Below are 57,671 nucleotides of genomic sequence, written 5' to 3'. Positions count from 1 at the left end.
CATCTTTACCAACCCAATCACAGCAAGGCTCACCTGCTGCTGTTTTTGCAGAAATGGCTTGGAAGATAGGTTTGATTGCAGGCCATGCAGCTTCAGAACCACCCGGCATAATTGAAGGACCAAAACGAGCACCTTCTTCACCACCAGAAACACCAGAACCTACGTATAGTAAACCTTTAGCTTCAAGTTCAGCAACGCGGCGATTAGTATCAGGGTAGTTTGAGTTACCACCATCAATGATAATATCACCTTTATCTAATAGCGGTACAAGTTGGTCAATAAATGCATCAACAACATCACCAGCACGAACCATTAGCATGATCTTACGTGGTGATTCTAGTTTAGCCACCAAATCTTCTAATGATGTTGCACCGATAATGTTAGTGTCCTTTGCAGGACCTTCAAGGAATTCTTCTACTTTAGAAACGGTACGGTTAAACGCAACAACTTTAAAACCATGATCATTCATATTAAGGATCAAGTTTTGACCCATAACAGCTAAACCAATAACACCAATATCGCCTTTCATATTATTCTCCTTGTGCAAGCAACTTTGCAGCTGCTGCATCTAAATACCATTCTGTTTCGCCATGAGAGGCTTTAATTTTTGCCGCAGGGTAAGCTAATGCTTCCGCAGGTGTACTATTTATTTCAGATAAGACTTCAGCCTTACTTTCACCCAATACCAAATAAGTAATACGGTCAGCATTTTCAAGTAAACGCGCTGTTTTTGAAATACGTTGCTGACCACTTTGTGGTTGAGTGGCAATCACTGCTAATGCAGGATCATCAAAATTGGTCTGATGTGGAAATAAAGAAGCGGTATGACCATCGCCGCCCATACCCAATAAAATCCAATCAAATGCAGGTAATCCCTGTTTATGCGGAATAACTGCATCCATTTCTGCTGCAAAACGTGCACATTCAGCAACAGGCTCGGCTTCACCACGAATACGATGAATATTAGCGGCAGGAATTGTAATATACTTAAATAACAATTCATTTGCTTCGCCAAAATTGCTTTCCGCATCAGTAGGAGCAACACAACGCTCGTCACCCCACCAGAAATGAAGATTATTCCATTGAATACTGTCAGCAAAAGGCGCTTGCGCTAATACTTTGAATAACAATTTAGGCGTACTACCACCGGATAAGGAAATATGTACCGCTTGAGATTGTAAACTCAGCGCTTGCATGGTTTCAGCAAGAGAAATCACCACATCTTGTGGTGTCGCAAATACTTTATAATTAATCATGTTTATAACTCACAATAATCAGTATTAGCTAAATTTTTACAAGGGAAACGCCACTGACGACCATCATTAATTAATAACTCATCAGCTTCTTTTGGTCCCCATGTTCCTGCTGCGTAACCAAATAAGTGTTCAGGTTGCTCTTTGTGATCAAGAATAGGTTGAACAAACTTCCAACACGCTTTTACTGCATCAGTACGCGCGAACAAAGTTGCATCTTGTTTCATACAATCTAACAATAAACGTTCGTAAGCTGTTAGCATATTCATTGATTCAAGTTTATCGTAATGGAAATCCATCGATACTTCTTGCGTATCAAAACCTGCGCCTGGTTTTTTCAAACCAAAACTCATTAAGATACCTTCATCAGGTTGAATACGAATAATCAACTTATTTTCAGCTGATTTAGCTGCAAACACTGGATGCGGTGTTTTCTTAAAATGAATAACAACCTCAGTTACACGTGTCGGTAAACGCTTACCTGTACGAACGTAGAATGGTACGCCATTCCAACGCCAGTTCTCAATAAACATCTTCATACCAACATACGTTTCTGTACGTGAATCAGTATTAACGCCATGTTCTTGACGGTAACCTGGTAGATGCTTACCACGAACATCAGATTCAGTGTATTGACCTAAGACTAAATTGTTAGTCAAATCATCTTCTGATAAAGGCTTAAAGCTTTGCATCACTTTAACCACTTCATCACGAATCGAGTCAGCGTTAATAGCAGCTGGAGATTCCATACCTACCATTGCTAGAACTTGCAATAGGTGGTTTTGGAACATATCACGTACCGCACCCGCACCATCATAATAACCACCACGATCTTCAACGCCTAAGGCTTCAGATGCGGTAATTTCAACGTAATCAATGAAATTACGGTTCCATAATGGTTCAAACATGCCATTAGCAAAACGGAAGACAAGTAAGTTTTGTACTGTCTCTTTACCTAAGTAGTGGTCAATGCGGTAAATTTGATGTTCTTGGAAACATGCGTGAATTTGTTTATCAAGAGAAATAGCCGATTCAAGATCATAACCAAATGGCTTTTCTACAATAAGATTTTTCCAGCCATCCGCTTCATCATTGAGACCATGAGCAGCAAGACACTCAGGAATTACACCATAAAGACTCGGTGGCGTTGCGAGATAAAAGACAGCGTTGCCATGTGTATGGTGAGTATCTTTAAAAACATCTAAACGCTGCTTTAATACGGCGTATTGTTCAGCATCAGAAGTATTCAATGCCTGATAATATAAATGCTCACAAAACTCCGTTAATATTGCTGCATCCGTTTTTTCATTTTCTTCTAATGCAGAACGAAGCTTATCACGAAATTCCTGATCACTATATGCCGTACGACTAACACCCAAAATAGCGAAATCTTCTGGCAATAAACCATTAGCGTATAAATGATAGAACGCAGGGATTAGTTTTCGATGAGTCAAATCGCCTGACGCACCAAAAATTACAATTGCGTTATTTTCTGGTTTAACCATGTAATGTTCCCATTTATTTACAGATCATTCGATCTGGTACAGCAATCAATTGCTTGGTATAACGGGCGTTATTATGCCGTAATTTTCAATTTTTTATGCATTTTTCGTGATAAAAATTGAAAATTTTTGTTATACATTAATAATTTTATCAGTCAATATGTTACATCTAACCATCGTATTTATCGCTAATACACTAACATATCAGACAATTTATCACTGTTTACTCTATATATATTGAGCATACTAACAATTATTGTCTACTGTGGTAGACGAAAAAACCTATTAATTTGATAGGTTTTTTCGTCTATATAATAACTACGAGCAACTCATCGTTTGATCACCCAGTGTAATCAAAACCGCTTAAGTGTAGAAGAGATGATAAGAACAATGCAATCGTTTACTTCAACAAAAATCGATGAAGAAACACTGAGTACTCTATTTAGGTTTATATCAGCTGATGACTTTTATTACTGAAGCATTAGCTCAATACTTGATAACACACACGATGGCGGTTATTATGCCCGCAATTTCAGCCACCTTAATTTCGGTGGCTTTTTCGTTATTAAGCGCACTCATTAAATAATGATAACGCTAATATTTCATAGCAAGTAGGTTAACCCATGTCTAAATTTTTCTATAAAGGTCGCATCGAAAAGAAGCCCAAACACAGCAGCTGTGGCTACAACACGAAACGCGAAACTAAACTTGGCACGGAAACCAATCCGCTCACATTGATTGTGAATACTGAAAAACGTCAACAAGAGCTAGAACTGCAGCTTATAGAACAACAACTTTTTGCAACGATCACTGTAGATACTAATGCTGTTGAAGATATAACTGAACTTACTGCGACATTAAATAAGCCAATCACAACAACATTTGATAAAACACCGAACCGTAATGATCCTTGTTCATGCGGCAGTGGTAATAAATATAAAAAATGCTGCGGTAAATAAATCAACAAATAAAACAGGAGCCTAAGTTCCTGTTTTATTTTCTATAAAATAATACCACTGCGACGTATCGCATTTAGGTATATATTCTCGCCATAATTTCTAAAGTAGATGTACATATGAGCAAAAAAAGTCAGGGGTACTCTTGCGTAGGCCTTTTTAACCCCAAAACACCTGAAAACGTTGGTTCTGTTATGCGAGCTGCAGGTTGTTATGGTGTTAACTCTGTCTTTTATACTGGCACTCGTTATGATCACGCTGCGCAGTTTTGTACAGATACCAAAAATGTTGCACTTGATATTCCATTAATTGGTGTTGAAGATCTAAAAGCGATCATTCCTGTCGGTTGTGTACCTGTTGCCGTTGATTTAATTGAAGATGCAAAACCATTACCTGAATATAAACATCCTAAACGTGCATTTTATATTTTTGGCCCAGAAGACGGCACACTAAAAAAAGAAATTACTGACTTTTGTCGTGAAACTATTTATGTTCCAACCAAAGGCTGTATGAATCTTGCCGCGGCTGTTAATGTGATTTTATACGATCGTATGGCAAAGGGTGATAACTTCTCAAATCATAAATAAGTATTTTACTTATAAAAAACCACTGCAATAATCGCTATTATCGCAGTGGTTATGTTTGTCATCGTTCAATACCTGTTTGAGTATAAAAATGACGCTTATCTTTATACATTGCTTTATCTGCAACTAAACAAATTTGCTCTGCTGGATACTGATCAGTACTGGCGTATCCAACCGCAAAATGTATTTCAACCCGTTTTCCATTAGGTAAGCATGCATAATTAATTTGATCGCGTACTTTTTCTAATCGGCGCCATAAAATGTCACAGCTATCACAGTCCCCTGCTTCTAAAATAATGGCAAATTCATCGCCACCAAGACGATAAACTTTATCCGTCAATCGACAGGTTTCAACTAATAACTTACTGGTTTCAATTAATAATGCATCACCCATGCTATGACCATATTGATCATTTGCTCGTTTCAATCCATTAACATCAAGCATGAACAAACCAAAATGGCGATCAGGATAGCGGTTAATTAATTGTATGTACCCTTCAAAATCTTTATCAAAGGCTTTTCTGTTCGCAAGTCCTGTTAACGAATCAGTAACGGCTATTCGCACCAATTCTTCATTTAACAAGCGACCCTCTAATTCAATTGATAATTGGCGAACAAATAAAGAAATCACTTCAAAATCATCATGTTCTAATGCTGTATATTGCATTACAATTATACCTGTAATGTCATTCTTGCTATTTTTAATCTTAAAACAATGTAAATACCTATCGTTATTAGACACACAATAATAATCACAATAATGACCGTCAGGCTGTATGTCTGGCATTTCTAAACGTGCCTGATCAATATTTTCACAAGCCCATGTCATTTCATTATTAACATAGCTTTTCATTGCCCAACCAGCTAATGGGTATAGAGCAACCACTTGCGTCATTACCGTTTCTATAATATTGCCAGATTGAAGTTCATGGCTAAATGATAATAATGATTGCAACATCGATCGGCGATTTTCTTCTCGCAATAATGATCGACTCAAGGCTAAAGTCTTTTCTTCAACTTTTCGTTCTAATTCATCATTGAAATTAACTAGTTGTAAATTTGCTTGTTCTTTTTCTAAATAGGCAATATTCAATTCTTTATTCGTCGCAGCTAAATCTGCCATTTGAGCTCGAATCGTTTTTGCCATATTACGAATCAGCCGTTCAACCATAATAAATTCAGCAAAACGTAATTCTTTATTTGAACACCTGTATTCACCACGAGAATAAGATCGAACCATATCCATTAGCCCACCCAATGGTCTCGCAATCCAGCGATATGTCAAACCCGCACTAAAAAGTGACAATAAAATAATAACCACACCAAATAATGATATATATTTTAACGAGTTTATATAAGGATTCTCTCCCAGATACTTATCCATATACACGTTCATAACATACTGAATAGGTTCTGAAATATATTTATTTCCTAATTTTATATTTATAGTTTTATGAATAGTCGGTGTGTTTTTATCTATTTTACCTTGAGCAATAACAATATCACTTACATTACCTTCATGCCCCATTACCCCTGCATTATGATTTTTAAAAACAACCCGTTCTCCATCTTTTAAATAAGGGCGTAATACTTTAATAATATTTTCAATAGGAACAACTATGATTAAATAACCTAAAGGGACACGCTTTAAGCCATTTGTCATCGATTGAAATATAGGTACTCCAATAATAATCCCACGACGTGTTGGATTAAATTTTAGCGGCATCAAATCTTCATCATTATAGTAAAATACCCATTGTCGACCTTTACCATTATTGGTTGATAAACGATAACTCAGAAGATCTTTTAATTTTAAAAAAGAAGATAACCCATGAATCCCATTAAAACTTTCAATTTCAGACCACTGATCATCAACTAAATAAGCAGCCTGAATTAATGGTGTATTTTTGACTAGCGTGCCTAAAGAAGAATTCACGTGGCCAGCAAGAAAGAAATTATCAATCGCCTGAACAAATAGCCTATCTCGTGATAACACATCCAAGCTTGTCGACAATAAAGAAAAACGATAATCAAATTCTTGTTCTATTGTATTAGATAATCTATCTAGCATACCGATACGGTAATTCGTTTCAACATCGGACTGTTGTTTTAACAGTAAACCACCAACAATGGCCGCAGGTACAACAGCAATAATTAACATTAATAATGCTAATGATGGTTTTAAGCGTAACTTCATTAATTATCATCCAAATTCTGAATCTGCTTCATCGCCATTTTTTGCATATGAGCTGCCGCATATTCAGCAGTAGCACCGGCTTGATATCGTTGAAAACCTATTGCTATAGCCTGCCATGCAATCGCCATATTCAATGTTGATGGCATAAGCTTTGTTAGCGCCATTTGATGAAACATGACCAAATTATCTTCGGTTGCTTTCAATCTAAGCTGCCTATAATACGTCATAGATATAGGTAGTAACTTTGTTTTTTCATATACTGCATGTTGATTGGTGGATTGTTGAATAAACTCAGCAAAATTTTTAATTAATTTCTGTTTCTTTTTTAAGCGTTGAGAATTGTTAGGAATAGCCAAAACAAATGTACTAGACATAGGGTGCATAGTCTTACCATCAACTTTAGGTAATACTGCTATACCAAGATCATCTCCAAGCATCATTTTTAAATCATTGTATGCCCAGTCACCATTAATAGAATATGCGCTTTTACCCCTGATAAAATCTAGCTGAGAACAGCGATAATCGCAGTTACGATCAACAATACCTTGCTCAGCTAAAGAATGATAATATTTTAATGCTTTAACCATCGCTGGAGTATCAAGCACAATTCTGCCACCAACGATAGGCCAGCCGTTAAACGCTGATAAGAAAGGAATAAAATAATACATATCATTATAGTTCCATCCCATCGGCATAATATTTTTATCTAAGAATTTTTTTTTCTCTAAAATAATATCATTAAAGTCTGTTGCAGGCTTTGTCACATATTTTTTATTGTAATATAAAAGTAAAAAATTGCCTTGAATAAGAGGAATACCCCAATATTTTCCACCTGATTTTATCGTCGCTTTTACCCTTGGGCTTAGTTTTTCTATATACCAATCACGTGGAATTTCCGATAAATCCATCATATTATGCAGCCCCAAAAAATCTGAAGGGATAACAATAAGATCGGGTAAACCGCCATCTTGAGCACTTAACAAAATCTCTGCTTTTATTTCCGATGGATCAAGTTGAACAATTGATATATCAACATCATGACTTTTTTTATATTTATCTGTCATTATCGTTAAAAAATCACGATTTTGGTGTGAAGACCAAATAGTTAAAGTCGGTGTTGCTAATACTGCTTTTGTAAAAAAAAGTGTTAATAACAAAAAAGAAAAATGAATAGTGTTTAATAAATTATTCGATATTATTTTAATAAAGTAAAAAGAAATATTGTGGTATCTTTTATATGACATATGAAAACTCATAGTAAATAACTCTCATTTAGCAAAGAGTCATACAAAACAATTATATTTTAATGTGTGTAGATAATTATTATAGGTTATACCTAACACTAAAATCTAATTTGATATTAATCAATAATATTTAATATCTATTGTAAGCTACAAATAAATCTTTAGTATACTAATCATACATAAATATTATAAATGAAGATATAATAACCACCATGAATAAATACTTTAAAATCATATTTTCCTTATCGTTGTTAGTTGTCATTTCTTACGAATCAAATGTAAATGCCAGTCCTGAAAAGACAAACGAAATCAATACGTTGAAATTTAAAAATGCAAATCAATCGAAACCTATAATAACAATAGAACAACAAAAAATGATTCGTTTCGCAAAAAAATACATTGGTACTCGTTATGTTTGGGGGGGAACGACCCCTAAAGGATTCGATTGTTCAGGCTTCATTCAATATGTATACAAACATTCTCATATCTCGATTCCAAGAACCACAGCCTCATATACACGATTATTCAATAAATCAGTGCCAATAAAAAATGCACAAGTGGGTGATCTTATTGTTTTTACTGGTACAAATTCAAAAATAAGAAAACCCGGTCATGCTGGGATCATTACAGAAGTAAAATCAGGCTCACTTAAATTTATTCATAGCTCATCGTCTAAGAAGCATTTTGGTGTAACTGAAACGAGTTATTACCATAGCGGCTACCCAAAACGTTTCTTAGCTATTGTACAAATGCCGAAACCATAAAAAGGGAGTATTTATACTCCCTCAATCGTCTTTATGGTGTGACGCATTCTGTTAATAACCGTAAACAGCCATAATCCGTTAACCAGTCATATTGTTGCTGATCTTTAACTAAGAAACATCCTGAATAATTAAGGGCATTAGCAAATATATCACCAATATGATTCGTTAATCGAGGGATCACTAGCATCCAATGTTGAGTTAATAGAATATTATAAGGTGAACACTCTATCGGCTCGTTAATATTCACTGTAACATTATTTGGTGTTAACCCTAAATCATGCATTGCCGCTAAATAGCAAAAATACGCCTTCTCACTATTAATCCGATCAAAAGTAAATAATTTATGTCTAAACGGCAACTTGCCAGATAAAATCATATCTTCTAACGGTACCACCGTTTTCATTAACTGCATGTGTCGATGACGCTGACTGGCACCGGCCTCTGAAGCTGAATTAAAAAAACCCAGCACATTGGTATATGTTACACCTTGGATCCAGGCAGAAAAATCATAAAGATCAAGTAAAGAAGATTGACTAACAAATGCCTTACTGCAAATAAGTAAATGTGGCTCCCCTATTGGGTATTTATTTAATAGGCACACATGCTCATGCCCAACATTATCAACAAACATTTGCTCTTCATATGGCAAAAATGGATTATTTCCTGTCTGTCCTTGTTGTATTTTTTTAGTAAGATTATCATTCATAACCTTAATAGAAAAATCAATTCCCTGCTCAGAAACAACTGAGCTAGTGGTCGCAATAGGCAGCAATACTTGTGCTTCTCTCGCATCGTTAGCAACTGTTAAAGCTTTATCCCATAGCATCTACAAATACCTGCAACCATTCTAATTATTAGAAAATAAAACAACCCTAATCACTCACCTAATAAAAAAACAGTAAGCTTAGATCCCAAAGATAGATTGTGTAATTTTTTCTTTACACTTTTAGCAAAAAATCCGTATTGCTAAAAACGTCTAGGTGATAGCCCTCATTAATGAAACTTTGTATGATTACATCCGTTAACTATCTCAATTGCTTACGATATTACATCGTACTCCAAGCAGTTTATAGTTATTAGTGATCTAACTTTATACTGGTCATATAAAGTGCTTTAAAGGGTATTACAGATCGGTCAATCTGTTACCCTCATCCTTCCTAAACATATTCAATTTATTATTTTTAAAATCAAAAAAACGCCCACCAATAAGATGATGAGCGTTTATATCAATAGCTAACTCATTAAATAAGTTGAGCTCCAATTAAAAAACAACCAAAAAGCAAACTCATTAACATTGCTAATGAACCACCTTTCACTTGATAATCAGAACTTTGTTCGACTTGTGCCGTCTTACGAATATTGTAAATCATCAACATAGGTATAAAGACAGCAATAAAAACAAGAATCAACCCAGCGTAATTTAAGACTGATAGAAATTGATTAGCAGCAAAGATTGCCCCAAGCAAAGGTAATATAAACGTTAAAACATAGGTTACAGCACGGTTTTGTCTGAATAAATCAACATTCTGGTCAAACAACGACATTGCTACACCTAAAAATGAAGTTAATAAAGCTAATCCTGTAAATACAGATAAAATAATATGTATGCCAGAGAATCGCGAACTCAACGCATCAATTAAAACAGAAACATTGTCAAATTTAACCAGTTGCTCCGCTGATAAACTGCCAACAACCGCATATAACCACAGTAGATAACAACTCAAGGGAATCAGTGAACCTAATAACACCATGTTTCTTAATTGCTTATGGCTTGCTTTATCATTGTATGATACCAATGATGGAATGACAGGAAAGAAACCAAAACTCGTGAACAATACAGCACTGGTTTTAATTAAATCAATATTGCTATTATTACTCGCTTCAAAAAAGTGATTAAAACTCATACCGGGGATTAAAGCGCATAAAGTAATAACTAATACCGCAATCATAATTAAGAACAAAACACGGTTTAGCTTATCAACAACACCTGTTCCCGCAGCGACAATGCAACCAGCAAGTACAGTAAAGACAATCTGACTTTGTAACATTGATAGCTCAAAGCCAAAACCTGTCGTCAACTTCTGTAATAAATCACCGGCACCAATAATGTAAGCCATTAATAAGCAAACTAATAATGCATACAACAATCCATTAGTAATTACTTGACCACCTTTGCCTAATGTTTTTCGAGCGATGGTGTTCATGCCTAAACCACCACCTACTTTAATGCTGGCTTCTAATAATAATAAAGCGGCATACGTGGTACCACTCCATATAAGCAGCATTAATAAAGAACCAGATAACAAACCAAATTGTGCTAATACCATCGGTATAGCAAGCATGCCAGCACCTAGCGCTGTGCCCGCTATAATCAGCGAACTTCCTAATAATTTAGTATTCATATTTTTCTCTTTTCTTATTGTTAGATATAGCAATCCATATATCTATAAGCAGATATATGAGTCATAACCTATGATTTTTAATCAATAACAAGTGCGGTTACAGAGAACCGTTACTAAATCGAAAGCTAAAATAAGAGGCAGAAGAAAAGGCCATTACAGTGCATACCGCATCCAAGAAAAAAATATGCGATATTATTGATGAGGGGGGTTCATATTGGTGGTATTGCGTCATTATCGTACTCCTAAACGATGAAACTCAGTCTATTAGCTATATTCAGAATATAATGCCTGTTTCGGTCAAAACTACATGGTCAGCTAATAGCATCATACTAAAGCACATTGTTCAGGAATGGAATGAATGATTCTATTTCTGTTTCTATTCCATAAAAAAACCCAATCCAAAGACTGGGTTATGTTCATTCATCAAGATATCAACGAATTTAGACGCTTAATGTTGAATTATCATTCTGTTTTGGACTATTGCCAAAGCGGTTACTGCCTTCAGTGCTGTTTTGCACCATAAAATAAAGCAGCACTAAAATACCAACAATTGGAATTAACATAATCAATGCCCACCAACCAGTACGATCCTGGTCATGTAAACGACGGACAGTAACAGCCACTGTTGGGATAAAAGCAAAAGCCGCATATAATGCAGCTAACACGCCATAACCTTCCATCAGCGTGGGTAAATGTAGAGTCGTATCAACGAGATTACATGCCATGCTTATAAATGCGTTAATTAAAGTAAAAAACCAAAATTCTTTTCTGCGTGAACGCCCTTGAAATTGAGCATATTTACTAAGAACCAAAAAGTACCAATTCATTCTTTTTCCTTGTTAATATTAATAACGCTTAATGCGAACAACTTTCATTATTTCAAATTCTAAACCAGCCACAACAATGATATCAGCATAATAAGTCATATTAACTTTTGCACCGGTCAGTGTTTTATATTTTGACTTACGCTTAAACTTAAAAGGTACATTATAGCCATCTATCATCAACGAATGCTGTATCCATTCGCCATCATCCCGCTGAGTATGAGAAGACACGGTTAAACCATCACTATGAATTAATTGTTCATGCTTAGCAATGAGCTTATCGCTTTCCGATTTCATTGATCGTCCCCCATTATTAATGCTCATGTTAGATGCAAAAACAGAGAGCTAGGCTCTCTGTTTATTTTAATCGCTTAGGGTGAATATATTACTCTTAAAAAGGAAGAAATAAACCGGCTAACGTAGCACTCATTAAATTAGCTAAGGTTGCAGCAAAAATAGCCTTCATTCCCAAGCGTGCAATTTCGGGGCGACGTTTAGGTACGATTCCGCCTAATCCACCCATTAGCATTGCAATAGATGTTAGATTAGCAAAGCCACAAAGAGCAAAAGTAACTATCGCCTGAGAATGCTCACTCAGTTTAGCAATTGTTTCTGGCTTCATTAGCTCAGCAAACGCAATAAACTCATTAACAGCAATTTTAGTACCAATAAGACTCGCTGCAGTTGTTGCTTCTGACCATGGCACACCAATTAACCAAGCAACAGGTGCAAATAAGTAACCAAAAATCATATTTAAGCTTAAGTCATCAATACCAACCCAATGACCAATATGACCCAATCCACCATTCACCATGGCAATCAAACTGATCACTGCTAATAAACTTGCACCAACGGCCATTGCAATCTGTAAACCACTCAAAGCACCACGAGAAGCTGCATCAACTAAGTTAACTGGTTCATCTTCTTCACCGTCATCTTCCTCTTCCATGCTGTGTACACCTTCTGTTTGTGGCACGATCAATTTCGCCATCATCAATCCAGCAGGAGCAGACATAAAACTTGCCGCAATAAGATACTTTAACTGTACGCCAAGCCCAGCATAACCAACCATAGTACCACCAGCAACAGAGGCTAATCCGCCCACCATTACGGCAAATAATTCAGAGCGAGTCATACGAGCAAGGAATGGACGTACAACTAATGGTGCTTCTACAGAGCCAACAAAGATATTTGCTGTTGCAGACATTGATTCAGTACGAGTCGTACCTAGTAAACGTTGTAACAAACCACCAATACCGCGAATCACCCATTTCATGATACCGACGTAATATAATACGGAAATTAATGCTGAGAAGAAGACAATAGAAGGTAAAACATTAACTGCAAAAATAAAGCCTAATTTAAATTGAGCTAGTTGACCAAATAAGAATGATGTTCCTTCATGACCATAATCAATCACTCCTGAAACAGCGCTAGACACACTGTTTAGTACCACACGACCAACAGGTACATAAAGAATAAAAGCTGCAAAGACAACTTGAATGCAAAAAGCACCAAGTACACTGCGCCAGTTCACTGCTGAGCGGTTTTCAGAAAATAAAAAACCAACTGTAAAAATAGTAATTATACCGAGTAGGCCGACGAGATAATGCAAAGTCATTCCCCAATGTTTGGTGTAGTAAACGATTGCGGAAAGAGTGTATTCATAAAAAAAAGTGTGACAAGGATCAAATTGTTATAACAAACAACACTAAATTAACAAGTCATGGTTAAATTGCATGATTTTCAAGCTAAGCAAACGAAAATCATTAGATTAGTTCCTGTAAGGGATACTATTACCCTCAATGTTTACAATTTGAAACATTCAAAGCTAAATTTTAGCCAACCGTTTGCGTCTGATCGCTGTTTTTTACATCGTTACCATTTACACAAAATATTACCTGCATCGATATGACGTCGAATAAATTCAATGAATAGATTGACTTTATTCGGTAAAAATTTATGTCTTGGGTAAACGGCATATAACGGCATATGCTGGGTTAATTGCCAGTCTGGCATCAACCGAATCAACTTACCTTGGCGAATTTCATCAGTTAATAAGTATGTCGCTAAATAACCAATACCATTACCTGCAATCGTTGCATCTCGAATAGCATCAGCGGAATCAACACGGTAATTCCCCGTCACTTTAATGTCTTGATTATCATTTTGTTGACTAAAGCTCCAGACATTATCTTTACGCTCACGACTAAAATAAATAATACAATTATGCTCAGCTAAATCACTCGGCTGATATGGCACCCCGTGAGTCGCTAAATATTCAGGGCTTGCCACTAATACAAAATCACAATTGCTCAAATGCCGAGCCACAAACCCTTCGGGTGGAGAGTCCATGAACCCAATCCACAGATCAAGTTGCTCTGCGATTAAATCAACACGATGATCAAATAAACTCAACTCTAGGTTTAATAAAGGATGTTGTTCATGAAACTCGTTTATATAAGGAGCAACATGATTAGAAGCAAAAGACTGCGCAATACCTACTCTTAATAAACCTTGAGAATTATCCTCATTACCTAATAATTCACTTTCAGCTTCATTTATTTCTTCCACCACTTTTTCACAATGCTTAGCAAACAATCGTCCAGCATCGGTTAAAGCAAAAGAGCGCGTTGTTCGCTGCACTAACTGCACTCCCAGCCGTTGCTCAAGTTGCTGAATAAGTTTACTTACTTGGGTACGAGATATATCAAGTAACTGCGCTGCTTTAGTAAAGCTTTGTTGTTTTGTAAGTGCATTGAAAACAATCATTTGTTGTGCTTTTTTTAACATCTACAACCTTTATATTTATAAAAAATCTAGCAACAAAAATATACTGACGCTCATTTAATCAGTAGTACTTACTGTCATTTATAGTATATGCCAGCTCTTTTATTGGCTGAATATTAATTCTTTCTTTTACGTGGAAATATTCCCCTCTTTAAAAGTCCATTACGACAAACATCAGCATTTTTTACTACAACATTCATCGAGTGTTCAAACTTCTGAAACATTACTGTCACATAACTTTTCTACTCTTTGTCATGTTCATTCAAACCTATTGGCATTTTGCCCAACAAGAAAGGATTAGGAAAATGAAAACAAAGATTATCGGCGCAGTTGTTGTTGCAAGTTCACTTATAACGAGTTCTGCAGTGTTTGCTGGCGAGACTATCTCTGTTGTAGGTTCTAGCTCTGTATCTCCCCTCATGGAAGTTTTAGGTGAGACTTATGCGAAATCTAACGATGTTACGGTAGAAGTTCAAGGACCAGGGTCATCAGCGGGTATTCGTGTTGCACACGATGGTTCAGCAGATCTTGGTATGTCATCACGTAGTTTGAAAAAATCTGAAGAATCACCACAACTAAAAGAAGTTGTGATCGCACGAGATGGTATTGCTGTCGTGGTTAATAACAGCAACCCTGTTACTGATTTAACTAAAGAACAAATTACTGAAATCTACAAAGGTAACGTAACTAACTGGAATCAAGTCGGTGGTGAAGATAAACCTATCGTTGTTGCTACTCGCGATACAGCATCAGGTACTCGTGGTGCATTTGAAGATATTATGTCGCTAAAGAAAAAAATTAACGATATCAAAGTCTCTGCCATTTCACAAAAAGCACAAGTGGCAAGTGGCAATGGTCAATTAAAAACAACGGTTGCGAATAACCCTTTTGCTATCGGTTACATTTCACTAGGCTCGGTTGATAACACAGTAAAAGCACTTACCATTGATGGCCATAAACCATCGGTTGCTTCAATTAAAGCCGGTGATTATAGCGTTCAACGTCCATTCATTGTGGTTTATAAAGAAGGCCGTCCATCAAGTGAAGCATTGAAGTTTCTTACATGGGCACAATCCCCAGCAGCACAAAAAATTGTTGCAGAAAAAGGCTTTATCTCAGTTAACTAATTTTATTTTTAACGCTCAACAATTGAGTTGAGCGTTTTTGACTTCTCAGAAATAGGCAAATTATTAGTCTTTTTTCTGGAGTGTAGATTATGACCATCGCAAATATTGAAAAATCGATCAAGGATACACCGTTGCTAAAGTCGAAAAAACGTATTGACTGGCGTGAGTTGTTCTTTAAATACCTTTTTATGCTCAGTGCAGCTATCGGTATATTATCCCTCGTAACCATTGGCTACTTTATTTTCCGTGAAGGCTATGCAGCTTTTGCCTATTCTGGCGTTACTGGCATTATTTTTGGTACCGATTGGCTACCTCCAGCCCTTTACGGTATCGCACCGATGATTGTTGCTTCATTAGTCTCAACGGCAGGTGCCGTTATGATTGGTGTGCCCATTGGCGTATTAACTGCAATTTTTATTGCGGAAGTTGCCCCAAGATCTCTTGCTAATTTTATTCGCCCTATGATTGAGCTTTTAGCGGGTATTCCATCTGTTGTTTATGGCTTTTTTGGACTAGTTATTATTGTACCGCTGATTCAAGATATATTTAACGTGCCTGCGGGTAATACTATCTTAGCGGGAATCATTGTTCTTGCTGTGATGATTCTTCCAACTGTTATTACTATTTCTGAAACCTCAATTCGTGCTGTGCCTCGTGCTTATAAAGAAGGTTCTTTAGCACTTGGGGCCTCATCGATGTTTACTATTTTTAAACTGATTGTTCCTGCTGCACGTTCAGGCATTATGACTGGCGTCATTTTAGGCGTAGCGCGCGCACTTGGTGAGACTATGGCTATCATTATGGTTATGGGTAACTCCCCAGCTATGCCTGAAGGTTTACTTGAATCTGCTCGAACGTTGACTGCAAACATTGCTATTGAAATGTCTTACGCAACAGGGATTCACGCTAGCGCATTATACGCCACTGGCATTGTGTTACTGGTATTTATTATGACGCTAAACGGTGCCCTTCTTTATCTTAACCGTGAGCGAGCAAGGTAATTTCTAATGACTAACAATCACTCATTATCATCTCAACACTGCCGATTAGAAAATGCTAATCCTGCAGCTCAAAAACTAAAAGATCGTCTGTCGCTCGCCATTATCTGGTTATCGGCAAGCATTACTGTTGGCTTTTTATTATGGGTAATGTGGTACATCCTTAGCAATGGTCTTGCCCATGTTGATTGGGCTTTCATTAGCTCTAACTACACCACTATCGGTAAAGAGTCCGGTATTTGGCCAATGATAATTTCAACTCTATATATGGTCATTGCCTCAATTTCTGTTGCGGCACCATTAGGGATCATGACAGCCATTTATCTTACTGAATATGCAAAAGTCGGTAGCCGTTTAGTTAAAGTCATTCGTTTTTGCACTGAATCTTTAGCTGGTATTCCTTCTATTATTTATGGCCTTTTTGGTATGACCTTTTTTGTGGTTATTCTTGGATTTGGTTATTCCATTTTATCAGGGGCATTAACATTAAGTATTTTGATTCTTCCGGTAATTATTCGTACCACCGAAGAAGCATTAATGGCAGTGCCACAAACCTACCGTGAAGGCTCATACGGTTTGGGTGCTTCTAAAATTTATACTATTTGGCGACTTATTCTTCCTAGTGCTATGCCTGGAATTGTAACCGCTATTATCCTCAGCGTCGGTCGTGTTATTGGTGAATCAGCACCAGTATTTATGACTGCAGGCATGGTAGCGCGTATCCCTGAAAGTGTATTTGACTCAGGACGTACGCTTACTGTTCACCTGTACAAGCTAACGCAAGAGCTCTATACCGTACATGAATGGAACCAAGCTTATGGTACCGCGACAGTGCTCATTATTGTTGTTCTTGTTATTAACCTAATTACCAAGCTTATCGCTAGCCGTTTTAATACTGCGACTTACTAAATTCTGAGGATATAAACATGAACAAATTTAATATTGAAAATCTTGATCTGTTTTACGGTCAAAACCAAGCGTTGAAAAAGATCAACTTACCGATCCCTAATCGCCAAGTCACAGCACTTATTGGTCCTTCCGGTTGCGGTAAATCAACCTTGTTACGTTGTTTAAATCGTATGAATGATCTTATTGAAGGCGTATCAATTAAAGGCTTACTGACCATCGATAATGAAAATGTCTATGGCAATATTGATGTGGCTCAATTACGCATAAAGGTCGGCATGGTCTTTCAAAAACCCAATCCATTCCCAATGAGTATCTATGAAAATGTTGCTTACGGTTTACGTGCACAAGGCATTAAAGATAAAAAAACATTAGACACTATTGTTGAGCAATCACTACGTGGTGCAGCCTTATGGGATGAAGTAAAAGATCGCTTAAAATCACATGCCTTTGGCCTTTCTGGCGGCCAGCAACAGCGATTATGTATTGCGCGTACTATTGCGATGAAGCCTGAAGTAATATTAATGGACGAACCAACATCAGCGCTTGATCCTATCGCAACCAAAAAAATTGAAGATTTAATGGAAACCCTTAAAAAAGAATTCACTATTGTGATTGTTACTCACTCAATGCAACAAGCACGTCGTATATCAGATCGCACGGCATTCTTTTTAATGGGTGAATTAGTTGAACATGATGAAACACAAAATCTTTTTAATAATCCAGTAGACGATCGTACTCGTGGTTATGTAAATGGTGATTTTGGTTAAAGCTATATCTAAGGAATAATAATAGCGATGGTACAACTTGCCTCTTCTTTTTATGAAGGGGCTTTTTTTATTTAAACGACATATTTCGTATAAAAACAACCGTAACAACAATAAAATAAAACCATTGCAACCCTAATATTAAAGATGTATTTTATAGTTATGTTTTAAGAAGTCACTGACGTTAATCAAAGGAGATTCTCATGACGGCTATTCCAAGTGATTATGTTAATTATAAATCTACTCCTATTTTTACTCCTGAAAACATTCCGAAAATGTTTCTTCATCTTCATAACACACGGGCAGGTGTCTATGGCAAAATCTGCGTCCTACAAGGCCAATTAAAATTTTACGGTTTTAAAGATCAACGTGGTGATATCGAGCAAGAAATCGTTATTAATGCTGAGGAGGCTGCGATTAGTCCACCACAATATTGGCATAAAGTAGAATTTTTAACTGATGATACGCAGTTCCAAGTACGCTTTTACGCACAGCAGAACAGTCAAATCGTACGTAAAAATCTTAATGAACGTACATCTAAAGCATAATAATGCCATAGCACAGGCTTACTTCACTAAAATGTGAAATTAACTCTATAATGACAGTGTTTTAAATATTATAAGCTAGTCTTATCTATACGAACCAATCACTCAAGAGTGATGTATATTATAAGGCGTAAGAATGTGCTATAAATTACCTATAAATCATGTAGCCTCATGGATCAATGTACTAACATCAACTGATATTCCAATAAAATCAGTGGCGCTATTGATCGATAATTCGCCAGTGCATGATTTGTTTGTTGAACAATTTAATCATCGTGATATAAAAACATATCAACAAATAAAAGAGGCAAATCCAAACCGACTAATCAAACAGCTCATTAATAGTGACTGTAATATTCTTCTCGTCGACAGATCTAACTACCCGCAATTACGACAGCTAATACCCTCTTCTACACAACAGAATATTGTTATTGCTCTTACTCAAGAATCTTGGATGCCTGATTGGACATGGGCTTTTGCTCAATGTCATTTTTTATGTCAGCAAGACCTTCCGTAAGTGAATTAATAATAATGAAGTGTAATTTTAATGGTCATTTTTCTATATAGCATTGAATATCTATAGCCGTAAGCGCCGATTTAGCTATAATCTGCTCATATTTGTCTAACGACAATAAAAAGCCTGTTATCAATGACTGATAGCATCATATTTTTAATATCACCAGCAGGAGTTTATCGCAACATGCGCTTACTGGTACTAATGCTTATTTTCGTTTCTACGTTAAGTTTTGCGAATACAAAACCACAACTTGAAACACCACAACCAGAAAATGTGGAATACCAACAGCTTCAAAAACTTAATCTTGAATTAACGACGTTAGCCAAAGAAGCAACATCAACAACAGGCTCATCACTTGATGTAGTTCGCTTACAGTTACTTAATAAAAACAAAGAATTAAGAAAAACACTAACTGATTTAATTGATGATAAACAAGCGGATAAAAAACTTTTAGTTAAACAAGTAGAGCAACAAATAAAGTTTGCAGCCGATGCTGAAAAATTTCTACAAACGAAAGTTGAACGCGATCAAAAAGCGCTCGATAAAGCAAAAGACACAGATAAATTAGTGGCGTTAAAAGCCCTAACAGAAAGCCGTGATTTTATTATTCTTGTTCTTAATGAGGAATGGGAAAATTATCAGTGGATGGACCGTTTAGGAAAACCCCAACCTAATTCAATTCAAGCGCTTAAGAAAAATATAGAACATCGTTTAGACTTTATGTCGGCTTCGCTTACTTTTGGTAGTCAAGCACTAGAACTGAACGACAAGCAAATGAAATCAGCGACAGGTGATGAACTAAAAACATTACAAGTCACTCAAATTTTGTCGCAACGTCAAGTTGATAGTGATACTAAAAACTTAACCGATTTAGTAAAACTTGCTGACAATATGGGTATTGATACCGCTGAATATAAGCGCTTATTGTTTGAACAAACGGGTAACGTTACCGATGACTTACTAAATAGTAAGGTTATGTGGTCAATCGTGACATCATGGACTTCTGATTTTAGTTCATGGCTATTTGAAAACTTGCCACAGATGATCTTTAAAGTCTTTATCTTTATTTTTATTATCTTCGCATTTAAAACGTTAAAAAATATCGTTCGTAAAATGGTAACCCGTGCGGTATCGACTAAGAATTTAAAAATGTCGATGCTTATGCAAGAGTTCTTTATTTCAATGTCGGGCAAAATTGTATTTGCTATCGGTATTTTGATCGCACTCTCACAAGTAGGTTTAAACCTTGCTCCAATCCTAACCGGTTTTGGTGTCGCTGGTATTATCGTCGGTTTCGCACTGCAAGATACATTATCTAATTTTGCATCAGGTATGATGCTCTTAATCTATCGTCCATTTGATGTCGGTGATTTGGTCGAAGCCGGAAGTATTACAGGCAAAGTAAGCCATATGAGTTTAGTTAATACCACGATCAAAACATTCAGTAATGAAATTATTATCGTACCCAACAGTAAAATTTGGGGTGATATAATCAAGAACGTTACCCATGAAAAAGTACGCCGTATCGACATGATTTTCGGTATTGGTTATAGCGATGATATTGAAAAAACAGAACATATTTTACATGAAATTGTTGAATCCCATCCTTCAGTTTTACGTAGCCCAGAACCAACGATTAAGCTTCACACATTAAATACATCATCTGTTGATTTCATTGTTCGTCCTTGGGTTAAAACAGACGACTATTGGGATGTATATTGGGATATCACACGAGAAGTGAAAATGCGCTTTGATCGTGAAGGCATTTCGATTCCATTCCCACAGCAAGATGTACATTTACATATGGTTGAAAAAACTATTGAATCAAAAACTGCCTAATCACTAGCAGCACACCATAAATAGAAGGGCTCGTACTGACTAGCCCTTTTCTTTCCCCATCAATCATAGAAATATTTTTACTTAATTATCGGTTTTCTAGATAAGTCACAAATATATCTTTAGTAACAAATAAATCGACGTTATTAAGTAAGAAATAGGTATAATCACAACGAGCAAGTATTGAACTAATCTAAATTTTTATTCAAAATTTCCACTATTAGCATGGACATCAATGAACATGCTTTAAAAATAAGTGTCCATTATTTAGTTAAGCAAACTTTATTTTATGTTTGCACTTTTGCTCACTCATACACATTACTGTTCAGGAATAACTATAATGAAAAAGCGTTTATTATCAGCACTGGTACTCCCAATGATGTTAGCTGCATGTTCTACAACGGGTATTACTAAAACACCGCAACCAGTAACAAGCAATGATCTTGCTAATGGCAACTGGTCTTTAGTGCAGATTGATAATCAAGATCTTGCTCAACCAGAAGCGTCTCACGCGCCAACGCTTACACTAGCGGCCGATCTTGCGGCTAATGGTCATGCCGGTTGTAACCGTTATTTTGGTCAAGCTGAAGTAAAAGATGGTCAATTCCGTATTGAGAAAATGGGAATGACAATGATGCTATGTCCAGATAGTGAAATGAAGGTTGAACAAACATTCACGCAATCACTTTCTGATTGGAATAAGGTTAGCATTTCAGGGGATACCATGACGATGACTAACGCAAAACATACATTAACATTTGCTCGTGACATGGCTGCAACACCAGCAAAATAATCACCGCTTAATAAAAATAAGAGCTGTTTACATACTTTCGATAACAAAGAAATCTATGTAAACAGCTTTTTTATTATTCACAGATTATGCAACACTGACCTCGTAATACTTTTCACGCAGAATATGTGCCGCAGTGACCATATTCGTGAGCGCGGCTTCAGTTTCTGTCCAATTTCGCGTTTTTAAACCACAATCAGGATTGATCCATAAACGCTCAATCGGAATTAATGTCGCAGCTTTATTAATTAATGCCGTGATCGTATCAATCTCTGGAATATTAGGTGAATGAATATCATACACGCCAGGGCCAATTTCATTGGGGTAAGCAAACGCTTCAAACGCCTTGAGTAAGTCCATATCTGAACGTGATGTTTCAATTGTTATTACATCAGCATCTAACGCAGCAACAGATGCAATGATCTGGTTAAATTCGCTATAACACATATGAGTATGTATTTGTGTTTGCGAACCAGCGCCCGCAGCTGAAATTTTAAACGCTTTTACAGCCCAATCAAGATACTCTTGCCATTGGCTTTGTTTTAGCGGTAACCCTTCTCTTATTGCAGGTTCATCAATTTGAATGATTTTAATGCCGGCATCTTGTAAATCAGCCACTTCATCCCGTAAGGATAAAGCAATTTGATTTGCTATCGCTTTACGTGGTAAATCTTCACGCGCAAACGTCCAACCTAATATCGTCACAGGGCCGGTCAGCATACCTTTCACCAGTTGAGTCGTTAATGATTGCGCATATCGACTCCATTTCACCGTTATCGGTTGAGCACGGTAAATATCCGACACAATAATTGCAGGTTTTACACAACGGGAGCCATAGCTTTGTACCCATCCATATTGCGTTACGACAAAACCTTCTAATTGTTCTGCAAAATACTCCACCATATCATTGCGCTCCGCTTCACCATGAACAAGAACATCAAGTCCTAGACGATGTTGTCGAGTAATGGCATCTTGAATATGTATTTCTAATGCTTGGTTATAATCAGATTCACTGATCCGCCCTGATTTAAAATCACTACGTTGACTACGAATCGTCGTTGTTTGTGGAAATGACCCTATGGTCGTGGTCGGTAATAATGGCAACTGCAATGCGTGTTGCTGTTGAATTGCCCGTTCAGAATAAGGAAGATCACGTTCAGCCAATTGAGGAGTAATTGCTGCTGTCCGTTGCTGTACTTGCAGATTATTCACTCGCTTACTGCTCAAACGATCTTTTATACTAGAACTGTAAGTTGCACATTCTGCAATCGCTGCCAGATTGCCATCAAGTGCTTGTGCTAACAACGTAATTTCGCCACATTTTTGTTTAGCAAATGCTAACCATTGACGGACATCAGCATCAAGCTCAGTTTCACTGTCTACATCTATCGGGCAATGTAATAACGAACATGAACTCGCTAGCCACAGATTCGCTCCTAATTGTTGTTTAATCGGTTGTAAATGCGTCAGCCATTCAGCCAGATCAGCTCGCCATACGTTACGCCCATTGATCACTCCAGCAGATAATACCCAATGCTCAGGAATCGCCGCAGTTACAGCGGCTAATTGTGCAGGTGCTGCTGATAAATCAATATGTAAACCATCAACATTAAGCTGTGAAATTACGGCTAATTGGTGACTAATATCATCAAAATACGTCGTCAATAATAACTTAGGCCCACCATGTAACACTTGGTAAGCTAGTTTAAAACTCGCCGCCCATTCATATGGTAATTCAAGGGCTAATGCTGGTTCATCAATCTGTACCCACTCAACGCCTAAAGCCATTAATTTAGTTAATATTTGCTGATACGCTGTCAATAATCGCGGTAATAATGTTAAACGATCAAATCCTTGTTGTTTTTCTTTTCCTAGCCATAAGTAAGAGACCGGTCCTAATAAAACAGGTTTGACATTATGACCCGCTTTTTTTGCTTCAGCGACTTCTTCAAACAACTGTTGCCAACTAACATTAAAACTATCGTCTGCGGTAAATTCAGGCACGATATAATGATAGTTAGTGTTAAACCATTTTGTCATATCAGCAGCGGCACAGATGCACCCGGTTGGTGCTTTTCCACGCGCAACACTGAACAACGTATCTAAATCAGGCAAACCTTGTTGATGGCGGGTTGGAATATGACCAAGTAGCATGCTGGTACCTAATACATGGTCATACCAAGCAAAATCTCCAACAGCAACATAATCAAGCCCGGCTTTAATTTGATCATTCCAATGACGATGACGTAAATCATTTCCAACCTGTTTCAGTTGTGCTTGATCACTCTCACCTCGCCAATAACGCTCTTGAGCAAACTTTAATTCACGCTGTTTTCCGACCCTTGGATATCCAAGTATATGGGTGACCGTTTTTACTTCAGTATCCGTTTCATTTGATATTATTGTCATTGTTTATCCCTTCAATTAAAGATGTTATCAACTATAAATCCATATAAAAACAATGGCTAAGATGACATTGATTGAATAACACAGTGACGGACAACAACACTGACAACAAGGTGATTTATCTCATAATGATCATGAATTAATTTCACGTTTAAAGACTAGTAATTCATAAAATCCATCATTAAAATGGACATTTAGACGTCCAGATGTTTACAACCATCCATTAACAACGTAGATTAAAAAACAATCAATTTATACCGTAAATACTCAAGGATGGAATATGATTGAACTTAAGCATCTAAAAACATTAACGGTACTCAGAACAACAGGCTCACTCACCGCAACAGCTAATAGTTTATGCTTAACGCAATCAGCACTGTCTCATCAATTAAAAGATCTTGAACAACGTTTAGGCAGTCCGCTTTTTTTACGCAAAACACGCCCAGTACGCTTTACGGCAGAAGGTAAAGTACTCTTAGCTTTAGCTGACGATGTTTTACCAACAATACAAGCAGCAGAACAAGAATTAGCCAACACAAGGCATCAAACAGCTGGTCGATTACAGATGGCGATTGAGTGCCATTCTTGTTTTCAGTGGTTAATGCCCGCATTAAAACAGTACCAAGGATTATGGCCAGATGTGGATATTAATTTCTCGTCAGGGTTTAGTTTTGCCCCTATTCCTGCTCTGGCAAAAGGCGAATTAGATTTAGTGATCACATCCGATATTCAGCCACGCCATGATATTCATTATGAACCGCTGTTTGATTTTGAGATGTGTTTAATCGTAGCCCCACAGTCACCATTAGCCACTAAATCAAATATTGTTCCAGCTGATCTAGCTCACCAAGCCGTACTCAGTTATCCAATTCAACGTAACCGACTCGATATAGCTAAGCATTTCCTTCACCCTGCAGGTATTGAGCCATTATCATGGAAACAAGCGGACAACAGTTTAATGTTAATTCAGATGGTATCAGCAGGAATGGGGGTCGCAGCCTTGCCTAATTGGGCTGTTGATAATTTCGTGCAACAGGGGTTAGTAGTCAGTAAACCATTAGGTAAAGGATTGTGGCGACGTTTATTTGCTGCAGTGCGAGCTTCAGAACACAAACATCATTATCTAAATGCTTTTTTTGCAACGGCTAAACAACAGTGCCAGCAGCATCTGCAAGGTATTAAAACTGTTTAATACCTTGCATAAATTCCAGTGCTATTTATTTGAACTGATTATTCAATGGATCATAGTGATAACCTTGTTGAGCCATTTTGTCAGAAAGCTCTGTTTCACTTAATTCATAGCGAGAAGCTAATTCTGCCATTGAATGACACTCTAGTCGTAACCGCTCATTAACGATACCGATAACAATATGAGTATCCATACCAAGTAAATTATTGATTTCCATTATTCCCCCTTACGGCTTAATGATCACAGCCAACCTTTGCTCTATTTTATTAAGCATAGACGACTTATCTCTCTTTCTCCTTTCCATCAATAACAGATAAAAAAAGCCCTTACCTCAACCAAGATAAAGGCTCATAACACTTATAATTAAAGTATTAGAATAATGTTAATTGCATAATCGCAGAAAATGTAAGTAACGCTGCTGCGACTAATAACTGCCATTTATTGACAGTTTTATGTAATAAAATATGCCCTGACCACACCAGCATTGCAGCGACTAAACATAATAATGAAATAATAATCTCAACGGTATAAGGTGCTGTTGCCGCCTCTCCCATAAAAATCACTTTCCACACTAATAGCAACACTGAAACGATAGCGCTAATAAAGCCAACAAACGGTAAAATACGGTGAAAAGCCTGTAAACGTGTACGAGAGAACGTCAATAAAACATGAGCAAGTAAACTACCATACAATGCAGTTGCCACTAAACTAAGCAACACTTCGGGCATGTCCATCATTGGAAATATAAAAATCCAACTAACCAGCCCCAGTAAATCAGATCCATAAAGTGCCTTTAATGGTCCTGAATCTCGCGTTTTACTGGTTTTCACTTTGACGGTAAAGAATAACAAGCTCAATAAAGGCAGTACTGCCCATGCTTGACTAATGGCAGCGAGTAACCACCCAATAAGTAATACTGGTAGCATTTTATGCACTCGACCTCGTTGACCAGGGCAAATTTCCCCTTTAGTGAGTACTAACGTAAGAATACATTGAGCGCCAAGCAGTGCTGGAATTAAAAATGCGAGATAGCCGATCATAATAAGCATCAATTAAAAGAAAAGGAGCACAATTATACTCAAGTCACAGCAAGATGCGAATGAGAGCTTTCTATTAACAATTAACCTCCATAAATTGATTCGCAACTTATGCCAACCAAGACTTTATATTATCAAAACGACACTACAATGAACAAAAAGGAACGCAAAAATGTTCGTTCGCTCATTTATGTGCGATCGCTCACCAAACGTTATGTAATTTAATGGCATATTAACCCTATTAAAATAGTGGGCGTTATCAACGCTAATAATAAATTCAATAACGATAAGCGAAACGAACATGACGACTTGGTTAGAAACAGAGGTTGTGATCATCGGTGGTGGCGCAACAGGAACAGGAATTATGCGTGACTGCGCCCTGCGTGGTATCAAATGTATCTTAATTGAAAAAGACGATTTAGCCTCTGGAACAACAGGTCGCAACCATGGCTTACTTCACTCTGGTGCGCGCTATGCAGTAACAGATCCAGAATCAGCCAAAGAGTGCATCATTGAAAACCGTATCCTTAAAAATATTGCCCGCCATTGTGTTGAAGATACGCAAGGGCTATTTATTTCTCTACCCGATGATGATTTGCAATTTCAACAACAATTTATTAGCGCCTGCCAAAATGCCGATATTGACGTTGAACAATTAACGCCGCAGCAAGCATTAAGACTAGAACCTAACTGTAATCCACAGCTTATAGGCGCAGTAAAAGTCCCCGATGGTACGATTGATCCCTTTCGTTTAGCTTCTTCTAACGCACTTGATGCTATAGAACATGGCGCACAACTTTTTAATCACACTTTTGTCACCGCCCTTATTCAAGAAAATGGTGTCGTTAAAGGGGTTAAATGTTTAAATTTAAAAACTAATACCCACTTTGAAATCAGAGCCCAACAAGTGATTAATGCCGCTGGGATTTGGGGACAACAAATATGCCAATATGGTGATCTTAATATCACCATGTTCCCAGCCAAAGGATCATTATTGATCTTAGATTATCGAATTAATAACTTAGTGATCAACCGTTGCCGCAAACCTTCTGATGCCGATATTTTAGTTCCTGGCGATACCATCTCATTAATAGGTACAACATCTGAACGCATTGATTATAAAGATATTGATGACTTGCATGTCACTAGCAAAGAAATTGATATTCTCTTAAAAGAAGGGGCAAAACTTGCGCCAATCATGGCCAATACCCGTGTATTACGAGCCTATGCTGGCGTTCGCCCATTAGTTGCTGTTGATGGTGATACTAGCGGTCGTAATATTAGCCGTGGAATTGTGTTATTAGATCACGCTGAACGCGATAGCATGGACGGATTTATTACTATCACCGGCGGTAAGTTAATGACTTACCGCATGATGGCAGAATGGACTACCGATCTTGTGGCTAAAAAACTGGGTAACACCACCCCTTGTATTACTCATCAACAACCATTACCAGGTTCAGAACAACCTAAAACGATAAAGCACACCGCCAGTTTAGCTAAACCAGTTTACCAATCTGCTTACTACCGCCATGGTGAGCGTGCTGAGCAATTTTTAACTGATAGTAAAAAAAGCCAAGCCATTATTTGTGAGTGTGAAATGGTGACTTGCGGTGAAGTTGAATATGCTATCAAGCAACTGGATGTGCATAATTTAGTCGATTTACGCCGCCGCACTCGTGTCGGTATGGGCCCTTGCCAAGGTGAATTATGTTCTTATCGTGCTGCCGGTTTATTTGCTGAATACGGTAATACTGATGGTAACCATGCCAGCCATATTCTCAGTGATTTTCTTGAAGAACGTTGGAAAGGTATCAAACCTGTTTTTTGGGGAGATGCTCTGCGTGAAGGGGAATTCTCTTATTGGATCTATGAAGGTCTCTTTGGTGTGAGTGATATTCCTCCTGTCTCTAGCTCAATTAACACTGACCATCCACATTGTAAGGAAAAATAATGAAATTTGATAATATAATTATTGGTGGTGGTGTTGCTGGCTTAACCTGCGCTATCCGTTGTGCTCAAGCTGGACTCAAAACAGCCGTTATTGCGGCGGGTCAAAGTGCACTCCATTTTTCTTCAGGCTCTATTGATGTGTTAAGCCGTTTACCTAATGGCACAACAACACATTACCCATTTGATGAATTTGATACTTTATCCCATCAATCGCCACAGCATCCTTACAGTAAGTTAGGACTTGATGTTACTCGTCAAGCGATTGATTGGTACCAACAAACAATGGCAAATATTGGTATTAAACTACATCACCAAACTGATGATTGTAATCATTTACGCATTACACCAATGGGAACATTTAAAGCAACGTGGTTATCACAATCAACGGTCCATCCTTTTCCGATGTTTGATCCAGCTAAATCATTACGTAACTTGGCATTGGTAACTATTGATGGTTTCCGTGATTTTCAGCCTCAATTAGCTGCTGATAATTTACGTCTACTGCCCCACTTTGCTAATGTCAACATAGCTACTGCCGCTATTGCATTACCTGAAGCAGAATTAATGCAACGTAATCCGTGTGAATACCGTTCGATTGATATTTCTCGTGTTTTAGCTGATGACAATAAACTACAACATTTTGCCTTAGCAATGAAAAATACCATTGGTGAAGCTGATTTAGTGGTTCTTCCTGCCGTATTTGGTAACGGAACAGGTATTAAACTCATTAAAAAGCTGGAAAAATTAACAGGTTACACCCTATGTGAAATTCCAACAATGCCGCCATCATTACTTGGTATTCGTTTAGAAGACGCGATGAAAAGCTACTATAAATCCTTAGGTGGACTGATTCTTGCGGGAGATGAAGTCACTCATGGCGAGTTTGAAAATAACCAATTAAAACGTATCTTTACTCGTCACCATGGCGATATGCCATTAACTGCTAATCACTATTTACTCGCTAGTGGCAGTTTCTTTAGCCGTGGTTTACACGCTGAACGTCATCATATTGAAGAAGCCATTTTTGGACTAGACATTGCACCATTAATATCAACTAACCACCAGCACTGGTATCAACCACAGTTCTTCAGTAACCAACCGCATCAATTTCTAGGAATGGGGGTTGAAACTAATCAACAATTACAACCCAGTCTTAACGGTAAGGTTATAACTAATCTTTACTGTGCAGGGGCTATTTTAGCGCATTACAATCCGATCTTTGAAGGCAGTGGCAGTGGTGTTGCTATAAGCACTGGCTTTTATGCAGCCCAATCAATGATCGCCTTACACGATAAACACAGCTCAACCGCAATTTTTCCATCATTAGCAGAGGGCAATATCTAATGCTCAAGCAAGATACCAGTTTTGACCAATGCATTAAATGCACCGTATGTACCGTTTATTGCCCTGTTGCTAAAGCAAACCCTAATTATCCAGGTCCTAAACAGTGCGGGCCTGATGGTGAACGATTGCGGATTAAAAGTGCTGAATTTTATGATGATATGCTTAAGTTATGCACTAACTGTAAACGTTGTGAAACCACTTGTCCTTCAGGAGTAAAGATAGGCGACATGATTGCCGTTGCACGTAGTAAACACGCTAAACATGACCTCAATATTAAAACAATTCGAGATTTCGTGTTAAGTCATACTGATTTAATGGGTTCTGTAGCAACCCCTTTTGCGCCTATTGTTAATGCGATTACAGGCATGAAACCCGTTAAAAAGATCATGCATAAAACCATAGGCGTTCATGATCATAAAACATTACCTAAATATTCTCATGGCACATTCCGCCAATGGTATAAAAAGCACTGTTCGAATCAAACCCACTATCCACAACAAGTACATTACTTTCACGGTTGTTATGTCAATTATAATAATCCACTGCTAGGCCAAGATTTTGTAAAAGTCATGAATGCAATGAATATTGGCGTGCAGTTATTGGATAAAGAGAAATGTTGCGGCGTACCATTAATTGCTAATGGATTCTTCGATAAAGCAAAGAAAAACGCACTACTTAATACTCAAAGTTTTGAAGCTGTTGTTGAAAAGTATAACTCAACTATTGTTTCAACGTCTTCAACATGTGCCTTTACTTTGCGTGAAGAATATCCACATGTATTAAAAATTGATAATGCAAAAGTGGCCGATCGCATTGAGTATGTTACTCGTTTTCTACTTAAAGCCTTTATGAATGGTAATACTCCTAAACTAAAGCCTATTAATAAAAAAGTGGTTTATCACACACCCTGTCACCTTGAACGTACTGGCGGTAGTTTATATACCATTGAACTACTTAAAATGATTCCAGGACTAGAGCTTGAAGTTTTAGATAGTCAGTGCTGTGGACTAGCGGGTACTTATGGTTTTAAAACTGAAAACTACGATACTTCAATGAGAATTGGTGAAGATTTATTCCAAAAAATACGCCATGCCAACGCTGACTATGCGATCACTGATTGTGAAACCTGTAAATGGCAAATTGAAGAAAATGCAAATTTAACCACGATCCACCCGATCAGTTTGCTTGCAATGGCGCTTGCTGATTAAACATGACTTTACCAATCTTCTATTTTTGATAATACTAATCATATACGCAGTATTTCCCCCGATTAAATACTGCGTACTTTTATTTTTATCAAGGGTTAATTCGGGATCAGTTCATCAAAAATATAAGAAGTCATATTATGTTATACATCAAGCAACTAGGATTACTTTTTGTCACTCTCATTTTAAGTTGTTGTTCGTTTATGGCCATTGCCGCAGATAGCCATGAAACGATCCACTTTAAAACAGAGGCCACCAACGGTGAATATGTCGCAACAACAACGGGCTATGATGTCAATAACTATATTTTTTATGCCCAAAAAGGCCAGCATTTAAACGTTACTCTCGAGACCAAAAGCACCAAATTATGGGTAGTACTCTTAGACGAAAAACTTGAGAGACTTGCCGATTTAACCCCATTTTCAGCTAATCTTAATGACAAAGGCGAATATATACTACCCTACAGCGGTAAATACAGTGTCCGTATTGGTCAATACAGAGCCTTTGCTCGTCGAGGCGAAAGCAGCCATTATAAATTGATTATCAGTATTGATTGATTGTTATTAATTCGGCTGCAATTCTAAAACAGACTGCTGTTTCGCTTTAATTAATAGTCCACAACAAACAAACATCAGCATATATAACAAAGAGCCACCAATCACAACGGTCTCCCAACCACCATGTAGCCAACAATATATCAAGAAGAAACCGCCTAAACTGCCACCAATGTAATAGTGGACTAAATACAACGCAGTGGCGGTTGCCTTCGCAACTTTGGCATGCTGACTTACCCAAGCATAAGCTAATGAATGAGTAAAAAATGCACCAGAGCTTAATAATAATAAGCTAATAAATATTGTAATACGTGATTCAACTAACCCAAGCCACATACCTGCTAAACTTAAAATCCCGCCCAAAATCATACCTGATAATGGGCTATATTTACTCGCCCAACGCCCACTCAAACGCGATGTTATGGTACCACTGAGATAACAAAGGAAGATTAACGATGCCCAACTTAAAGGTAAATTAAACGGTGCTGCAACTAATCTAAAACCCGTAACTGAATAAAGATTAACAAATAACGCAAAATTAACCCCACCAATGAGCATCGCCAACCATAATATCGGTTGTTTAATATGCGCGACCACTTGATAAGCATGAATACTAATACGGTGGTGATGGTGAATAAAATGTTGTTGCGGCGGCAATAATTTAATCACAATAAGCGCCCCAATTAAGCTCATTGCTGCCATACCCAATACAGCCCAATGCCAACCTAACTGTTCCCCAATAATACCGCCATATAATCGCCCCGCTATTCCACCTAATGAATTAGCACTAATGTAGGCACCGACTGCTAACATTAAAGCTTTGGGGCTAAATTCTTCCGCCATATAAGCAACAGCAACGGCAACATAGCCTGCAACAGATATGCCCATAACAGCCCTAGCTATGGTGAGTGCAAACAAATCATGAGTGAACATCATTGCAATACCGACAATGGGCATCAGCAATAAACTGATCACCATAATAATACGTCGTCCAACAATTTCAGATGCAATTGCCCACGGAATAAGACATACCGCTAACATTAATGTGGTCGCCGCTAATACCCAATTAATTTGTGTTGCTGAAACTGAAAACTCGGTTGCCATTAATGGCAACATCGGCTGGAACAAATACAAATTACAAAATACGATAAAAGAGCCCAACGCCAATGCAAAACTGGTTTTCTTATAGGCCAATGTATTTGTTTCTATCATGATTTCACCATCAAAAAAGATCCATGTTTAGTACGCAACATCATTAACACCACAATGTTATATTTCATATGACTAAACATAACGTGACAAGACGATAGCAACAGCGCCATAATAAATAAAATATATAATTAATATCACTGTGATAACTAAAGACTATAGCTATGGATACTCGTTTACTGACTTATTTCACACAATTAGCCACAACTAAAAACTTTACTCGCGCAGCTGAACAATTACATATTGCGCAACCTGCTCTAAGCGTCGCTATAAAAAAATTAGAACAACAATTAGACCTAACGTTGTTTTATCGTAATGAACGTAAAGTTATGTTGACTCAAGAAGGTGAAGTATTACTGGTACATGCGAAACAAATTCTACAAAAAATAGATGACGCAACACTCGCAATGAAAGAGTTACGTGGGCTCGAAAAAGGAGAAGTCAGACTCGGTGTACCCAGTATGTTGGGATCGTATTTTTTCCCTCAAATATTGATGGGGTTTAAAAGTCACTATCCAAATTTAAAATTGACCATTGTTGAAGCAGGAACGCAATCCATTCGACAAATGCTAATTGAAGGTGACTTAGATTTAGGGGTTATTATTAATTATGACGTCCCTGCAACTTTAGCTATCGAGCATCTTTTACGTTCACAAATGGTCGCTGTCGTCAGTGAACAACATAACTTTGCTGCGAAAAAAAGCCTAAGTTTTGATGATTTTTTTGGACAAGAATTAGTCGCATTTAAGTCAGGTTATTTCCATCGTGAAATGTTAGATCATGTTTGCGAACAGCATAATTTAACGCCTAAAATTTCATTTGAAACCAATTTATTACCAATGATTTTGCAAATTGTACGTCATGATTTTGCAATTACAGCTTTGCTTGAATTAGTCACAGATCACGAACCGCACCTTATTCCTATCCCCTTTTCAGACCCCATCCAATTAGACCTTGCAATGGCATGGCGCAAACAAGGGTATCTATCTCTTGCCGATAGAGCTTTCATTGAATATGTAAAGCAACAATGCCAATAATAGCTAGATAAATGCAAAAAAAATGCAACTTACTTAGCTAAATTTAACAGATAAAAAACAGTTAACTGCTAGTTTTTATTTAAAAACCAAACCAAACCATTAACATTATCAATAAAAATATGGATGAGATCATATATTGATCGGTTAACAGTCGTTCACAAACCTTTTTTTCGCTACATTACGCACGTAATTTATGTAAAACATGCAGATAAATGTAATAAATACACATTTTTTGATTTAAGAAAAGGAATTTCCATGACGGAATTATTAATTGGTTTGGTGATCACCATCGCTGTTGGTTATTACATAGTAAAAGGATATAAAGCCGCAGGTGTACTGCTTGTTGCTGGTATTCTTTTATTAATTTTAGCAGGATTTTTAGGCCATACTGTATTACCAAAAGCTGTTACATCAACCGGTAATTTACTGACGGATTCTCTTGAATATGTCAAGTACATGCTGCAATACCGTAATGGTGGTTTAGGTCTGCAAATTATGTTGCTATGCGGCTTTGCAACGTACATGACACATATCGGCGCAAACAACGTTGTAGTAAAACAATTTTCAAAACCTCTTTCTTTTATTAAATCACCTTATGTTCTATTAGTTGCGGCTTATATTGTTGCATGTTTAATGTCATTAGCTGTGAGCTCTGCGACAGGTCTTGGGGTGCTATTAATGGCAACCTTATTCCCAATGATGACCGCAATGGGTATTTCTCGTCCCGCAGCGGCAGCAGTATGTGCATCACCAGCAGCTATCATCCTATCGCCAACCTCTGGTGATGTAATTGTAGCAGCTGAAAAATCAGGCTTACCGTTACATGTTTTTGCTGTAGAAACGGTATTACCTGTTTCTATTTGTGCCATTATCGTGATGTCAGTTGCTGCCTTTTTCTGGAACAAATACCTTGATAAGAAAAACAACACCCCGATGGAAAAGTTGGATATATCTGAAATAGAAGTAAAAGCACCCGCTTATTACGCTATTTTACCCTTCTTACCTATTGTTGGTGTTTTCCTGTTTAATGGTGAAACCATTCCAGGTCTGAAATTAGACATCTACACTATCGTAGTACTTTCAATTGCTATTGGCGCTGTTGTCGATTTCCTAACAAGTCGTTTTAATGGCAAGGAAACCCTTGAAAACCTTGAAGCTTGTTACGCAGGTATGGGCGATGCTTTCAAAGGCGTGGTAATGTTATTGGTTGCTGCAGGTGTATTTGCTCAAGGCTTAATGTCGATTGGAGCGATTGATAACCTACTAGCTCTTGCTGATAAAGCAGGCGCAGGCGGCGTGGCACTGATGCTATTATTAACAGCATTAACTGTTGCTGCAGCAATTGCAACAGGTTCAGGTAACGCACCATTCTATGCCTTTGTTGAATTAGCACCGCAGTTAGCCATTAAACTTGGTTTAAGCCCTGCATTCTTAATTATTCCAATGCTACAGGCATCAAACTTAGGTCGTACGATCTCTCCTGTTTCCGGTGTTATTGTTGCAACATCAGGTATGGCACAAATCAGCCCATTTGAAGTTGTTAAGCGTACGGTAGTTCCTGTTATTTGTGGCCTCGTTACCGTGATTATTGGCACGATGATATTAGTCCCTATGTACGCTTAATCATTGTCACAACGTCATCTACAAACAAAGCCCACTGATAATATATTCTCAGTGGGCTTTTTATATTGCAGCACTTATTTTATTAGCCATTTTTTATGACAGGCAATAACGAATAAGTACCCCTTATAACGCAAATGGCGTAAATTTTAATTGATATAAAGACTGCTTTGATACTTGTTGATTCACATCGTCGAGAGACTGAATAAACAATAAAAGAGATGTGATTAATTGATACGTTTTATCCCTTTGATCTTGAGTAAATTGGCCATATGGTGACGGTAATTTACCTTGATAGTCCGATAATTTATCCTGTAAAGCAGTTAACTTAGAGGCATGTAGTGTTGACATATTTTCACAGATCATCGTAACCCCAGTGATCGCAATAAGTTCCTGAAGACACTCAACAATAAATAGATTAATACTTTCATTGTATTGCGTTACTTGCCATTGCTCATAGCTATCTGTAAATGACCGATAATAAAAGCACGACCGATAACCCAAATTAAGTAATGTAGTTACCTGTTTTTTATCGACCTGTTCATAGTTTGTCCAGTCGATTTTTGTACTCGCCATTTCGGCAAGTGAAACTGCTTGTACTGGTGTTGATATACGCAATGAAAACAGTTTATTTGACTTTTTGTCAGCCAGTTTTTTTAATCCAAAATGTAACCGAATTCGAAATTGACTGAGTTGTCGTAAAAACACATATTCAGGCTGGCTTGAATAAACTCCATTATAAACCCAAAAAATAACTAATAAACCTATCGAGAGTAGCGTAATAGTTAACAATGAGGTCTCTACACTATACGTCGGCACTAATTGAATTGCACTGGTTGTCATTAACATCAGGTTTTGACAGCCTAATAGCCGATGGAATACTTGTTGAGGTTGATTAAAATAAAACCAAAGAACGAAAACATTAATAAAATAAAATAATCCTAATTGCCAAATTTGGCTCAAGTGAGGCAGGATAAATATATATTGCAATAATGCTAAAACAGACCAAACAATCATGTGCATTAATATATAACGAGGACTCACAAAAGGTAACGATAAAGCAACACTGCCAAAAATAAGACTAAACATGACTATCATTACTCCCCCTTGCATGGGAATAAAAAGCCACAATCCAACACTTATCCAAAAAATAACGAGGATCTTAAAAGCATTAATAAGCCGTTCTGAATCTAAAGAAATATTAAACAAAGCAGATGGCGCTTTCTTCGTTATTTTTATCTTTGATGGACTTTCACTCAAAATTGCTTGAGTTAAATGTTGGTATATCGACGCTTGTAGCGCATCCATCTTCACTAAGTTTTGTGCCAACATCATTAATGCGCCATGATATGACTTTTCATGATTAAGCAATGATGGTAATGAAAAATGGGCCACTAATAAGGTATTTGCAGCCATATGCTGGCGAATACAACTATTGGTTGCTTGTGGATTTTCAACGACATAAGTTAATAATGTAATTGTATTTTCATATCTATTTTTGAGCGCTGTTAATGCTACGATTAACTGTTGCTTTTGTTCTGTAGTAAACCGTTCTTCAATAAGATTAATCGCTTCAGATAAATGTCCACCAAGTAGAACCCACTGATTTTGCTCATCTCTTATTGTTTCCCATATAGGGAACTCACTGTTTATTTGATAACTATCACTTTTCGCCGCTTGCAGTAAATCATCGATACGAGCTAAATATTTTAAGCTATCACTCCAAGAAACATTACGGCTTAACATTTCATTTGATTGAATATCTATAATCGCTTGTTCTATCTTTTCCTGCTTAATCTTAGCATTATTTAATAACGTATTGAGCAATACAACGCGGCTTGATACTGGACTGAAAATACTAAAAACAAAACTAAAGCAAATGACACCAAGAATAGTCTCTTGAAGCCTAAGCGCCGCAATATTAAAAGTTTGTTCTGCTGATAATTTTCCCATCACAATAATTATGCATGACACCATCACCCCAATGGTCCACGCATAACCATTTTTAGGATTCGTCTGTTGATAAATACAAACGGCAATAATCAAAGAATAAGCCAGTAATAAAGCCAACGGATGCTGAGCAAATAAATCAACTAAAACAAAAGCAATAATAACGCCAGCAAATGTGCCAATAATTCGGTGGCGACCTTTTTTTAAAGAGTGTCCATTGGTTTCCGTTGCAGCCATTACGATCACTGCGAAAGCGGCCCAATAAGGCTTATTCCACCCCAAAGCTAAAGCTATGACGATGGATAGCGTTAAAGCTGTAGCAACTTTTAATGGCATTACCCAGCGTCTTGCCGTCATATCATTTCCTTAACCATTTTAATTAAACTCTGACTTTGTTGTTTTTTATGAATAACAATAGAAGCCGATGAACCTATACGAAATTGAATGTCATCAGGAATATGATCTAAACGAATTTGAACTGGAATACGTTGAGCTAAACGGATCCATTGAAAGGTTGGACTCACATTTGGCAACAAAGAAAGCCCAGTACTACCGTTTTGGTGAGCAATACCATAACCAATACTTTCGACAACACCTTTTAAAGATTGGTCGCCATATGCCATTAATGTCACTGTCGCTTTATCGCCAGCAGCGACATCTTTAATATCCGTTTCTTTAAAAAAGCCTTCAATCCAAAAACTATGCTTATCAATAAGAGCAACTACAGGTTGGTTAGCAACTACTTGAGTACCAATATTTAGATTCAGATTAGTAATATAACCATCAACAGGTGCCGTAACCTTGGTAAAACTTAAATCTAATTTACTTTGATCATATGCGGCCTGAGCAGCTTCAACGCCGGCTTTAGCCAGGGTTACTGCAATTTTCTGTTGCACTAATGTCATCTCAGAAATTGCGCCCGGTTGGCGGTGTATTAATTCACGCTCACGCGTCGCTTCATCTTGTGTACGTTGCAATTGTGCTTTTGCCTGATCCAAGCTACCTTTGGCTTTTTCTACTGCTATTTTATAAGGTCGAGGATCGATAACAAAAAGCACTTTGCCTTTTTTTACTTCACTATTATCTTTTATATTTAAAGCAATAATTGGACCGGTAACGCGCGGAGTAATTTGTACAATCTGAGCACGAACCAAGCCATCTCGTGTCCACGGATTTATAATATATTGTTGGTATTTCCAACCAATCGCAGCAAGCGCAACAATGACGAAACTACTCGTAATAAATAGGCGTTTAAACATGGTTATCTCTATTATATTCAATTGACCACAGAATATTTTAACGATTTCTTAATATCGCTTGAAATCATTATGACGGGAAAATAAACGTACTAATAAGTACGGTGTAAATAACTGCAATCGATAACTCAACTAATGGAGGGTTTGATACATATCGATACCATTTAACTGTATTAAAAATACGCACAGTTAAAGAGGTACAAATAATGGCAATAAAACCTGAAATCAGAAGAGGCGGAAAATAAATTTCTCCGATAGCAATCTCTTTAGGTACGAGATTTAGCATGGTTGTTATCCGTAACTGTAAGTTTATATAAGTAATAAAAATTTCATTTACAATAGAATATGATGATAGTCATATTATTGATTTGGATAAATATACGAATATGGAATACAATCGCAACTGTGAGTTTCTAATAACATAAATTACCACCAGCTTTTGTTAGGAATAGTCCATATGGATCGTATAACAAGTATTGAGATTTTTGTCAGAGCGGTTGAACTAGGTTCATTTGCAGCAGTAGCAGAAGAACGTGATATCAGTGCTCAAATGGTAGGCAAGCATATTCATGGATTAGAAACATCATTAGGTGTTAAATTACTTGCTAAATCAACACGTTTTCAATCTCTTACAACTGCAGGTGAACAGTTTCATTTACGATGCATTAATATTCTATCGGAACTAAAAGCTGCCCAAGAAGACATCTATCTAGATCTCAATGAACCAATCGGTAAATTAAAAATATATTGCGGCGTAAACTTGGGTATTAGCCTACTCTCCCCATTATTAGGTAAATTTATTCAACAATATCCCCAATTAGAAATTGACCTAACATTAGATAATAATCCACCAGATATTTATCGTGATGGTTATGATGTTATTTTTCATGACCGCATTGAGGGATATGAGTTTTTAGTCGGCCATCAAATTTGTAGCTACGATATGGTCGCATGTGCGACACCTGAATATTTACAACAACATGGCACACCACTAGAGCCAAAAGCATTGGAGCATCACCAATGTTTAAGACACACAACAGCTTATCATGCCCATCGTTGGTGCTTTAAAAATGCCGCTGGTGATTATTTTTCACCGCGTATTTCATCTCGTTTTACAATCAATAGTGGCCAAGCCATGCTAGCGGCAGCAATGGAAGGCGCTGGAATTACAATACAGCCGAACTTTCAAGTTCAAACCGCGTTAGCTTCAGGAATATTGATACAAGTTCTAGCAGATTATCAATTACCCAAAATTGAACTTTTTATGCTTTATAAACCGTCATTACGCCAAACGTCTCGATTAACGTTGTTAAACAATTTTCTACAAAGTGAACTAAACAACCCATTAAATATTAAGTAATTTTTCAGATTAATAATAAATAGCTCAATAGCAAATCATTCTATATAAGCCTAAGATTGATCTGTAACTAAGCTATAAATATTCCACCGCTTAATTAACCAGCACGAAGTGCAAGTAAAGCAGGTAAATCATAAGGCGGTTGGTATAAACAAAAATCAACGACTTTAGTATCAACCGCTAAAATTGACATACGATCAGCAAGTTCATTACCTTCAATACCGACATGACCATTGACATGGTGAATCACAAGCTGTGACTTTACTGCTTGATAACGGGCAAACATTTGTTGAATTAATACTAAGTTTTTGATTTCCCCTCCCGCTTTTTTCCAGCCATTTTTTTGCCATGTTATCGCCCATTGAGTAATACATTGAATCGAATATTTTGAATCACAAAAAATCGCTACTGTAGCCCCTTGTGTCAAAGCTTGTTCGGCTAAGATCAGAGCCTGATTAAGTGCATTTAACTCAGCGGTATTATTGGTTCCCATTGGCTCATATAGACCGTACCATAACTCACTTAGTTGATTATTACGGTATAACGCCAATCCTGATCCCGCTTTACCAGGATTAGGATCACAACCACCATCAGTGAAAATTTTAATTTCCGCTGTTAATGCATGAACTTGTTCACTGGTTAATGACCCTTTACTTACAGTGGTGCGTTTTGTTGATGTTTTTTTAACTTGTGGTGATGAACCAGAAATCTGTGCAGGTTTTCCAAAAGCCGCAACGGCTTCAGCTTGGGTTGGAAATGATTTATATCGCGCCCCTGCAAATTTATCTACTTGCTGCTTACAACTTGCCCAGTCACTATAAACACCAGGCTCACGACCGCTCCAAACAACATAATATTTTTTGGACACCATTTTCTCCACACTCTCGTTAATATCGTACTGATTGCTCAAACGAACCTACATACTTGGTATTCTAAGATTCTACCACTAATGCACCCCTCTGATTATGCTAAGATAAACACCATTATAAAAAATACTCGCATTCACCGTCGATTGTGTTCTCAAACCAATGACGATATCGAGCCAGTTACATTTTTATTCACCGGTGAGTTTGGAGTTCCATTTTGAGCCATAAAATACGCTTGGACATTGCTAATGGCATGTCACAGCTTGGGATTAATGTTCAACCACAAGACAGCATATCAACTGCTATATTCATGGTACTTTGCTGCGTGGTAGCTTTCTTAGCTTACGTCTTCGTTCGCTGGGGCTTGCTTGCCATATTACGATCTGCCATTAAACGTTCTCAAGCAACATGGGGACACGTTATGGTACGGCATAAAGTCTTTGAAAAACTATCATTAACTATCCCGGCAATGGTGCTCAACCTTGTTATTCCACTAGTATTAGATAAACATGCGATCCTCAGTAGCTTTATTGACCGTACGTTAAGTTTATGGCTAATTATTGTATTAGTAAGAAGTACTTATGCATTTCTTGATGCATCAAATGACATGGCTGACATTAATCAAATAAGTCGTAATTTACCAGTAAAAAGCTTTGTTCAACTATCCAAGCTCATCATCTTTTTTATCGGATTTATTATTGCAATCTCCGTACTCACTAATCGCTCGCCAATTTACTTTTTAAGTGGCCTAGGTGTCGCAACAGGTTTAGTATTATTAGTTTTCCGCGATACTATTTTAGGCTTTGTTGCGGGTATTCAATTATCGGCAAACCAGATGGTCAAGGTCGGTGATTGGATTCAAATGGACAAATACGGTGCAAACGGCAGTATTGATGAAGTTTCCTTAACAACCGTTAAAGTAAAAAACTGGGATAATACCGTAACTAATATTCCAGCTTATGCCCTAGTACAAGATTCATTTATTAACTGGCGCCAAATGCAAGAATCGGGTGGTCGCCGAATTAAACGCTCCATCTTAATCGATATTGACACCATTAAATTTATTGACGAGCAGCAACAGCAACAATTATCAACTATCCCTTATGTGGCTGATTTTATCGCAAAAAGAAACGCAGAAATTGTGACAGGTGATGCTCATGCACTTCAATTAACCAATATCACTGTCTTTCGAGCTTATTTAGAAGCTTACTTAAAACAAAATAATAAAATTCGCCAAGACATGACTTTTCTCGTACGCGAATTAGAGCCAAGTGCGCAAGGATTACCCGTTCAAATTTATGTTTTTGTTAATGATACGCGTTGGGCTTTTTATGAAGCAGTTCAATCCGATATTTTTGATCACGTATTAGCCATTTTACCCCAATTTAATCTCGCGGTTTATCAAAGCCCTGATGGTTCAGATGTAAGAAGCTTACAATCTAGTATCGCAGCATCTTAATGTCTTCCCTTTTGACGTATTGGATGAGTATTTTTCTCATTTAATGCGTCTTTATATTACAAAAAAATCATTCATATTAGCGCGCCCCATCACACAATAAATGGCTATAGTTAAAAGTCGAATAACGATTTATTAAAAACTTTGTTTAACATCAAGATTTATAATCACTAGCCAGCCTTTTTATGAGCCGCTATAATTCCCGCCTCAAAATATAGAGGTCAAAACATGCACACTAAAGTAACACCTATTGATAGCTATCCTAAGTATTGGGCTGAATGCTATGGCACAGCTCCATTCTTGCCGACATCCAGAAAAGAGATGGACGCTCTCGGTTGGGACAGCTGTGACATTATCATTGTTACTGGTGATGCCTATATTGACCATCCTAGTTTTGGTATGGCCGTGATTGGGCGATTGCTTGAATCTCAGGGATTTCGCGTTGGTATTATTGCGCAGCCTAAATGGGACAATAAAGACGATTTTATGGCATTGGGTAAACCAAATCTTTATTTTGGTATTACATCCGGCAATATGGATTCAATGATCAACCGCTACACCGCTGATCGCAAACTACGTAAAGATGATGCTTACACCCCAAATAATGAAGGTGGCAAACGTCCAGATCGCGCAGTATTAGTTTATTCTCAGCGCTGTCGTGAAGCTTATAAAGAAGCGCCTATTGTTTTAGGCGGTATTGAAGCGAGCTTACGCCGTCTTGCACACTACGATTACTGGTCAGATAAAGTCCGCCGTTCAGTGCTAATGGATGCTAAAGCGGATATTTTATTATTTGGCAACGCTGAACGAGCACTGGTTGAAGTCTCACACCGTATTGCTAATGGCGAAGATATTAAGTCATTAACTGATATTGCGGGCACGGCAGTAATGATCAAAGATATTCCTGAACGCTATCAGGAAATTGATTCATCACGCATTGAAAAGCCTGGCCGTCCAATGGTAATGCAGAATCCCTATGCCACTGAAGAAACGTGTGCTTCTAATAAAGAAGAAAAAGAAAAACAACCACAAGTTATTCACGTTCGTCCATCACGCCATGATGCTGAAAATACAGTAGTACGGTTACCATCATATGAAAAATTAGCAAATGATCGTATTTTATACGCACACGCTAGCCGAGTAATGCACCTAGAAACTAACCCTTATTCTGGACGTGCATTAATCCAAAAGCACGCTGATCGTGAATTATGGATCAACCGTGCCCCTATTCCATTGTCGACGGAAGAAATGGATTTTGTGTTTGGATTACCTTTTGCTCGTGTGCCTCACCCAAGCTACGGCAAAGCAAAAATCCCTGCATATGATATGATCAAAACCTCAGTTAATATCATGCGTGGTTGTTTTGGTGGTTGTTCTTTCTGTTCTATTACGGAGCATGAAGGTCGTATTATTCAAAACCGTTCTCAAGAATCGATTCTTAATGAACTAGAAGAAATTCGCGATAAAGTCCCTGGTTTTACTGGTACTATTTCCGATCTAGGAGGTCCAACGGCGAACATGTATCGTCTTGGTTGTTCAGATCCTAAAGCTGAAGCTAACTGTCGCCGACCATCATGTATTTTCCCTAAAATCTGTGAAAAGCTAAACACTGATCATAAGCATTTAATTGATTTATATCGTAATGCTCGTAATGTTAAAGGCATTAAAAAGATCATGATCGCCTCAGGCGTTCGTTATGATTTGGCCGTAGAGTCGCCAGAATATGTGCGTGAACTTGTTACTCACCATGTCGGCGGCTACTTAAAAATAGCACCAGAGCATACCGAAAAAGGCACGCTTGATCTGATGATGAAGCCAGGCATGGGCACCTATGATCGCTTCAAATCAATGTTTGAGCAATACAGCCAAGAAGCAGGTAAAAAACAATACCTTATTCCTTACTTTATTTCAGCGCATCCAGGCTCAACTGATGAAGATATGTTGAACTTGGCGTTGTGGCTTAAACAAAATGATTACCAGTGTGATCAGGTACAAAACTTTTACCCATCACCGATGTGTAATGCCACAGCAATGTATCACTCAGAAACAAACCCGTTGAAGAAAGTGAAATACAAAGGCCGTGAAGATTTATTTGTCGCTAAAGGTGAACGTCAACGTCGCCTTCATAAAGCACTATTGCGTTACCACGATCCACTAAACTGGCCTCTAATCCGTGATGCGCTAATTACCATGGGTAAAAAGTATTTAATCGGTAACCGCCCTAATTGTTTAGTGCCAGACGCTGGCAGTGAAGCAGAAATGACACCAGCTGAACGTCGAGGTTCAGGTCGTCACGGTTCTAAACGTTTTGCAACCAAGAACCCGAATCAACCGGATATTCGCACTGATGGTAAACGCCCTCAGAGTAATCGTAATGGTAAGCCCGTTACTAATGGAAAACCACAGGCGAACAGCTCTCGTAATGGTAATACGGCTAAAGCAGGCACTAACAGTAACCGTGGCGGCAGCAATAATAATACGACCAATACGAGTAATAATCGCAATGGTAAACCAGCTCAAGCAAGTGGCCGCCCAGCAAATCGTAATGGCAAACCTAGTGGTCAACGACCAAATGGAAAGCCAACACGTAGTCGTACAGGTGCTTAATTCGTACTGAATATAAAATGCTAATGATTTAAGAATAAACGCCGTCTTTTTTAAGACGGCGTTTTTGTTTTACAAATATCTAACTTAATGTTATTCCTTTGGAAGATTTATTATGTACACTAATCGAAATATAAAAAACACAAAGAATTAGTAACGTCTTATTTTCCATTTTTTAGGGATAACCCATTATTGTGAGATGTATTTATACTGTTTGCCTTACTTCTTCATTATTCATAGCAAGTACAGCTAATGCTGGTACATCTCCAGATTATGATGCTTGCCTGCTAAATGCCGTGAAAACGGAAAATGGTACGCTAACATTAAATGACATTCGCTCTCGCTGTTCTAAGAATATAGCTAAAGCCGCGCCTGTCACGATTACAGCCCCTTCACAATCATCACCATCTCTTATGTCTCAACGTTTACAAGATGAGCGTGATACTGCTTTAAATCGTTTTGTAATAACGCCACACCGTATGAATTATTTTCTCCCTATTGTTATGTCAGACAGCATTAATCATGACGCTTATAAAGACAGTGAGTGGGGAGGAAAAATGAAAAATGCGGAAGCCGAATTTCAGATAAGTTTTAAAACACCGCTAAGTTATGATGACTTACTGATTCATAATGATGGTTTATTTGCTGCATTTACATTGAAATCATATTGGCAAGTGTATGCTGAAGATATCTCACGTCCATTTAGAGAAACCAATTATCGCCCTGAATTATTTTACCTCGCACCAACACCTTGGACACCTTTTGAAGCAAATACATGGGTAACATTAGGCATAGAACATCAGTCTAATGGGCGCACTCAAGGGCTATCACGTAGCTGGAACCGCATTTACACCGATTTGATTGTTGAAAAAGGTAATTTTGTTTTTTCTGTGCGCCCTTGGTGGCGTATACCTGAAGATAAAAAAGAAGATCCGTTATCACCTAAAGGTGACGATAACCCAGATATCAGTGATTACATGGGACACTATGAACTCAATGCTGTCTACAAATGGCAGGATTACGAATTCAGTTTTACTGGGCGTCAAAACTTTTCAACTCACAAGGGGTATGGTGAACTGGGCCTGACTTTCCCTTTGTGGGGTAAATTACGAGGATATACTAAATATTCAACGGGTTATGGTGAGAACCTCATTGATTATAATCATAAACAACAACGCTTAGGTATCGGTGTTGCGTTAACTGATGTGCTTTAACGAAACAATTCAAACCCAATAAAAATGATCGCAGCAGAGCCTAGTACGGCTACTAATCCCGTTACTATCTGGTTTTGCTGCGATTTAGATAGATACCGAATAACCCAATAAGCGAAAGCTAATAATCCAAAAATAACCAATAACTTGAACATTCTGCACTCCTTTAGCTTGAACTGACACTTTTGTACACATTGACACTATAATGATTTACGGCTATTACTTTCTGATCTTATCTATAAAGTGTAGGTGGTTATCCCAATAAAAATAGCACCTTTGAGTGCTATTTTGACTATGGTTAAGCTTTGATCGCAATTACATTTTAAACATAGGTATATTTTGTAACTGTGGAATTATTTGTTGAAGTTGTTGTTCTTGCTTTGCTAACCCTTCAATTGAACCACATAAATCATTAGCTTTCACTTTCATTTCACCACTATGCTGAGTCACGGTATCAGTGATCTGGGTCTTTAGCTGTGAAAATTTCGTCTGCATCTGACTAAAATCCAAATTACCACTTTTCATTTCATCAGCTAGTGCTGCCAATACACTCGAGATCGATTCGACAGTCACTTGTTGCATTGCATTTTCAAATTCAGTTTTCCACGTCGTATCCATACTAGTAAATACATCAGCAGGCATCACAAATTGACCTTGCTGATTATAAAATTTATGCTGTGCTTGTTCACTTAATTGATTAACGAGAACTTGAACTTTTGCAAATGCTGTTTGTGAGTCAAAACTATTTGATACATCTTTCAGTACTGCTAAAGCTAACTCAGTTCCTTGCTGAGCTAATGCCGCCATTTGTGGCAAATAGGTTTGCATATTATCACTGTATGTTGTTAACGCTTTTTGCTGCATAGCATTAAGATCAACCTGCTGACCATTAATAAATAAATTATTGTTATCATCAATCAATAACTTAGGCTTACCTGCTTCATAAACAGACACATTGCCTTTATCAATATGAATAGGATTAGGCACATCAACAGGACAGCTCTGTGCATATACAGTTCCTGAACTTATTAATAGTAAACCGCCTATTAGCCCTTTTCTCATCACTATGTTCTCTTTATTTATAAAAAAGCAGCTAATTAAAGCTGCTTTTTCAAGTTAATTAGACATTAATTGTTATTATCGACATGAAACGCATTATGGTTAAATAAGGATGACACAATATCAGCAGAAGATGCGCCATCAGCTAAACCTAAGTCATTCTGTGGATTAATATTTTCTAACACTATGTGTTGTGATTTACCGTCAAGGCTACTTACTTCAAGATTAACATTGCCTTTATTGTCTACACCAGCACTCACATGACTTAATAGATCATCCATCTTTAAACTAGCATTTTCATCATCAGTCAGTAAATCATGAATATTGATTTGATCTTTATCTAATTCAAAATCAGTAATGGTATCAGTATTTGCTACAGCAGAAAGTGACGTTTCATGCCATGTAAATACATCATCACCATGTCCACCCGTTAAAATATCATTACCTTGACCTGCAATAAGGTCATCATTACCATCAAAACCAAATAATGACTCACCTTGGTTATCTGCAATCAATGTATTCGCTTGTTGATTACCAAAATTATCGCTCAATTCAAGATTGCCGCTATTAATTAACGCGTCCAATTTATCTTCATTAGACATATTAACGGCATTGTTGCCAAAGAGATCATTATGGCTAACACCATTCAAAATGATGTTTTGCACTACTTGATGTTGATCATCAAAAATCTGAATTTCAGTATTGCCCTGTTGCTCAATAATATTCAACCGATTATTGAGATCATCCAAAGATTGAATATTTTGACTATCGAGTGCATCACCAAGGTTAATCGTATCAATACCGACTTCAAAATCCATTACGGTGTCAGTAGCTGGCGCATTAGCTGTACCAAAATCACTATCCGACCATAGGAAGGTATCTTTAACACCATCACCATGGCCATCAAGATCACCACCCCATAAAATATCATCACCTCGACCTCCAACTAAAATATCAGAGGCTAACCCACCAACCAAAATATCGTTACCATCACCGCCAAACAGTGTAGCTTGTGCTGTGCTATCAATCACCAAGTTAGCTTGATCAGAAGCATTATTTTGACCAATAAGATTATTGGTTGGACTCAGGTCATCTACCGCAATATTAATATTTACAGGTGAAGATAGCGCCTGAGAACCATCTGACTCAGTCGATACCGCCACAACACTAATAGTGTGGGTGCCTTGTTCCAGGTCTTTGATGTAAACATCATTCAGATCTTGAGCTGTAATTTGCCAATCACCATTACCTAAATCAGTACCAATAGTATTGCCTGCTTTGTTAACAACTTGTGCTGAACCTAAGTCACTAATTTTTATCGTTAGTGTTTCAGATGCATCAGCTGACGCTGCAGCAATTAAACCAATCAAAGGCAACATTGTCCCTAATGAACTTTGAATCGCTGCGGTTTGAATATGATCCGAGCTTAAACTTAAGGATGGCATATCCACTTTGGGTGTGACGGTAATATTAACTTTATTGGTCGTCGATAGACTGCCACCAGAACCGGTATTACCACCATCATTGGTTGTAATGGTTAATTCATCATTACCACTGAAATTTTCAGCTGCAGTATAGCTCACGCCACTATCAAGTACCGCATTGATATCTGCCATTGAACCTTTCAGAACCACATTACCGCTGCCATCATCAATAACTTCAACACCATTTCCTGCTGGTAAAGAAATCGATAATGATCCATGATTCACAGCTAAAGTAACTGACATTGCTTTATTGTCGGCAAGCTCATTAAAGTCTGTATCTGTCACTTTAAGCCCATCTACAACCGTCGCAGTATCTTCACTCGCCATGATAGTCGTTGGTACTTCATTAACTGGTGCATCGTTTACCGCTGCAACAGTAATATCAACTGTACTCACATCCGTTAATGTACCACCACTGCCAACATTGCCGTTATCCGACGTTGTCATTGTTAGCTGATCGCTACCATTAAAGTTTTCATCACCACTATATTCAATACCACTGTTTAACAAGGTATTAATCTTATCAATATCACCACTTATCACGAGTTTGCCATCACCATTATCAGTAATTGTTAACCCTTGAGTATCTGCAGCAATGATTGACAACTGCCCATGCTCGACATTGAGTTCAACCGTCATCTGACCTGAAGTGCCACTCTCTTTAGCATCTACATCGGCAATGCTTAATCCAGTAATAATATGGCTACTATCTTCATTTACATCAAATGGTGCAGGTACGGTATTTATTGGTGCATCGTTAACAGGTGTTACTGTGATATCAACAGTACTCACATCCGTTAATGTACCGCCGCTACCCACGTTACCGTTATCCGACGTTGTCATGGTTAACTGATCGCTACCATTGAAATTTTCATCGCCAGTGTATTTAATACCGCCATCCAACAAGGTATTAATCTTATCAATATCACCACTTATCACGAGTTTACCATCACCATTATCAGTAATTGTTAACCCTTGAGTATCTGCAGCAATGATTGATAACTGCCCATGCTCGACATTGAGTTCAACCGTCATCTGACCTGAAGTGCCACTCTCTTTAGCATCTACATCGGCAATGCTTAATCCAGTAATAATATGACTACTATCTTCATTTACATCAAATGGTGCAGGTACGGTATTTATTGGTGCATCGTTAACAGGTGTTACTGTGATATCAATACTATCGGTATCTGTTAATGCACCACCTGCGCCTGAATTACCATTATCGTTAGTCGTCATGGTAAGACTATCAGTGCCATTAAAATCTTTGTCACCAGTATAGTTAATGCCTTGATCTAGTAGCTGGTTAATTAAAGTTAAATCACCATTAATAACCAACTTACCGTCGCCATTATCAGTAATCGTTAGGCCAGATGTATCTGCACCTGCAGCAATAGCAAGTTGCCCATGCTCAACACTTAACGTAACGGTCATGTCCATAATGGCACCATGATCATTACTATCAACATCAGTAATTTGAAGGTCTTTAATGACTAAAGTTGCATCTTCATCAACTGTTAATGGTTCTGATGGCAGATGGTTTACTGGTGCATCATTATCTGGCGTAACTTCTACATGAATAATTTTATCAACAGCAACACTATCCGTTCCGACAACACCATTATCCACCGCACGGATATCTAGATTCAGATCGCCATTCCAAATATTGCCATCAATAACAGTTTGATTATTGGCGTCGCCTGGATTGAAAATTAAGGTATCAAGATCAGATCCCGTTACTTTAATAATCCATGAGCCATCTGGTTGCTTTTCAGCACTACCAGCAACACCATCAGGAAGAGTAAATGAACTTGAATCTGGCACATTAGTAATAGTGATTTGTAATGATTCGGCACCATTTTCATGTACATTTGCCTCTGGATTATTAATTGTTTTTTGATCGTCGTAAGCTTTAATGCCCAAATCAAGCGTAATTGGACTATTTTCGTCACCGCTTGCATTTGGATCAACATCAGTATCCACTTTATCGGCGACTGGATTAACCTCAATTGTGATCGTTTCACGATTTTCCGCGGGTTTATCTAATGAAGCCTCTTGTGAATAGACCACAATATCAATATCAACTTTACCACTGAAATCATGTGGTGGTCGTACTTTAATATCACTTAAATCAAAACTTTCACCTGATGCTGTAATTGTCCATACACCACCACCATTATTTACGGCACCTTCAATAATGAAGCCATCAGGCACATTTTCTAATTTCATCGAAACAATATGCTCTGATCCATCGACATCTTCTAAAGAACCACTAATTCCTGCAAGTGGAATAGCGGTATCTTCATCACCAACAATCGGTGTATCAATACCCTGCCATTTAATTTCATCATTCACAGCAATAACGTCAAAACTGACCGTACTATCAAATGATTTCGTATCAGTTACTGTTGCACCGGTTGTTTGATCATAAATAGCCGTATCAATTACAGTCGTACTAACATTAATATCAACTTTACCGCTAAAATCTAATGCTGGCTTAAAATGAATATTATCAAGCTGACTTTGATCTACCGTAATTGATGTGCCCAACACGTTACCATCAGCATCAATAAACACGCCATCACTAGTATTTGCTAATGTCAGTGTTACTGACTGTATCGTTTCTTTACCGTCAGTTTCAGATGTATCGGTATCTTTTAAACTCATCGAAAGATCGAGTTTAATATCGCCATCTTCGTAAGCAATATTATCGTATACCTGCTCTTGCTTATCATCTGATGTCGAGATCGGCTGCTTATCGGCGTTTAAGCCATCAGTTTCTACAACTGTAATTGCTACATCTTTAGGACCATCAACTTGTGGTGCAACTTGCACAGCAATAGTGTCATTCTTGGTTATGTAATCGCCACTATCGGTATCTGTTGTGACATATTTAACATTAAACTTAAAATCACCAGCATAGTCTGTTGGTAAATTTAATTTGATACTTGATAAATCAACTGAACCATCAGCACCTACCGCTACTTTTAATACATACTCACCAGTAACATGGTTAAATTCAGCGCCAGAAATTGATGCCCCCGCAGGTAAATCATTAGCATTAATCACTAATGTAAATTCATCATGTACCTGATCACCATCTGCCGTGCTCACCTTAACGATGTGATCCATCATTTGCTGGCCGAGGTCGATAGAATGATCTTCATCACCCGTTACGATATAGTTTTCATCAACAATAATATCCGCTGCTTTTTCATCATGATTTTCAGTATTAGCACTAAAATCAAGTGTGATTGTACCTTTCTCGTCAACTTTACTACTGACATCACCGTCATCACTCATATCTTGAACAAGCGCATTGATATTCAAGACTAATTTATCGTTATAACCTTCTGGTGCAATAATTTTCAACCCACTTAAAGCTGATTGCGGCACAGTCCAGCTACCATCACCATTATTAATACCACCAATGATCACAAATCCTTCAGGAATAGGATCTAATACGATTTGAGTGATCACTTCAGAACTTGAAGTATCATTATTTTCCCACGCAATCTTACCGTCAGAATCCGCATCGTCTGATAAATCAATAACACCATTTGTACCAGACGCAATTGTTGTAACAAATGTACCATTGTCATCAACAGCAATATTACCATCAGGCTCAACAACTGCTTTTATATCAATATCTAACGTACCAGTAACTTGTTTTGTCACCGTTTCTTTATCGCCATCAACATCAGTTTGAGATACGGTAACCATCGAGGTTAATTGAATATCTTGATCTGAATTATGAGGTGCAGTTACCGTAAGCTTACCGCCATCCAGTAATGTTTGTAATTGTTGCGGCGTAAGTTCAACATTACCTGTTCCACCATTCGCTAATAGTGTTCCTTCAATAAATAGTTGATAACCAGCAGGTAAACCACTTAAAACTAACCCTGTAATATGCTCTTGAGTATCAGAAAGAGAAGGCTGCCAGTTAACGTTTGTTGCTTCATCTTCTAGCCCTTTAGATACAGTTGTATAATCAGCAGCATCAATTTCAGGGGTGATATGAATAACCAATTCACTGTTAAACTCAGCACTCGCACCATCATTTTCAGTCACAACAGTACGGACATCTAAGCTGATATCTTCAGTACTGTTCTGTGGTGGCTTAATCACAATATTCGTTAAAGAATCGAGGTTTACTTGATAAATTGGCTGGCCGTTAATATCCTCTCCAGCATAAACCAATGTCTGTAGATTACCCTCAGCATCAAAAATTTCAGTCCCTTCTGGAATGCCTGAAATAATTACACTAAGCGTTTCAGATCCATCGGTATTACCATCAGCATTAGTATGCTCACCAGAAACGACTTTAAAATCAAATTTAGCTTCGCCATCTTCTTTAATTGTAGTTTGTAAACCATCGCGACCATCATCCAATGGCGTCCAGTCTGGGTTTTCAGATACAATTTCAGGCTGATCAACCACCCCAGTCAACGCAACATCAATTGTTTGAGGGCCAATCACTTTTTCACTGGTTTCGGTTGTTATATTGCCATTTTCATCTGTGACTTGTGCGACATCACGTACAACGCCATTAACAGTAATACTGAAATCAACATTACTATCTAACGGTGGCTGAAGTGATAAGCCAGTCAAATCTTGATATGCAATTTCATATACCCCATCAGCATTTGGCGTCAATAGCTGATCGTTAACATACAGCACAGCGCCTTCAGGTAAAGCTGATATCTGTAAGAATAAATGCTCAGAATTATCAGTATTATCGTCAAGTGAGACCAAACTAATATGGCTTGATAAGTCAATCCGTTGATCTTCATTTGCTTCTACTCGCGTTACTTTAAGCACACCATCATCAGCATCAGGATTAACATTAATAATAACTGTTTTCTCAGCCGAATCAGCAAATTGGTGCCCATCAACAAAGTTACTCTTTTCTTTACTTTGCGCTTGAATAGTTAACTTAATATCACCACTAAAATTATCGACTGGATTTACTTCAACCGCAGCCATCTGATTTACAGTTACTTTATAGATACCAGAGCCTGGTGAAGTCTCTGTTAATAACTGTCCTCCTATTTCTAAGGTACACTTATCTTGATATTCAACAGGGACGGTAATGAAATAAAATAGCTTTTCTGAACCATCCGTGTCTTGTAAATCAGCCACAACATCAAGCAGAACGTTATTCTGATCTTCAGTGGTTACATAATGATCAACCGAACTTGCATTCCAAACAGGTGTATCAGCAATCCCTTGAACGTTAATAGAAAACTCACCATTCATTACCGGATGATTGCCACCATCAGTAGTATTAATTTGTGCTGTTACATCAAATTTTATTCCAGCGGCAGAAGTTGAATAGTCGGCATCAGGAACAAAAGTTACACCTTGTAAGGTAAACTTCACATCTGGTGGGTTGGTATCATCAACCGTAAAGGCATTAGGTGGTAAGGTAACGCTACCATCACTATTAACAGTAAGTGGTTGTCCGTTATACATAAACACACCATGTGCTTGTGCTTGCGGTTGAATAGTTACCGTACCAACATGTTCACCACGATCGTTATCTCCACCATCAATGGTCATATTGATTGCAATACCACTCCGGCTTGGATCAACATTATCGGTTGGATCTGTAGAGTGACGCCCATCGTCTTCTTCACCGATGCTGTTCTCAGTATGAAGAATAGTATCTTGATCTGATAATTCGATAGTGATGGTACCTTGAGCTGTATCACCATCCCCATCTGTCACTTCAAAGCCAATTTGTTTAATAATTTCTTCTTGGCTATGAGTAAGATCAGCACTTGATCTAAAGATTGTTTGACCATCTGGCTTTATGAATAACTGGCCTAGTAATTGATTACCATCATAAACATCAAATTCATGGTATCCGTCATGACTCAAGTTATCATCGCTCAACGCAATTTTGTCACCATTAATAGTGACAGAAGTAACTTGGGCTCCATCTGCGCCAGTTTGATCAATAACATAACCATAATTGGTATCACTGATATGATCTGCCGTACTTTCTACTGCAATTAAAACTACATTTTCAACAGTCGGAATATCATCTTTAATTGTGACATCAATATTAACACTCGCGCTCAGGTCACCATCGTTATCAATAACATAAACAGGTATTTCAATGGTTAATTGATCTTCACCTTGGGTTGGGTGATCGATGGTGCCATGCAACTGGAATATATAACGGCCTGTTGGTAGCAAGTAATAAGTAAACACAACATTACCATTAGCAATACCTTGATAAGTACCTTCACTTGATTGTGATAACGTTATCTTATTTCCATTTGAGGTTATGTCATTTTGTTGATTAAAAGAATCAACATCAACTTTATAAGTTGAAATATGGTCACTGCCTGAATCAACAACAATATCGCCAAAAGCAGACTCACCATCACCCGAAGGGGTCGAACCAGAAGCTAAATCACTTTCCTCAACCGTTAAAGCAGGTGCGGCGGTGATCACTGGGCCAGCGCCATCTTCAATAGTAATTTGAGCATTAACATCATGAGTAAGTAGGTCACCATCAGTATCTTTAACTTGAACTGGAACATCGATAACGATCTTATCACCATCAACATTTACCCACCCACCATTATCACTACCATTATGATCAAGCGGAGAATGTTGAGTAATAGATACCTTAATATCAGCATCATGACCGTTTGCAGCTTGTATCGCAGTCACTGTAACGGTAAGCACAATTTGGCCATTAGCAGTACCCGTTAAAACACCGCTAGCATGATCATAAACAAAGCTTACTGGCGCACCATCTGCCGTTAGCTCTGACTGTAGTTCATTAATCAATGATGTAAGTTTACTGTTATCTATGGTTGCTGTTGTTGGATCAAGTCGGTCAACCCCTGCCGTTACTACAATATCAACATCACCTGAAACTGGGTACCCTTGCTGATCAGCAGTTGGCGTTAAATCACCTTCAGTAATAGTAATTGAGCCAGTCTCACCACCTGTAGCATTTTCACCATCATGAATATTGATCGTGATTTGGCCTGGCTTACTAACATCACCATCATGATCTTGCGCATAAACGTCTAGCTTGATGATTTCATTGTCAGCAACCGCGTCATCAACTTGATCTATCGGTTGTTGTTGGGTAACCGTATAGTGACCGTCAATATCAATACTCACTTCCATCACAATCTGAGACGGATCACTTTGCAGTACAACAATCACACTTGTACCGTCAGCACTTACATGATAAATCGTGGCATGACCATTACTAGTTAAACCATTTAATGATACTTGTTCACTTCCAAAATAAACTTTTTCTATTTGGTCGCTTCCAGTATCAACATTAATTGAGCCAGAGCCTGTTGCCTGACCTGATGTACCTTCATCTAAGGTTGCTGAAGTATCTTGTCCAAATGACGGTTTTTGACCATCTTTAATTGTAATGTTTACATCAACAGGTTTTTCTAACGCATCGCCATCAGTATCCTGCATTTGAACAGGCACATTAATAGTAATCTTACCGCCTCTAACATCAACAAATGTACCGTTCGCGTGTAAGTGATCTAACGGTAATGATTGTTGAATGGTCATATCAACACTGACATCACCATTTGCTAATGATGATGGTGTCATCGTAATCAATACCGCCTCATGCCCACCTGTTGCGGTTACACCCGTTATGGTAATGACACCATTAGCTCCAATCTCAACATTAAAACTTAACGTTTCACCATCTGATGTAAGGCCATTTAATTCGGTTAGCAATGTCAACTTAACACTATCTGTGATTGTCAATGAATTAGCGACTAAGGCATCATCAGTTGCATCAACAGTGAATTGTCCGGAGCCAACAACAGGGTAACCTTTACCTGGGCGAGGATTTTCTAAATCTCCTTCGGTAATAGTAATATTGGCTTGAACGCCTTCGCCTGTAGGATTTAGACCATCCTTAATATGAATCTCTAATTGACCCGTATTGCTAATATCACCATCATCATCAGTTGCAACAACACTAAGCTCAATATTGACACTGTCACCTGCTGCATTATTTTGTTCAATAGGTTGATGTTGTTCAACGATATAATGACCATCATTACCAATAGTAATAGTCAGTACCGCTTCACCATCATTAGTACCACCGTCAATGACGACATGAATTTCGTTACCATCAACAACATAACGAGTGGCCTGATTATTCGATAGAATGCCATCTAGTGATGGTTGAGATATCTGAAAATCAATATGGGCGATATTATCAGAGCCAACATCAAGCGCTATTTTACCATTGGCTGTTGTCCCTGTTTCGGTTTCGACAATGGTGGTGCCGCTATCGGTACCAAATTCTGGGTTAGCACCATCCTTGATAGTGATATCAACATTGGCAGGCTTTTGTAGCCAGTCACCATCAGTGTCTTGCGCCTGAATCGGCACATCAATGGTGATCTGATCGTTAATGCTATCGACTAAACCATCCACACCACTGTCGGTGTGATTTAATGGTTTTTCTTGAGTGATAGTCACTTTCACATCGATATCGTGACCATTCGCCGCTTGTACCGCGTCCAATGACACCGTTACAACCGGCTCACCTGCCGCCGTGCTACCGATTAATACGCCAGTTGCAGCATCATAATGGAAACTGATCGCTTCATGATTGCCCGTGGTTAATTCAGATGACAGCTCATCTATTAACGTGGTTAATTGTTTTGGATCGATAGTGACCTTGGTGGGATCTAAACGGTCAGCTCCGGCTTCAATGACTAGTGTTGTAGAGCCTGAAACAGGATAACCTTGCTCACCCGTTTGAGGGGTTAAATCACCTTCAGTAATGGTGATTTCACCGTGCTCATTACCCCCCGCGTCAGCGCCATCAGTAATATCAATCACCACTTGACCGTTG

At 37.8% G+C, this 57,671-nt stretch carries 44 protein-coding genes (1 of these 44 running past the window's edge); 22 read left to right on the top strand and 22 right to left on the bottom strand.

Going from position 1 to position 57,671, the window contains the following annotated elements:
- The 3 genes in view from gnd to zwf are tightly spaced (at most 2 nt apart) and all read right to left on the bottom strand, a layout consistent with a single transcriptional unit that may run on beyond the window.
- Positions 1–529, bottom strand: the beginning of a protein-coding gene (gnd, locus tag VXS03_RS16160) for a decarboxylating NADP(+)-dependent phosphogluconate dehydrogenase (protein ID WP_327764924.1). The gene continues 920 nt to the left of window position 1, outside the view; 529 of the gene's 1,449 nt are visible here — the first part of the coding sequence; the start codon lies at positions 527–529; its stop codon lies off the left edge, out of view.
- Between the two features lies 1 nt (position 530).
- Positions 531–1,256, bottom strand: a complete 726-nt coding sequence (gene pgl, locus VXS03_RS16155; RefSeq protein WP_327764923.1) for a 6-phosphogluconolactonase — start codon at positions 1,254–1,256, stop codon at positions 531–533.
- 2 nt (positions 1,257–1,258) lie between these two features.
- Positions 1,259–2,758, bottom strand: a complete 1,500-nt coding sequence (gene zwf, locus VXS03_RS16150; RefSeq protein ID WP_327764922.1) for a glucose-6-phosphate dehydrogenase — start codon at positions 2,756–2,758, stop codon at positions 1,259–1,261.
- Between the two features lie 620 nt (positions 2,759–3,378).
- On the opposite strand from zwf, the gene VXS03_RS16145 reads away from it, so the two are divergent.
- Both VXS03_RS16145 and VXS03_RS16140 read left to right on the top strand, forming a co-directional pair.
- Complete coding sequence (locus VXS03_RS16145) at positions 3,379–3,714, top strand: PBPRA1643 family SWIM/SEC-C metal-binding motif protein (protein ID WP_327764921.1); 336 nt, start codon at positions 3,379–3,381, stop codon at positions 3,712–3,714.
- A gap of 116 nt (positions 3,715–3,830) precedes the next feature.
- On the top strand, positions 3,831–4,298 hold the full coding sequence (locus VXS03_RS16140) for an RNA methyltransferase (protein WP_327764920.1): 468 nt from the start codon (positions 3,831–3,833) through the stop codon (positions 4,296–4,298).
- A gap of 58 nt (positions 4,299–4,356) precedes the next feature.
- Here the strand turns inward: VXS03_RS16140 and VXS03_RS16135 are convergent, their stop codons facing one another.
- Positions 4,357–6,492 carry a diguanylate cyclase domain-containing protein gene (locus tag VXS03_RS16135; RefSeq protein WP_327764919.1) on the bottom strand — a complete coding sequence of 712 codons (2,136 nt, stop codon included), beginning with the start codon at positions 6,490–6,492 and terminating at the stop codon, positions 4,357–4,359.
- On the bottom strand, positions 6,492–7,736 hold the full coding sequence (locus tag VXS03_RS16130) for a sugar ABC transporter substrate-binding protein (protein WP_327764918.1): 1,245 nt from the start codon (positions 7,734–7,736) through the stop codon (positions 6,492–6,494). Before VXS03_RS16130 ends, VXS03_RS16135 begins: the two co-directional genes overlap by 1 nt.
- A gap of 212 nt (positions 7,737–7,948) precedes the next feature.
- On the opposite strand from VXS03_RS16130, the gene VXS03_RS16125 reads away from it, so the two are divergent.
- Positions 7,949–8,500, top strand: a complete 552-nt coding sequence (locus VXS03_RS16125) for a C40 family peptidase (RefSeq protein ID WP_327764917.1) — start codon at positions 7,949–7,951, stop codon at positions 8,498–8,500.
- Positions 8,501–8,531: 31 nt separating this feature from the next.
- Here the strand turns inward: VXS03_RS16125 and VXS03_RS16120 are convergent, their stop codons facing one another.
- The 6 genes from VXS03_RS16120 to VXS03_RS16095 all read right to left on the bottom strand — a co-directional run bounded on the left by VXS03_RS16120 (position 8,532) and on the right by VXS03_RS16095 (position 14,519).
- On the bottom strand, positions 8,532–9,326 hold the full coding sequence (locus tag VXS03_RS16120) for a phosphorylase (RefSeq protein ID WP_327764916.1): 795 nt from the start codon (positions 9,324–9,326) through the stop codon (positions 8,532–8,534).
- 415 nt (positions 9,327–9,741) lie between these two features.
- Complete coding sequence (locus VXS03_RS16115) at positions 9,742–10,902, bottom strand: amino acid permease (protein WP_327764915.1); 1,161 nt, start codon at positions 10,900–10,902, stop codon at positions 9,742–9,744.
- Positions 10,903–11,342: 440 nt separating this feature from the next.
- Positions 11,343–11,729 carry a DUF805 domain-containing protein gene (locus tag VXS03_RS16110; protein ID WP_327764914.1) on the bottom strand — a complete coding sequence of 129 codons (387 nt, stop codon included), beginning with the start codon at positions 11,727–11,729 and terminating at the stop codon, positions 11,343–11,345.
- A gap of 18 nt (positions 11,730–11,747) precedes the next feature.
- A complete protein-coding gene (locus VXS03_RS16105) occupies positions 11,748–12,023 on the bottom strand; it encodes a hypothetical protein (protein WP_080159178.1) in 276 nt (91 codons plus the stop codon).
- 94 nt (positions 12,024–12,117) lie between these two features.
- The gene (locus VXS03_RS16100; RefSeq protein ID WP_442957458.1) at positions 12,118–13,347 is read right to left on the bottom strand and encodes a NupC/NupG family nucleoside CNT transporter; all 1,230 of its coding nucleotides are present in this window, start codon (positions 13,345–13,347) and stop codon (positions 12,118–12,120) included.
- A gap of 257 nt (positions 13,348–13,604) precedes the next feature.
- On the bottom strand, positions 13,605–14,519 hold the full coding sequence (locus tag VXS03_RS16095) for a LysR family transcriptional regulator (protein ID WP_327764912.1): 915 nt from the start codon (positions 14,517–14,519) through the stop codon (positions 13,605–13,607).
- Between the two features lie 302 nt (positions 14,520–14,821).
- Between VXS03_RS16095 and VXS03_RS16090 the strand changes: the two genes are divergently transcribed.
- From VXS03_RS16090 to VXS03_RS16055, 8 genes are all read left to right on the top strand, one after another.
- Positions 14,822–15,643, top strand: coding sequence for a phosphate ABC transporter substrate-binding protein (locus VXS03_RS16090; RefSeq protein ID WP_327764911.1), 822 nt, complete (start codon positions 14,822–14,824; stop codon positions 15,641–15,643).
- An 89-nt stretch (positions 15,644–15,732) separates the two neighbouring features.
- Positions 15,733–16,644 carry a phosphate ABC transporter permease subunit PstC gene (pstC, locus tag VXS03_RS16085; protein ID WP_327764910.1) on the top strand — a complete coding sequence of 304 codons (912 nt, stop codon included), beginning with the start codon at positions 15,733–15,735 and terminating at the stop codon, positions 16,642–16,644.
- A gap of 6 nt (positions 16,645–16,650) precedes the next feature.
- Positions 16,651–17,550, top strand: coding sequence for a phosphate ABC transporter permease PstA (pstA, locus tag VXS03_RS16080; protein ID WP_327764909.1), 900 nt, complete (start codon positions 16,651–16,653; stop codon positions 17,548–17,550).
- Positions 17,551–17,567: 17 nt separating this feature from the next.
- A complete protein-coding gene (pstB, locus tag VXS03_RS16075) occupies positions 17,568–18,317 on the top strand; it encodes a phosphate ABC transporter ATP-binding protein PstB (protein WP_327764908.1) in 750 nt (249 codons plus the stop codon).
- A gap of 200 nt (positions 18,318–18,517) precedes the next feature.
- Entirely contained in the window at positions 18,518–18,862 is a 345-nt protein-coding gene (locus VXS03_RS16070) for a DUF1971 domain-containing protein (protein ID WP_327764907.1), read from the top strand.
- A gap of 133 nt (positions 18,863–18,995) precedes the next feature.
- Positions 18,996–19,376 carry a hypothetical protein gene (locus VXS03_RS16065; protein ID WP_327764906.1) on the top strand — a complete coding sequence of 127 codons (381 nt, stop codon included), beginning with the start codon at positions 18,996–18,998 and terminating at the stop codon, positions 19,374–19,376.
- 183 nt (positions 19,377–19,559) lie between these two features.
- Positions 19,560–21,215: a mechanosensitive ion channel family protein gene (locus tag VXS03_RS16060; RefSeq protein WP_327764905.1), complete on the top strand. Its 1,656-nt coding sequence runs from the start codon at positions 19,560–19,562 to the stop codon at positions 21,213–21,215.
- A gap of 337 nt (positions 21,216–21,552) precedes the next feature.
- The gene (locus VXS03_RS16055) at positions 21,553–22,005 is read left to right on the top strand and encodes an META domain-containing protein (protein WP_327764904.1); all 453 of its coding nucleotides are present in this window, start codon (positions 21,553–21,555) and stop codon (positions 22,003–22,005) included.
- 84 nt (positions 22,006–22,089) lie between these two features.
- Here the strand turns inward: VXS03_RS16055 and metE are convergent, their stop codons facing one another.
- Positions 22,090–24,411 carry a 5-methyltetrahydropteroyltriglutamate--homocysteine S-methyltransferase gene (metE, locus tag VXS03_RS16050; protein ID WP_327764903.1) on the bottom strand — a complete coding sequence of 774 codons (2,322 nt, stop codon included), beginning with the start codon at positions 24,409–24,411 and terminating at the stop codon, positions 22,090–22,092.
- A 277-nt stretch (positions 24,412–24,688) separates the two neighbouring features.
- Between metE and metR the strand changes: the two genes are divergently transcribed.
- Positions 24,689–25,600, top strand: coding sequence for an HTH-type transcriptional regulator MetR (metR, locus tag VXS03_RS16045; protein ID WP_327764902.1), 912 nt, complete (start codon positions 24,689–24,691; stop codon positions 25,598–25,600).
- A 25-nt stretch (positions 25,601–25,625) separates the two neighbouring features.
- Here the strand turns inward: metR and VXS03_RS16040 are convergent, their stop codons facing one another.
- Positions 25,626–25,814 carry a DUF4250 domain-containing protein gene (locus VXS03_RS16040; RefSeq protein ID WP_327764901.1) on the bottom strand — a complete coding sequence of 63 codons (189 nt, stop codon included), beginning with the start codon at positions 25,812–25,814 and terminating at the stop codon, positions 25,626–25,628.
- A 154-nt stretch (positions 25,815–25,968) separates the two neighbouring features.
- The gene (locus VXS03_RS16035; RefSeq protein WP_327764900.1) at positions 25,969–26,637 is read right to left on the bottom strand and encodes a hypothetical protein; all 669 of its coding nucleotides are present in this window, start codon (positions 26,635–26,637) and stop codon (positions 25,969–25,971) included.
- 298 nt (positions 26,638–26,935) lie between these two features.
- Between VXS03_RS16035 and glpA the strand changes: the two genes are divergently transcribed.
- The 4 genes from glpA (at position 26,936) to VXS03_RS16015 (ending at position 31,693) form a co-directional block, all read left to right on the top strand.
- Positions 26,936–28,588: an anaerobic glycerol-3-phosphate dehydrogenase subunit A gene (gene glpA / locus VXS03_RS16030; protein WP_327764899.1), complete on the top strand. Its 1,653-nt coding sequence runs from the start codon at positions 26,936–26,938 to the stop codon at positions 28,586–28,588.
- Positions 28,588–29,931 (top strand): glycerol-3-phosphate dehydrogenase subunit GlpB, encoded by a 1,344-nt coding sequence (gene glpB / locus VXS03_RS16025; RefSeq protein WP_327764898.1) that lies wholly within the window; start codon positions 28,588–28,590, stop codon positions 29,929–29,931. The genes glpA and glpB overlap by 1 nt, the downstream gene beginning before the upstream one ends.
- A complete protein-coding gene (gene glpC, locus VXS03_RS16020) occupies positions 29,931–31,139 on the top strand; it encodes an anaerobic glycerol-3-phosphate dehydrogenase subunit GlpC (protein ID WP_327764897.1) in 1,209 nt (402 codons plus the stop codon). Before glpB ends, glpC begins: the two co-directional genes overlap by 1 nt.
- A 137-nt stretch (positions 31,140–31,276) precedes the next feature.
- Positions 31,277–31,693 carry a hypothetical protein gene (locus VXS03_RS16015; RefSeq protein WP_327764896.1) on the top strand — a complete coding sequence of 139 codons (417 nt, stop codon included), beginning with the start codon at positions 31,277–31,279 and terminating at the stop codon, positions 31,691–31,693.
- Positions 31,694–31,699: 6 nt separating this feature from the next.
- On the opposite strand, the gene VXS03_RS16010 is transcribed toward VXS03_RS16015, so the two are convergent.
- Positions 31,700–32,902 (bottom strand): MFS transporter, encoded by a 1,203-nt coding sequence (locus VXS03_RS16010; RefSeq protein WP_327764895.1) that lies wholly within the window; start codon positions 32,900–32,902, stop codon positions 31,700–31,702.
- Positions 32,903–33,063: 161 nt separating this feature from the next.
- Here VXS03_RS16010 and VXS03_RS16005 point away from each other — a divergent pair, with 161 nt between their 5' ends.
- Together VXS03_RS16005 and dcuC are read left to right on the top strand one after the other, a co-directional pair.
- Positions 33,064–33,936 (top strand): LysR family transcriptional regulator, encoded by an 873-nt coding sequence (locus VXS03_RS16005; RefSeq protein ID WP_327764894.1) that lies wholly within the window; start codon positions 33,064–33,066, stop codon positions 33,934–33,936.
- A gap of 255 nt (positions 33,937–34,191) precedes the next feature.
- Positions 34,192–35,559 carry an anaerobic C4-dicarboxylate transporter DcuC gene (gene dcuC / locus VXS03_RS16000; RefSeq protein ID WP_327764893.1) on the top strand — a complete coding sequence of 456 codons (1,368 nt, stop codon included), beginning with the start codon at positions 34,192–34,194 and terminating at the stop codon, positions 35,557–35,559.
- Between the two features lie 123 nt (positions 35,560–35,682).
- Here the strand turns inward: dcuC and VXS03_RS15995 are convergent, their stop codons facing one another.
- From VXS03_RS15995 to VXS03_RS15985, 3 genes are all read right to left on the bottom strand, one after another.
- Positions 35,683–37,863 (bottom strand): FUSC family protein, encoded by a 2,181-nt coding sequence (locus VXS03_RS15995; RefSeq protein WP_327764892.1) that lies wholly within the window; start codon positions 37,861–37,863, stop codon positions 35,683–35,685.
- Complete coding sequence (locus VXS03_RS15990; protein WP_327764891.1) at positions 37,860–38,765, bottom strand: HlyD family secretion protein; 906 nt, start codon at positions 38,763–38,765, stop codon at positions 37,860–37,862. Before VXS03_RS15990 ends, VXS03_RS15995 begins: the two co-directional genes overlap by 4 nt.
- Positions 38,766–38,832: 67 nt before the next feature.
- Positions 38,833–39,048 carry a DUF1656 domain-containing protein gene (locus VXS03_RS15985; protein WP_087820767.1) on the bottom strand — a complete coding sequence of 72 codons (216 nt, stop codon included), beginning with the start codon at positions 39,046–39,048 and terminating at the stop codon, positions 38,833–38,835.
- A 171-nt stretch (positions 39,049–39,219) separates the two neighbouring features.
- Here VXS03_RS15985 and VXS03_RS15980 point away from each other — a divergent pair, with 171 nt between their 5' ends.
- Entirely contained in the window at positions 39,220–40,122 is a 903-nt protein-coding gene (locus tag VXS03_RS15980; RefSeq protein WP_327764890.1) for a LysR family transcriptional regulator, read from the top strand.
- Between the two features lie 94 nt (positions 40,123–40,216).
- Here the strand turns inward: VXS03_RS15980 and VXS03_RS15975 are convergent, their stop codons facing one another.
- Positions 40,217–40,987, bottom strand: coding sequence for a ribonuclease H family protein (locus tag VXS03_RS15975; protein WP_327764965.1), 771 nt, complete (start codon positions 40,985–40,987; stop codon positions 40,217–40,219).
- A gap of 215 nt (positions 40,988–41,202) precedes the next feature.
- Between VXS03_RS15975 and VXS03_RS15970 the strand changes: the two genes are divergently transcribed.
- From VXS03_RS15970 to VXS03_RS15960, 3 genes are all read left to right on the top strand, one after another.
- Positions 41,203–42,444: a mechanosensitive ion channel family protein gene (locus VXS03_RS15970; protein ID WP_327764889.1), complete on the top strand. Its 1,242-nt coding sequence runs from the start codon at positions 41,203–41,205 to the stop codon at positions 42,442–42,444.
- Between the two features lie 225 nt (positions 42,445–42,669).
- Positions 42,670–45,048, top strand: a complete 2,379-nt coding sequence (locus VXS03_RS15965) for a YgiQ family radical SAM protein (protein ID WP_327764888.1) — start codon at positions 42,670–42,672, stop codon at positions 45,046–45,048.
- A gap of 191 nt (positions 45,049–45,239) precedes the next feature.
- Positions 45,240–46,259 (top strand): phospholipase A, encoded by a 1,020-nt coding sequence (locus VXS03_RS15960; RefSeq protein WP_327764887.1) that lies wholly within the window; start codon positions 45,240–45,242, stop codon positions 46,257–46,259.
- Here the strand turns inward: VXS03_RS15960 and VXS03_RS15955 are convergent.
- The 3 genes from VXS03_RS15955 to VXS03_RS15945 form a co-directional block, all read right to left on the bottom strand.
- Positions 46,256–46,411: a hypothetical protein gene (locus VXS03_RS15955; RefSeq protein ID WP_162841613.1), complete on the bottom strand. Its 156-nt coding sequence runs from the start codon at positions 46,409–46,411 to the stop codon at positions 46,256–46,258. The genes VXS03_RS15960 and VXS03_RS15955 overlap by 4 nt on opposite strands.
- Positions 46,412–46,571: 160 nt before the next feature.
- Positions 46,572–47,318: a DUF2884 family protein gene (locus VXS03_RS15950; RefSeq protein WP_327764964.1), complete on the bottom strand. Its 747-nt coding sequence runs from the start codon at positions 47,316–47,318 to the stop codon at positions 46,572–46,574.
- Positions 47,319–47,383: 65 nt separating this feature from the next.
- Positions 47,384–57,658 carry a T1SS-143 repeat domain-containing protein gene (locus VXS03_RS15945; RefSeq protein ID WP_327764886.1) on the bottom strand — a complete coding sequence of 3,425 codons (10,275 nt, stop codon included), beginning with the start codon at positions 57,656–57,658 and terminating at the stop codon, positions 47,384–47,386.
- Positions 57,659–57,671 lie beyond the last annotated feature (13 nt).

Origin of the sequence: Photobacterium sp. S4TG1, assembly GCF_036040035.1 — a bacterium.
Taxonomy (GTDB): Bacteria; Pseudomonadota; Gammaproteobacteria; order Enterobacterales; family Vibrionaceae; genus Photobacterium.
The sequence above is the reverse complement of the archived record's forward strand: the minus strand, read 5'-3'. Positions and strand labels throughout refer to the sequence as shown.

What these genes read in the sequence shown, in the direction of transcription:
- VXS03_RS16035 (WP_327764900.1), bottom strand. Translation starts at nt 26,637, where the DNA reads ATGATCGGCTATCTCGCATTTTTAATTCCAGCACTGCTTGGCGCTCAA.
- VXS03_RS16060 (WP_327764905.1), top strand. Translation starts at nt 19,560, where the DNA reads ATGCGCTTACTGGTACTAATGCTTATTTTCGTTTCTACGTTAAGTTTT.
- metE (WP_327764903.1), bottom strand. Translation starts at nt 24,411, where the DNA reads ATGACAATAATATCAAATGAAACGGATACTGAAGTAAAAACGGTCACC.
- VXS03_RS16055 (WP_327764904.1), top strand. Translation starts at nt 21,553, where the DNA reads ATGAAAAAGCGTTTATTATCAGCACTGGTACTCCCAATGATGTTAGCT.
- VXS03_RS16040 (WP_327764901.1), bottom strand. Translation starts at nt 25,814, where the DNA reads ATGGAAATCAATAATTTACTTGGTATGGATACTCATATTGTTATCGGT.
- pgl (WP_327764923.1), bottom strand. Translation starts at nt 1,256, where the DNA reads ATGATTAATTATAAAGTATTTGCGACACCACAAGATGTGGTGATTTCT.
- VXS03_RS16115 (WP_327764915.1), bottom strand. Translation starts at nt 10,902, where the DNA reads ATGAATACTAAATTATTAGGAAGTTCGCTGATTATAGCGGGCACAGCG.
- VXS03_RS15990 (WP_327764891.1), bottom strand. Translation starts at nt 38,765, where the DNA reads ATGTTTAAACGCCTATTTATTACGAGTAGTTTCGTCATTGTTGCGCTT.
- zwf (WP_327764922.1), bottom strand. Translation starts at nt 2,758, where the DNA reads ATGGTTAAACCAGAAAATAACGCAATTGTAATTTTTGGTGCGTCAGGC.
- VXS03_RS15995 (WP_327764892.1), bottom strand. Translation starts at nt 37,863, where the DNA reads ATGACGGCAAGACGCTGGGTAATGCCATTAAAAGTTGCTACAGCTTTA.
- pstA (WP_327764909.1), top strand. Translation starts at nt 16,651, where the DNA reads ATGACTAACAATCACTCATTATCATCTCAACACTGCCGATTAGAAAAT.
- VXS03_RS15985 (WP_087820767.1), bottom strand. Translation starts at nt 39,048, where the DNA reads ATGCTAAATCTCGTACCTAAAGAGATTGCTATCGGAGAAATTTATTTT.
- VXS03_RS16095 (WP_327764912.1), bottom strand. Translation starts at nt 14,519, where the DNA reads ATGTTAAAAAAAGCACAACAAATGATTGTTTTCAATGCACTTACAAAA.
- VXS03_RS16100 (WP_442957458.1), bottom strand. Translation starts at nt 13,347, where the DNA reads ATGACTTTGCATTATCTCGTCGGCCTACTCGGTATAATTACTATTTTT.
- VXS03_RS16015 (WP_327764896.1), top strand. Translation starts at nt 31,277, where the DNA reads ATGTTATACATCAAGCAACTAGGATTACTTTTTGTCACTCTCATTTTA.
- dcuC (WP_327764893.1), top strand. Translation starts at nt 34,192, where the DNA reads ATGACGGAATTATTAATTGGTTTGGTGATCACCATCGCTGTTGGTTAT.
- VXS03_RS15950 (WP_327764964.1), bottom strand. Translation starts at nt 47,318, where the DNA reads ATGAGAAAAGGGCTAATAGGCGGTTTACTATTAATAAGTTCAGGAACT.
- glpB (WP_327764898.1), top strand. Translation starts at nt 28,588, where the DNA reads ATGAAATTTGATAATATAATTATTGGTGGTGGTGTTGCTGGCTTAACC.
- VXS03_RS16130 (WP_327764918.1), bottom strand. Translation starts at nt 7,736, where the DNA reads ATGTCATATAAAAGATACCACAATATTTCTTTTTACTTTATTAAAATA.
- VXS03_RS16105 (WP_080159178.1), bottom strand. Translation starts at nt 12,023, where the DNA reads ATGAAATCGGAAAGCGATAAGCTCATTGCTAAGCATGAACAATTAATT.
- VXS03_RS16125 (WP_327764917.1), top strand. Translation starts at nt 7,949, where the DNA reads ATGAATAAATACTTTAAAATCATATTTTCCTTATCGTTGTTAGTTGTC.
- VXS03_RS16065 (WP_327764906.1), top strand. Translation starts at nt 18,996, where the DNA reads ATGTGCTATAAATTACCTATAAATCATGTAGCCTCATGGATCAATGTA.
- VXS03_RS16010 (WP_327764895.1), bottom strand. Translation starts at nt 32,902, where the DNA reads ATGATAGAAACAAATACATTGGCCTATAAGAAAACCAGTTTTGCATTG.
- VXS03_RS15955 (WP_162841613.1), bottom strand. Translation starts at nt 46,411, where the DNA reads ATGTTCAAGTTATTGGTTATTTTTGGATTATTAGCTTTCGCTTATTGG.
- VXS03_RS16005 (WP_327764894.1), top strand. Translation starts at nt 33,064, where the DNA reads ATGGATACTCGTTTACTGACTTATTTCACACAATTAGCCACAACTAAA.
- VXS03_RS16145 (WP_327764921.1), top strand. Translation starts at nt 3,379, where the DNA reads ATGTCTAAATTTTTCTATAAAGGTCGCATCGAAAAGAAGCCCAAACAC.
- VXS03_RS16135 (WP_327764919.1), bottom strand. Translation starts at nt 6,492, where the DNA reads ATGAAGTTACGCTTAAAACCATCATTAGCATTATTAATGTTAATTATT.
- VXS03_RS16120 (WP_327764916.1), bottom strand. Translation starts at nt 9,326, where the DNA reads ATGCTATGGGATAAAGCTTTAACAGTTGCTAACGATGCGAGAGAAGCA.
- pstB (WP_327764908.1), top strand. Translation starts at nt 17,568, where the DNA reads ATGAACAAATTTAATATTGAAAATCTTGATCTGTTTTACGGTCAAAAC.
- VXS03_RS16090 (WP_327764911.1), top strand. Translation starts at nt 14,822, where the DNA reads ATGAAAACAAAGATTATCGGCGCAGTTGTTGTTGCAAGTTCACTTATA.
- metR (WP_327764902.1), top strand. Translation starts at nt 24,689, where the DNA reads ATGATTGAACTTAAGCATCTAAAAACATTAACGGTACTCAGAACAACA.
- pstC (WP_327764910.1), top strand. Translation starts at nt 15,733, where the DNA reads ATGACCATCGCAAATATTGAAAAATCGATCAAGGATACACCGTTGCTA.
- VXS03_RS15980 (WP_327764890.1), top strand. Translation starts at nt 39,220, where the DNA reads ATGGATCGTATAACAAGTATTGAGATTTTTGTCAGAGCGGTTGAACTA.
- VXS03_RS15965 (WP_327764888.1), top strand. Translation starts at nt 42,670, where the DNA reads ATGCACACTAAAGTAACACCTATTGATAGCTATCCTAAGTATTGGGCT.
- VXS03_RS16140 (WP_327764920.1), top strand. Translation starts at nt 3,831, where the DNA reads ATGAGCAAAAAAAGTCAGGGGTACTCTTGCGTAGGCCTTTTTAACCCC.
- VXS03_RS16070 (WP_327764907.1), top strand. Translation starts at nt 18,518, where the DNA reads ATGACGGCTATTCCAAGTGATTATGTTAATTATAAATCTACTCCTATT.
- glpC (WP_327764897.1), top strand. Translation starts at nt 29,931, where the DNA reads ATGCTCAAGCAAGATACCAGTTTTGACCAATGCATTAAATGCACCGTA.
- glpA (WP_327764899.1), top strand. Translation starts at nt 26,936, where the DNA reads ATGACGACTTGGTTAGAAACAGAGGTTGTGATCATCGGTGGTGGCGCA.
- VXS03_RS16110 (WP_327764914.1), bottom strand. Translation starts at nt 11,729, where the DNA reads ATGAATTGGTACTTTTTGGTTCTTAGTAAATATGCTCAATTTCAAGGG.